The sequence below is a fragment of the Paenibacillus wuxiensis genome (genome assembly GCF_040195695.1).
GTDB classification, from domain to species: domain Bacteria; phylum Bacillota; class Bacilli; order Paenibacillales; family Paenibacillaceae; genus Paenibacillus_B; species Paenibacillus_B suaedae.
Map to the genome: position 1 here is coordinate 461374 of NZ_JBEFZI010000005.1, position 57671 is coordinate 519044.

Below are 57671 nucleotides of genomic sequence, written 5' to 3' on the forward strand. Positions count from 1 at the left end.
GATCTGAACCTTCACCTTCTCCGGCTTCTTCTGCTCTTGTGCAGCCGCGGCTTCGACAGGAACCGGGCCGACTACGGTGACCAGCATACTAGATACGATCAGGGATGCTAGAATTGCTTTTTTGATATTCATTTCATTTCCTCCTATTTATATTTCCATGCTAACATTGAATAATTAAGATTCAACTTAATAGATTCTGAATATAATTTAAGGAAAAAATCAGAAATGAAGGTGTATAAATATAACAATATCAACTCGCTCATTTGTGACATCATTTCTACCGAGAGCGTGATTGCCTATTATGTTGACAGTCAGAAGGCGGTTGCCAGTCTCCACCTTGCCGTGATTCAATATAGGTACACTTTTTACAGGCAAAGGAGCGGATAACATGGGATTTCAGACAGAGTTTAATTCGGTATGCAAATTTAAGACGGAGCAGGAGCTGTATGAGCTGCTGGAATATGGACGGGGCAAAATGACGAAGCAGGGCTTTCGAGTGTTTCCGACAGGGCAGAAGGTGATTGCCTATACACCAGATAATGTGGCCGTAGCTATCGTAAAGATTGTTGCTTCGATCGCGGAAATCAATTTCCAAGGGGATGAAGTAACCGAGGTGGAGATGGAGTTAATACGCAAGCTGAATGAGGATGAATCACGTATTCAGACTGCATTAGCGCATGAAATGTTTTTCGGAGATCCAAATCGCAAATAATTGTTCAGTAGAAGCCCTATATACCGAGAGGTATGGGGGCTTCTTTGTATTTGGCTGCGTCTTCGCATACAGTGATGGACGTTTGTAGACGGTTCCTATAGGCAGTTAATGTTGAAATAACTGAACAATCCTACGAAACTGGGAGCCCGGGGGTGAATTGGGCATTTTGCAAAAAAAAGAGCACCCCGATCGTCTTAAGCAACCGGAATGCCCTGCCTTACCGTTTTTATGCTATGCTTGCAGCGCCTGTTTGAATTGCTCAGTCAGGAGCGGCACGATTTCGAACAGGTCGCCCACGATGCCGTAATCGGCAATCTGGAAGATTGGCGCTTCCGGATCTTTGTTGATCGCGATAATGACGCGCGATTGGCTCATTCCCGCCAGATGCTGAATGGCGCCGCTAATGCCGCAGGCAATATACAGCTCCGGCGTGACGACCTTGCCCGTCTGTCCGATTTGCAGGGCGTAGTCGCAATAACCCGCATCGCAGGCACCGCGGGAAGCGCCAACAGCACCGCCAAGTAGAGAGGCGAGCTCCTCAAGCGGTTTGAATCCCTCGGCGCTGCGGACGCCTCGTCCTCCAGATATAATGATTTTCGCTTCACTCAAATCCATTTTGCCAACCGTATTTTGCACGACCTCGCGAATAACAGCGGATAGCGGCGGTTCAGGGTAAGCAATAGCCGTTACAGGCACTGTTCGGCCAGCTTCTGCTGCCGGAGGCTGAATGTTGTTCGGGCGTATGGTTACGATCCATGGTGCAGCAAGGAACTTCTTCTTCTCCATGGCCTTGCCTGCATAGATCGGGCGCGTGAATAATACCTCGCCGCTGCTGTCCACTTCAATTGCGATGATATCGGAAATTTGGCCGCTGTGCAGGGAAGCAGCCAACTGCGGTGCCAAGTCTTTGCCCCAAGCAGTATGGCCGAAAAATACGCCATCCGGGTTGGCTGCTTGCACAACGGCTTGCAGCGCGGCAAAATAAGCCTCCGGATGATAATGAATGAGTGCAGTATGCTCCACAGTATAAATATGATCGACGCCGTAGGCCGCCAAGTCGCTGGAATAGCGGGTTGCATCCGCACCGATGATCACAGCGGCTACAGTGCCTCCATTGCCTGCGGCTGTGCGGGCTGCCCCAATCGCTTCATAGGACACCTGGCGAAGACTTCCACCCTTCGCTTCGGCTACGACAAGAATCGTTCTGGACATATCAATACGCCTCCTTGGAATATGAACTTACCGGATTCGTTGCATTCGATGCAGAACTATACGACCTTAGCTTCCGTCCGCAGCAGTCGGAACAACTCTTGGACTTGAGCGGCTGGTTCCCCGGCGAGCAGCTTGCCGGCTTGGCGCTGCGGAGGCAGGAATAGCTCCGCTTGAGCTGTACGTGCTTCAACCGTTACACCGAAGTCGTCGAGCGTAAGCTCACGGAAAGGCTTCTTCTTCGCCTTCATAATTCCTTGCAGCGAAGGATAGCGCGGATCATTCAAACCTTGCTGGGCGGTGAATAGGGCTGGAAGAGGCACCTCTACTACTTCTGTGTCTCCTTCGGCATCCCGGGAGCAGACGGCACGGCCATCCGCGATTTCAAGCTTCGTAATCGACGATACATGCGGAATGCCAAGCAGCTTCGCAAGTCTAACGGCCACTTGGCCGGAACCGTTGTCGACCGAGAAGTTGCCGCCAAGAATAAGATCGTAAGATTCTGTTCCGACAAATGCGTGCAAGGCATGCGCAACGGCATGCTCATCGCTGCCGATTCGCTCATCGTTGAGCAGCACGGCTTCGTCAGCGCCCATGGCAAGTGCTGTTCGCAGCGCCTCAGATGTACGCTCGGGTCCTGCGGAGACGACGATAACCTTGCCGCCTTGGTCGTCGCGAATGCGAATCGCTTGCTCAACTGCATACTCATCATAAGGATTAAGGACGAATTTGACTCCGTCTTCTGCAATTTTGCCTCCTTCGGTGATGATCTTTTCCTCCGTATCGAATGTCTGCTTGACTAATACGATGATATTCATCGTTCATTGCCCCTTTCGCTTTATTTAGTTTCAAAATATCTAAAGCGGACTTGCAGAACAAGTGGACTGCCATGCAGGAGATTGGGTAGGAGTACAGCTCTGAGAAGGGGTATTACAACGTCGGTATCCATTTCCTATATGGCGATAACGTGATAGTGAATCCAAGATGAGACATGATCATATATCCAAGATGGGTCTTGGTAGAACAAGAATAAATAAGGACCTGACCTTAAGAACAGGGTGTAATCGGGAAATTAGAAGGGGAGAGCTAAGGCTCGAGTCCCTTTAGGAAAAAAGTGATCGTGCCATCCAGCTGTCCAACCAGAGAATACTTCTGCCCGGAAATGAGCCACGACGTCACGACTTCATCCATAGAACCGAATATGAGTAGACGGGTAAGCTTGACGTCAATATCGTCACGGAATACCTTTTCTTCAATGCCCTGCAATAAGATTCGTTCAATCAGTACAATATAGGGTTTTATAATTTTTCCGATTTCCTTGCGAAGCTCAAGGGAGCTTTGTCTCAGCTCGATTTGCGTGACGAACGCCAAATCCGGATTGCTCTCAAACTCGGAAAAATGGATTTTGCATACATTACGCAATGCTTCCTTGGCCCCGGTCGTTTCTTCGAGGCTTGCATGAAACTTAGCGATAAGCTCCCCAAGCTTCTCTTGAAACAAGGAAATCAGGATATCCTCCTTTCGTTTGAAGTATAGATAGATCGTGCCGTCAGCAACTCCGGCTGCTTTTGCAATTTTGGAAACTTGCGAGCGGTGAAACCCGTGTTCTGCAAAGACTTTGACCGCTGCTTCGAGAATTTGGGAATATTTTTCTTTTTTCTGACTTGTCATGGAATCACCTCGGTGCTAGAATATGGAATACAAATGAATGAATGCTCATTCAGTTTCTGCTGCTATCATAAATTAGAACTGAGATCATTGTCAATCATTGGATATAGATCTGGGTTAAGGCAGTAGAAAGGCACATGGTGACAAGGGGATGAAAACGCTTCCTGTAGGTAATTCATTCATTTGCAATATTGAGAAAGGGGATGGTTCCGATGCCGGGAGCGATTGTGCAGCTTGTCCTATTTTTGGCCGTTACGGGACTCGGCGTTTATTGGTTTGCCAAAGCGGTCTATCACCGGTTCTTGTATGTCAAACTCGGACAGCCGGTAAATTGGAGCGGACGGGTGAAGCACAATTTGCATGCATTTGCCGCCCAAGTGTTCGGGCAGACGAAACTGCTGAAGGATAAGAAAAGCGGCCTGATGCATATTGTCATCTTCTATGGTTTCATCATTTTACAAGTTGGCGCACTGGATATTATTTATAAAGGATTATCGGGCAAACCGCTGCCCATTCCCGGGTACGAGGCATTCGAGCTGCTGCAGGAAGCAACCGTGACGCTGATACTCATTGCCATGGGGTATGCTGCCTATCGCAGATACGGGGAGAAACTAGGAAGGCTGAAGCGGGGCTGGAAGCCATCGATTGTCGTCTTCTTTATTTACGCTTTGATGTTGTCTGTCTTATTGACGATGGGATTCCATCGGTTAGCTGAAGGAGAAGGGGCATCGGGATACGCGCCGATATCTTCCCTTATAGCAGGTATTTTTACCGGCATATCCCACGGGGTGGCTGAGGCGCTCTATATCGCATTCTGGTGGGCGCACTTGTTGATTTTGCTTGCGTTTCTTGTCTATGTGCCGCAGAGCAAGCATTTCCATCTACTGTCGGCTCCCGTCAACCTGCTGCTTCGGCGCACAGAGCCTGTCGGGCGGTTGAGCAAGCTCGACTTGGAAGATGAGGAAGCCGAATCGTTCGGTGTGGGCAAAGTGGAGGATTTTACACAGAAGCAGCTAGTGGATCTGTACGCATGCGTCGAATGCGGGCGCTGTACGAATGTATGTCCGGCTGCCAGCACAGGGAAATGGCTGTCGCCCATGCACATGATCGTCAAGCTGCGCGATCACCTGACAGAGAAAGGAGCGGCCATTACGTCTCGTTCACCATGGACTCCTGCCTTTGCATTCAAATCAACGGGTACTCACAGCATGAATCCAGAGGGGGCCGAGCTTGGAAAGTGGCACGGACAGGGGATAACCGACATTGCTTCGACGATGCAGGCGCAGGCAGCCACTTGGCAAATTGCACAAAATCCCCCAGAGCAACTAGAGCTTATCGGCGATGTGATGTCCGAGGCTGAAATATGGGCATGCACGACCTGTCGCAACTGTGAGGATCAATGTCCGGTCGGCAATGAACATGTCGACAAAATCGTCGATATGCGCCGTTATCTGGTGCTGACGCAAGGGAGCATGCCGCATGATGGGCAGCGGGCGCTGCAGAACATCGAGCGTCAGAGCAATCCGTGGGGCATTAGCCGCAGTGATCGTGTGAAATGGGTGAAGGAAGTTGATCCTGAAGGTGTGCTTCATGTACCAACCGTGAAGGAGAATCCGGAGTTTGATATCCTGCTGTTCGTCGGCTCCATGGGCTCTTATGATAATCGCAGCCGGAAGGTAACGCGGGCGCTTGTGCGCCTTATGAATGAAGCTGGCGTGAACTTTGCCATACTCGGCAATGAAGAGAAGAATTCGGGCGATACTCCGCGGCGCATGGGCAATGAATTTTTGTTCCAGCAGCTATGCGAGGAGAACATCGTCACTTTCCAAAAATATAATGTACGCAAAATTGTTACGGCTTGTCCCCATACGTACAACACGTTAAAGAATGAGTATCCCGAGTTTGGGCTGGAAGCCGAAGTACTCCATCACAGCGAGCTGCTTGATGAACTGATTCGCGCGGGAAGTCTTGTTCCACAGTATGAGGTGGAGGAACGAATTACGTACCACGACTCCTGTTATCTTGGACGCTATAATGGCGTTTATGAACAACCGCGCAATATCCTGCGCGCGATACGCGGCGTAACCCTGCTTGAAATAGAGCGAAGCCGTGAGAATGGCATGTGCTGCGGAGCTGGCGGCGGCATGATGTGGATGGAAGAGACTGCAGGCAAGCGTGTCAATCTGGCGCGCACTGAGCAAGCGCTGGCCACAAAGCCGACCGTAATTTCATCCGCATGCCCGTACTGCCTCACGATGATGGAGGACGGCACGAAACTGCTTGAAGCCGAGGAATCCGTTCAGACGCGCGACATCGCTGAAATTTTGGAACTAGCTGTGTTCGGGGCGGTTAAATTGGATGACAAGCAGCCGATATCAGTTTCATAAGACAGCTTTCAGTATAACCACAAGAAATAATTGTATTTTTTGAACAATGGTCAATAACCTCATTCTCTCACCATCAATGAACTACTCCATATATCTACCTTCTATAGAATCTGCAACCAGAACAACAAGCAAAGTTCAGATATATACCCTCAAGAGCAGCTTAACATCAAGCAGCGATCTGAACCGCAGCGGAGCATTGCACATCTCAGAAGTACACATTTCAAGCAATACACACCTCACGAAGTACACACTTACAAGTCCTGAAGCAGGAACATCTTACGAAGTGCACCCAGCACTTCTGAAGCAGGGAACATCTCAGAGTATCGTCATCAGCCAACAATTTCATATCTATTTAAAGTCTTGAAGCCGTTCTTGTTGTTCTCATCATGTGACACAGACCATTACAAATTGGGAGGGAACTCGCATATGGTTCAACCGATTCAATGCGCCGCCGTTATCGGCTCTGGCGTAATGGGTGCGGCTATTGCCGCCCACTTGGCGGGTGCAGGCATTCGCTGCCTGCTGCTCGACCTCGTGCCGAACCAGCTTACAGAAGCTGAATCTAAGAAAGGACTCACACTGGAGCATCCAGCTGTACGCAATCGTTTAGCTGCGGATGCGATCGCGCGCCTGAAGAAGACGAAGCCGGCACCGCTTTATAGTGAAGAGTTCGCGGGCAGAATTACACCGGGCAATCTCGAAGATGATCTGTCGAAGCTTGCAGACGTGGATTGGATTATTGAGGTCGTCGTCGAGAGACTGGATGTGAAGCGCGACCTGCTGAAGCGAATCGAAGGAGTATGGAAGCCGGGAACGATCGTAACATCGAATACGTCGGGCATATCCATCAACGACATGGTTGCTTCGTGCGGAGAGTCATTTAAAAAGCACTTTTTAGGCACTCATTTTTTCAATCCTCCACGTTATATGAAGCTGCTTGAAATTATTCCGGGAGAGACGACAGATCCGGAAATTGTGTCCTACATGCATGAGTTCTGTGAACGCCGCCTCGGCAAAGGCGTCGTTGTAGCCAAGGACACGCCGAACTTTATCGCCAACCGAATCGGTACATTCGGACTGCTTATTACATTGCGAAATATGATGGAGCTTGGGTACACGGTCGAGGAAGTAGATGCTGTCACTGGACCTGCGCTTGGTCGCCCGAAGAGCGCAACGTTCCGTACACTTGATCTGGTTGGGCTTGACACGTTCGTGCATGTAGCAGCGAATGTGCATGACCAGACAGCAGCGACAGTAGAGAAAGATGTATTCAGCGCACCGGATGTCCTTACTCGGATGGTTGATCTGGGCTGGATCGGCGAAAAGCAGGGCCAAGGCTTCTATAAGAAAGTAAAGACCGATTCTGGGAAGGTCATACAGGCACTGCGCTTCGACACGATGGAATACGAGCCAGTACGCAAAATCTCATCCGCCTCCTTGGAAGCGTCAAAGTCTGCCAAGGGCGCAGCGAATAAAATCAAGGCGCTGCTCGGTACAAAGGATCGCTATTCCGAGCTGGCATGGAACACGCTGAAGCCGGTGCTGCTCTATTCGGCGCACAAGCTGGGCGAAATCGCCGATTCGATTGTCGATATCGACAATGCGATGAAATGGGGCTTCAATTGGGAACTCGGGCCGTTCGAAGTATGGGACGCGATCGGCTTGGTGTCGGCTGCCAAACGCATGGAGGCAGAGGGCGACGTGCTGCCAGATTGGGTACGCGCGTGGATTGCTGAAGGACATACTCACTTCTATGAGAAGCGGGAGGCACAACAATTTTACGTTCATGGCGGGGAGTGGACTGAGCTGGAGTCGGCAGCGGAGCATATTTCGCTCAAGCAGCTCAAGCAGCAGAACAAGGTCGTGCTGTCCAATCCGGGCGCTAGCTTGATCGACATCGGGGACGACGTAGCTTGTCTGGAGTTCCATTCGCCGAACAATGCCATCGGTGCGGATATTTTGACCATGATTCAGAAAAGCGTGGAGGAAGTTCGCCGCAATTACCGCGGACTCGTTGTGGCAAATGAAGGGCGTCATTTCTGCGTGGGCGCCAATGTCATGCTGCTTCTAATGGAGGCTCAGGAAGAGGAATGGGATGAAATTGATCTTATCATCCGCCAGTTCCAGACTACAATGCTGACGCTGAAGAGACTGGAGAAGCCTGTTGTAGCTGCGCCGCATCAAATGACGCTTGGTGGTGGGGTAGAAGCGTGCCTGCCGGCAGACAAAATCATTTTCTCTGCGGAAACGTACTTCGGATTGGTCGAAACGGGCGTTGGCTTGATTCCAGCGGGCGGCGGGTGTAAAGAGATGGCCTTGCGCTCAAGCCAAATCGTCGGCCAAACGAATCCAGACCTGCAATCGTACATCAACAGCTATTTCGAAACAATTGCCATGGCGAAGGTATCGACGAGTGGACATGACACGAAGCGGCTCGGCTATATGGGGACTAACGACTCCGTCGTTATCAACCCGGATCGCCGTATACATGAGGCGAAGATGGCCGTGCTGGAAATGGATCGGGCCGGATATGCGCCTAGAGAAGAGGAGCGCATCCGCGTCGTAGGCGAACCTGGCAAATCCGTACTGGAACTGGCAGCCTATACGATGCACCTCGGTGGATATATCTCGGATCATGACAGGCTGATTGCCAATAAGCTGGCACATGTGCTTGCGGGCGGCAACGCACCGGCGAACAGCTTGGTGAGTGAGCAATACATGCTCGATCTGGAACGTGAAGCTTTCTTAAGCCTGTGCGGCGAACCGAAGACGCAGGCGCGCATGCAGCACATGCTCTCCAAGGGCAAGCCGCTGCGCAATTAATATCCTTCTAAATTAGGAATGAGGGGAGATCGCAATGAAAGAAGCAGTCATTGTATCTATAGCGCGTACGCCGGTTGGCCGGGCGAAGAAAGGGAGCCTCGCGCAGACGAGAGCTGAGGATCTGGGGAGAACTGTACTGGAGGAAGTTGTTCGACGCGCACCAGGCTTGAACAAATCGGATATTGAGGACGTCATACTCGGCTGTGCCATGCCGGAAGGCGAGCAAGGCTTGAACATGGCACGAATCTTGTCGCTGTATGCAGGTTATCCGCAGGAAGTGCCTGCGGTTACGGTTAACCGGTTCTGCGCTTCTGGACTGCAGTCAATCGCGTTTGCTGCAGAACGGATTATGGCTGGCTCTGCGGACACGATTGTTGCTGGTGGAGTTGAGAGCATGAGCGCGGTGCCGATGACCGGCTTCAAGCTTGCACCGCATCCGAAGCTGATGTCAGAGATGCCGGAAGTATACATGGGCATGGGATACACGGCGGAAAATGTTGCGAAGCGATTCGGCATTAGCCGTGAGGATCAGGATCGATTCGCTGCTAACAGTCACCGCAAGGCTGCGGCAGCCATCGCCGAAGGCAAATTCCGTGACGAGATTGTACCTGTCTCAACAGTACAGAGAGGAGTCGACAGCAATGGCCGTCCTTGGGAAAAGGAACTGACCTTCGATATGGATGAATGCGTTCGGCCGGACACGACGGAAGAAGTGCTTGCGAAGCTGAAGCCTTCGTTCTCCGTGGGCGGCAGCGTCACGGCAGGCAATAGTTCGCCGATGAATGACGGCGCGGCAGCCTGTGTACTGATGAGCGCCGATAGAGCAAAGGAGCTTGGATTGAAGCCGCTTGCGGCCTTCCGCAGCTTCGCGTTGGCTGGCGTCGCGCCTGACATTATGGGCGTCGGACCTGTAGAAGCGATTCCGAAGGCGCTGCGCAAGGCCGGTATTACGCAGGATCAGGTCGATCTGTTTGAGCTGAATGAAGCATTCGCCTCGCAGTGCCTGCATATCATTCGCCACTTAGGGCTGGATGAGAGCAAGGTGAATGTGAATGGCGGCGCGATTGCGCTCGGCCATCCGCTTGGCTGTACCGGTTCGAAGCTGACGGCGACACTCTTGCATGAGCTTCGCCGCCGTGGTGGCGGCTATGGTGTCGTATCTATGTGCATCGGTGGTGGAATGGGAGCTGCCGGAGTGTTCGAAGTGTTTGCTTAAACGCTGTGCGTAGACTTATTGCCTTGCATTGTTGTTCAGATTGATCAAATGATTCAAAGTCATTTATCCATTCTTAATCCACTTCGAAAGGAAGAAGATTACCATGACCATGTTGGAACTGAAAATCAAAGGCGGAAGCTTTGTCATTGATGACATCACTCCCGATGCGATTGTTACTCCGGAGGACTTCACCGAAGAACAGCGCATGATGGTGGATACGACTCGCGATTTCGTAGAAGGAGAAGTGCTGCCGCACGACGAAGAATTGGAAAAATTGAATTACGATTTGACGGTTAAGCTGATGCGCAAGGCCGGGGAAATCGGGCTGCTTGGAGCAGACATTCCAGAGGAATACGGCGGGCTTGAGCTCGACAAGGTCAGCTCTACGCTGATCGGCGAAACGCTGACCAAAGCATCTGGCTTTGCGCTCTCGGTTGGCGCGCATGTGGGTATCGGAACACTGCCGATCGTGTTCTTCGGCTCACCGGAGCAGAAGGCCAAGTACTTGCCTGACCTGGCGACAGGCGCTAAAATCGCTGCTTATTGCCTGACGGAGCCGTCATCTGGATCAGACGCGCTTAGTGCGAAGTCGACAGCGAAGCTGTCTGAGGATGGCAGTCATTACGTGCTGAATGGCTCTAAAATTTTTATTACAAATGCAGGCTTCGCGGATATTTTTATCGTATATGCGAAGTTAGACGGCAAGGACTTCACGGCATTCATTGTTGAGAAGGGAATGGAAGGCTTCACGGTTGGGCCGGAAGAGAAGAAGATGGGCATCAAGAGTTCTTCCACTTGTCCGCTCTTCTTCGAGGACGTCAAGGTTCCAGTGGAGAATGTGCTTGGAGAGGTAGGCCGCGGACATGTCATTGCGTTCAATATTTTGAACATCGGCCGCTTCAAACTGGGCGCAGGATGTCTCGGAGCAGCGAAGGAAGCGATCGAGCTGAGCGTGAAATATGCTGGCGAACGCAAACAGTTCGGCAAGGCGCTTACAGAATTCTCTCTGATCGGCAATAAGCTGGCGGATATGAACATCCGTACTTATGTAACGGAGTCGATGGTGTATCGGACTTCTGGCTTGGTGGACAATGTGCTGAAGGACATCGATTACAAGCAGCCGGATTCGGGGCAGTTAATGGCCAAGGCAATTGCTGAATATGCGCTTGAATGCTCCATTAATAAAGTGTTCGCTTCAGAGGTGCTTGATTTTGTAGCCGATGAAGGCGTACAAATTCACGGCGGCTACGGCTTTACGCAGGAGTATAAAATCGAGCGCATCTACCGCGACTCCCGCATTAACCGCATTTTCGAAGGAACGAATGAAATCAATAGATTGCTTATCCCAGGCACGCTGCTTAAGAGGGCCGCCAAGGGAGAATTGCCGCTCCTGCAGAAGGCGAAGGCGCTCCAAGCCGATCTGATGTCTATCGTATCCATGCCGGAATCAGGTGGAGCGATGGAGCAGGAGGAACATCTCGTTCAGATGGCCAAGAAGATATTCCTTATGCTTGGTGGATTGGCGGCTCAGAAATACGGTACATCGCTTGAGCAGCATCAGGAAATCTTGAGCAACCTTGCTGATTTAATGATTGCTGTATATGCAATGGAAAGCACGCTGCTGCGCACTCGCAAGCTGATGGCGAAGTCCGGCGAAGCGAAAGCAAAACTTGCGATGCAGATGACAACCGTATATATGCATGAGGCATTCGCAGATATTGAACGAACAGCCAAGGAAACGCTGGCGGCAATGGAGTCAGGCGATGTCTTGCGCACGCAGCTGTCCATTCTGAAGAAGCTGGCGAAGAGCACGCCGATTGACGGCGTTGGCATCAAGCGTGAGATAGCGGAACGCGTGATTCAAGCGGAAAAATACGTGGTCTCGTAATACGCGGGAGCTCCCCGCGAGGAAGGGATGGTTAGGCATGCCATTGGAGAAGCCATGGCTCCGTCATTACCCGCAGGAAATTGACCCGACGTATGATTACCCGCGACAAAATGTCGCCCAATTCCTCATTGATGCAGCCCAGGAATATCCGACACGGCCTGCGCTCGAATTCATGGGGAAGCAGCTGAGCTATGAGCGGCTGCTTGAAGAATGCTGCCGATTCGCAAACGCGCTTGTGCGGCTTGGGATCGGCAGGCAAGAACGAGTGGCAATTATGCTGCCCAACTGTCCACAGACCGTTATTGCGTATTACGGTACGTTAATGGCTGGTTGCATAGCTGTACTGACGAATCCGCTTTATAAGGAGCGGGAGCTGGCGATCCAGCTAGCCGATTCCGGTGCGGCTGCGATCATCACTCTTGATGTTTTATATCCGCGTGTGCGTGCCGCTCAGGCACGCACAACGCTTCGGCACGCGATCATAACCTCAATTAAGGATTACTTGCCTTTTCCGAAAAACGTGCTGTTTGCCTTAAAGATGAAGAAAAATGTTCAGGCGGCAGGGATCACTTATGATGATCAGGTTCATGCCTTCGCTCCGCTGCTCAAAAGCGTTCCGCCAAAATTTATGTGCGCCGAGATCGATGGAGAACATGATCTGGCATTGCTGCAGTATACGGGAGGGACGACAAGCACCCCAAAAGGGGTGATGCTGACTCATCAGAACTTGGTTGCCAATACGATACAATCAGCTTCATGGTTCTATAAGGTGAAGCGCGGAGAAGAAATCTTCTTGGGAGCGCTTCCATTTTTCCATGTATTTGGAATGACCATCTTGATGAATCTATGTACGTTATGCCGGGGGATGAACGTGCTCGTGCCGAAATTCGAACCCTCTGAGATGCTGCGCATTATTCATAAGCTGCGCCCGACCGTGTTCCCAGGGGCACCGACGATGTACATTTCGCTCATTAATCATCCTGACACGGATCGTTATGACCTATCTTCCATCCACACGTGCATTAGCGGCGCTGCTTCGCTGCCGCTTGAGGTGCAGGAGAAGTTCGAGGCGATAACAGGCTGCGTGCTTATCGAAGGGTACGGCTTGACGGAAGCATCGCCGATTACGCATGCGAACCTGCTCTGGGGCAAGCGCAAAAACGGCTCTATTGGCATTCCATTCCCCGATACGGAGGCGAAGATTGTTGATTCCTACACGGGAGAAGAGTTGCCACAGGGCGAGGTAGGGGAACTAGTTGTCCGCGGACCACAAGTAATGAAGGGGTATTGGAACAAGCCGGAGGAGACCGTAACGGCGCTTCGGGATGGCTGGCTGTATACAGGGGATCTGGGCAGGCAGGATGAGGATGGCTTTTTCTCCATCATAGATCGAAAAAAAGATTTGATCATTGCCGGCGGGTTCAATATTTATCCGCGGGAAGTGGAGGAAGTGCTGTACGAGCATCCTTGCGTGAAGGAAGCCGTCGTCGTCGGTGTGCCCGACTCCTACCGAGGAGAGACAGTCAAGGCATATATTGTGACTCGCACAGGTACCCATGTGACCCAAGAGGAGTTAAATGTCTGGTGCCGCGAGCGGATGGCCTCCTTCAAGGTACCGCGCCAATACGAATTTCGCAGTGAGCTGCCGAAGACGATTGCAGGCAAGGTGCTGCGCCGCATGCTTCTGGAAGAGGAAGAATTACTGGTGAAAAAGTAAAAAAAGAAAAAAAGGCGAATAAGCAACTAAGCGCAACTAAGCATTAAGCAATTAAGCGAAAAGCAGCAGAACCACTAGCAGGCATAAGGTTGAATACGAAAGTGATCGGAGGTGGAGATTTTTATGGCAGAGCAGGCCGCATCCCCAGTAGCTATTGCCAGTGAGCGACTTGATCAATTGTATGCGCAAGCGAAGGGAACCTTCTGGGATTACCTTGGCTGCGAGACGATAACGGCAGAGCCGGGGCATGTCGTTCTGAAACTTGATGCTGAACCCCATCATTTGAACGTCATTGGCATCGTTCATGGAGGGGTACTGTCCTCCCTATTGGATAACGCTATGGGATTGGCTACGATGCTGGCTCGTCCTGATGAACATACCGTTACGTCCAACTTGAACGTCAACTTCGTTGCGCCGCTGCATACCGGAGAAATTCGAGTTACGGCGGAAATCGTGCATGAAACGCGCCGTTCAATTACGTGCACAGGACGAGTAACGGATGCGGATGGCAAGCTCGGTTCCCTTGCGCTGGCGACATTCCGGGTGATATAACCATGTAATAGGTAACGGTAACTTCATAAAGCAAGCCCCTGTACCAATCGGTCAGGGGTTTTTGCATTGTTAAGCAGGTTAGGCGTGTTGGCGCAAATTTAGTGATGAGGAGAGACGGCACTCGGTACATCCGCAACTACGAATATCTCTTAGCCTAGTTCGATTAAGTGTAGGCTAGTAAGGTTATGCTAGAAGGAGAGAATGCCTATCAGGCAGGGTAGAAGTAGGGCCTATACGGCGATAGAAGTGGAGAGGAGTCCGAAGTATGCTGGTTCGTTTCGGATACGTGGCGATGTCCGTCACGGTGGCGAATGCTTCGCCGTCGCGCACGATGACATTCACATCATTTTGTAAACTGGAAGATCGTGCCGCGGCGTTGCGCAAGGCGGAACGCATAGCGGAAGAAAATTTGCATAATACATTGCGGCTCTTGAAGCATAATCGTGCGCATGACATTCAACTGTACCGCTTCTCTTCGAAGCTAATCCCGCTGGCTACACATCCCGAACTAAGCGACTGGGATCCATTCCCGGCCTTGCAGGAGGCATTTCAGGCAATTGGACAATATGTTAACGAGCATCATATGCGAGTGTCGTTCCATCCCGATCACTTTACCGTCCTGAGTACGCCGCGCGAAGATGTGCTCATCAAGTCTGTAAAGGATCTGGAGCATCATGTTCGGATGTTCAAGGCCATGGGAGTGGATGCTCGTGCGAAGAACAACATTCATGTCGGCGGGGCATACGGAAATAAGAAGATCGCGGGAGAGCGATTCATAGAGAACTTCAAGACATTGTCTGAAGAGGTACAGAAGCGCATGACACTGGAGAACGACGACAAAACCTTCAATGCGGTAGAGACACTTCATATAAGCGAGCAGCTTGGTGTTCCGATGGTACTGGATATTCACCATCAGTGGGTGAATCATGAAGAGGAATCGTTGGATGAGCTGTGGCCGCGCATATTGAAGACATGGCAGACGCCATTTGGGCAGGCGGACGCAGCGCCAGACGATCCCCTCCCACCTAAAATCCATGTATCCAGTCCGAAGAGCGCTTCCGATATACGTGGCCATGCCGATTATGTGGAAGTGAAGCCCCTACTCGCCTTCCTCAGGGCGATTGCTCCCTATACGGAGCGCATCGATGTCATGCTGGAAGCGAAGCAGAAGGACGGGGCATTATTTCAATTGATGCGGGATCTTGTCCCTTATACGGCGGAAGGGGTTACGATTCTCGACCAAGCGAGCGTGCGAATTGATCCATAGCTCTTAGCGATGAGATCCACTTGCTACTTGAAAATCAAGCAAAAATAGGATACGTTGAAAAAAGAGCTTTTCCGCAACAGTCAAAAGGGACATGCATAGTTCATGAAACCAAATTTGATGATGCGAAATGGCGAGAGGAGGAAATTTAGCAATGTCTCAATTATTAGCAGGTAAAAATATCGTGGTTATGGGTGTCGCGAACGATCGCAGCATCGCATGGGCCATCGCGCAATCACTCGCCGCACAAGGCGCAAGATTGGCATTTACATACGAGAGCGAACGTGTAGAAGCGCGTGTACGCAAGTTGGCAGAGACGATTCCAAACGCCATCATTCTTCCGTGCAACGTTACAGTAGATGAAGAGATCGATCAATTGGCAGATAGACTTCGTGAAGAATTCGGTACACTGCATGGTCTTGTGCACAGTATCGCATTTGCGAAAACAGAAGAATTGACAGGACTGTATGCAGATACGTCCCGTGCAGGCTTTGCGCTTGCGCAAGACATTAGCGCATACTCTCTCGTAGCTGTAGCACAGCGCTTGCATCCGCTCATGACAGAAGGCGGAAGCATTATGACGATGACATACCTCGGCGCAGAACGCGCGATGAAGAACTACAATGTCATGGGTGTAGCGAAAGCTGCGCTTGAGGCTTCTGTTCGCTACTTGGCGGCAGATCTGGGACAGTTCAACATTCGCGTCAATGCGATCTCCGCAGGTCCGATCCGTACGCTTGCTGCGAAGGGCATCAGCGACTTCAACTCGATCTTGAAGCAGGTTGAAGAGAAGGCTCCACTGCGCCGCACGACAGACACGGCGGAAGTTGGCGATACTGCAATGTTCCTCATGAGCCACTTCTCACGCGGCATTACAGGTGAAGTGATCTACGTGGACAGCGGCTTCCACATTGTCGGCGTGTAACACTCGACTTCCATATCCGCCTTGCCTGGCAGCCGCCTTAATTGGTAGCTGCCTGCGGGCGGATTTTTATTTATCCGGGTGGCGGGCAATCTCATACCGCTCAGTAATAGGGCTTACTATGTGAGGAGAAAGTAGGAGCATCCAAATGGCAGCAACCATTGTATTTCTTGTTCTTATTGGCCTAATTGCAGCAACGTTCGGCAGTCTTGTCGGACTGGGCGGCGGTATTATCATCGTACCGGGGCTGATTTTTTTCGGGCCGCATTTGCTAGGAGAAGCGATATCCTCCCAGACAGCGGTGGGAACTTCATTAGCGGTGCTTATTTTTACAGCGCTTTCCTCCACACTTGCCTATATGAAGGTGAAGCGGGTGGATTGGCGAAGCGGTGCGATTTATTTTATAACGAGCGGGCCGGCTTCTATGCTGGGTGCGGCGTTAACGGAGTATTTCAAGGACAATGTATTTAACTTGGTGTTCGGGTTCTTCATGCTCGGGATGGCAATTCTGATGATCGTGAAGGAACGGCTGAAGCCGGTGAATATCACGTGGCGAGGCACACGTACGTATGTAGATCCCTCTGGTCAAGCGACCGAATATGGATACAGTGTTGTGCCAATGCTGTTTATTGGATTTGCAGTCGGCTTCATCTCAGGGCTGTTCGGGATCGGGGGAGGATCGTTGTTCGTTCCGCTTATGGTACTGTTATTTCGTTATCCGCCGCATGTCGCTTCAGCCACATCCATGTTTGTCATTTTTCTATCCTCCATTCTCGGAACTACGGTTCATGCCTGGAATGGATCGGTCGATTGGATGCTGGTAGCGGTATTGGCTCCAAGCGCTTGGATCGGCGGAAGATTAGGGGCTGCAATTGCGAATCGAATGTCTGGCAAAGGGCTGTTGCTTGTCCTCCGAATTACCCTGTTCGTACTGGCAATTCGCATGATTGTGAGTGGATTTGCAGGCTCATGAACATTTTACATAGGCTAGGATATTCGAACGAAACTTATAACTGATTACTACGTATATTGGAAGAAAAGGAAGCAATTTTTAATAGAAAGTAGCGTGAAGCCTTGAATACTTCAGATAAAACTCCACACGTGGTCACCAGTAAAAGTTATACAGCGGTAGCGGTCAACTGTGCGGCTAAGACAGGTGAATGGATCAAGAGTAAATTAGGGCAGTACATATCGCTCAATATAAAATCATCTATGCACGATCTCGTTACCGAAATTGACAAAGGAGCCGAGCAGATGATTCGTCGTCTGCTGTTGACTCATTTTCCGCAGCATGCCGTTCTCGGTGAAGAATCAGTAGATCCTGGCAAGGATGCAGCCAAGCGGGCGTTGGAGAACGCACTGCAGGAGGAATATGTATGGATCATCGATCCGCTTGATGGTACCACGAACTATGTTCACGGGTTCCCATTCTACTCCGTTTCAATTGCTTTGGCGCATAAGGGAGAAGTCATTGTTGGGATTGTGTACGATCCGATGAGAGACGAACTATTCGTCGCAGAGAAGGGCAAGGGGGCCTATGTGCACGGAAGCCGAATGCAGGTGGCGCCTGAGCAGCAGCTTGGAGCCAGCTTGATTGCAAGCGGATTCCCCACGGAGCGCGAGCGTGCGCTGCCTGCGAATCTGGCGGGAATTACTGCACTTGCGCCGCAGGTTCGCAACATCCGTACCGCAGGTTCAGCTGCTCTCCATATGGCCTATGTGGCGGCAGGCCGCTTGACAGGGTTCTGGGAACTCAACCTGAATGCTTGGGATTTGGCGGCAGGAAGCTTGCTGATCACAGAATCTGGTGGCAAGGTGACAGATACGTATGGCAAGCCCTATCATTTGGGCGTGCGTGATGTCGTTGCTTCGAACGGACATATCCATGGCTCCTTCATTGAAGCGCTAAGAGATGCGAAAGCTCAAGGGTAGAGAATAGCATTCAAGCTCATACTAGTGGAAGCATATGTTTGAGGGAGGTGTTCCTGTGGCTGAACGGGACAAGGATTCACAAGAACGACTGGAAGCGGAGCTGCATGAGCGTCTGACGGCTGGGGAGATGGAGTCCGAAGAGCCAAGTGAGGCTGTGCGACGGCGGATAGCGCCGCGGACCGAAATCCGTATTCAGACGACGCTGGATCCAATCGTGGAAGAGACGAATCGGTATCGCTCTATCGCTGAGGAAGTAGACGACCGTTATGACCAATATATGAAGCGCGCTAAGCGCGATGGAGAGTCCCGGACATAGTCCGGGATTTTTTTGTGTACCAAAACCATTGCCCGAAGTGAGTCATCTTACTATCGAAATTCATTTTGATGGAGGTTGTTGTTGAAATGACTTGCTTTTCGCAAATGTATTTATTATCTATTTTTTTCATTTCTGTATAAAAAAACTATTTTAATGGGTTGTGCATCTTATTATCGAAATTGACTTCAAATGAAGGAGGAACGATAATCATGAGATCAAATAAAAAGCTGCTTGCAGCAATAACTGCATTCAGCATGCTCTTCGCTCCGCTCATTACAGCGTGGACAGATTTAGCTAAAGAGAGTACGAATAAGGGCATCAAAAGTAATGGGCAAGTGGAAATAGCGATAGCTGATCTGGACGCGCAAAAGGCCCAGAGGGCAATGAAACAATTTGCAGGCAAGGAAGTCGAATTAGAAGCAGTCTCGGAATCCAAAGGAACGACGTAATATCATATTTTCCGTTTCCAAAACTATTTAGGGCCTCCATGCATCATAGTGGTGACCGAAGGGGGAGGAACTATGGATCAGAAGATGCTGATTGTCCGCGCGCAGCAGGGCGATACACACAGCTTTGCACTAGCGGTACAGCAAATTCAAGACCGATCGTACCGAATCGCATATAGTTATCTACACGATGAGGCCGCCAGTATGGACGCAGTATGCGATGCTGTGGAGAAGGCCCTTATTCATATACAGAAATTGAAAGACCCCGAAAAATTCAACACTTGGTTCACTCGGATTGTCATCAATCAGTGCAAAACCTATTTGCGTAAAAATAAATCGATAGTCTACATAGAGGACGAAGAGGTTATGGGAGTCGCAAAGCGTCCGCCGACGGACGAAATGCTGGATTTTCAGGCTCTTATGGAGCAGCAGCCGCCAATGACGCGGATGCTCATCCAATTGAAGTATGTTCAAGGGTATACGCTAGAAGAAATTGCAGAGATGACAGATATGCCGCTGGGCACGGTTAAAACGAAAATATATAACACAATTAAGCTGTTTAAAAAGCAAATGATGCCAGAAATGAAGGAGGCTAGATGCTGATGGAATTTAGGGATGAGGAGATCGAAGCAATGTTCGCAAAATTGCCCGAAGTGCCTATTCCACCTAATCTGTCTCAACGGATTGCGGAGCGGATCGAAAATATGGATCGCCGCCGCCATCGGACGAAGATTGTACAGCGCAGCATAGGAACGGTTGCGGCCGGCGTTTTGCTGTTCTCTGGCTCGATCATGTTTGTGCCTTCCTTTGCCGCGTATGCGAAGCAAATCCCCGGACTGGAGGCCGCAGTCAAGTGGCTGGAGGGGGCGGGCAGCTTTATGGGTATCCGCAATGCCAAGGAGCATGGTTACATTCCGGTGCAGACCTATCGTACGAAGTGGGGAGAGCGGGAGGTTAGCGTCGACAATTTGTATTTGGAAGATGATCGTCTGTTCGTTACGGTTACAATCAAGGGCGAGGATATTGCCGAAGCGCAGCGTTCCGATCGATTGTATAACGATTTCGAGGATTATACGGCTACGCTCCCTGAATTTGATGAACACCGATTCTCAGATGGAAGTAATCATACGACTTCTTATCTTATTGAATCCGTGGATGAGGCGCGTAAACAGGCTAAGGCAAAAGTGGATGGTATTGTTACTTGGACACATAACATTCCTTTGCTTCCAGAATACGTCGAGCAGTTGAAACGAGAAGATAAGGATCGGAAAATAACGATCCGGCTAACAAAAATTAAACGCAATGATGAATACAAAAGCATTTACTCCGAATCAGAGGATATTCAGGTTCCGCTCGGAATCAACAATATAAAGCCAACTCGCGTGGTTAATCTGGAGCGGACGGCAGAACCAGCAAACTCAATTGTGCAGCAGTTTGCTCTTAAGGATATTATGATCTCTCCAACCCGCATGCTGCTTGAGGCTCGAACTCGAATTCAAGATGAAGGAAAGGCAGATCTGCATCCGGGTGACGATTGGAATGAGATTGTCCGAGAGAATCTTATTCTGAAAGATGAAACCGGTAAAGTGTATCCGATTCGACAATCTTCAGGATTCAATGATTTGGTGAATGGGGTTAGCCGCAACCAGTGGGAGTTTGTCCCGTCTGTCTATTTCGAGAACAAGCCGAAGCGCATGACTCTGGAATTGAAGAGATTGTATGTGACTCAAGCCCGACCCAATCATACGTTCCGTCTTCGCACGGATGATAAATATCCGAAGAAGATCCAATATCAGGGCAGGGATATAACGATACTAGGCACGGAGTATGATAATAAGGGAGTCCTCCATCTCAAGGTTCAGCCAGATCAAGCGGGAAATAACCCGTTTCAGAGCGCATTCTTGACGTATGAGCCCTATTACTTGAAGCTTCAGGAATCAAGCTCGAATGAGCTTTGGAAGCAATATGACTTGAAGCTGGATACACCGGAGACGAGAGCTATTCCATTGGTAGGCAAGCAATTATACGAAAAATATGAAAGAAATATTACGTTCAATTGGGTATTGGGAACGATTTTTGAGGATAAGGATAAATGGGGGCAGGAGAATAAGAAGCAAGATGTTTATGATATTGCGATTATGGCTCCGAAATTGGATGAATATGAGATATCGATACGAAGAAACAATGAGCCGGTAGAGGTCAATCAGAAGATTGAGTTTACGATCCCGCCGCTCGCAGAAGAACACGATCAGGTAGGCAGCTTGACGGAGCCGAAGCATGGCAAGACGGTGAACGACCTCGATTCTCCCTTGTTAGAGCGCATCAAGCAGGCAGTACGAGAAGTTGCCGGCCGTGACATTGAGTTGAATGGTGTCGAGGAATACCGTGGATCGTCTTATCATGATGTTACCGTCTATAGTAAGGATAACAAGAGCTATGCCGCTCTTGATGTGAAGCGGGGAACTTTCGATGTGAACATCTCTATGAACTACGGTGAGCTGCCAGATAAGATGAAGCGGATTGTTGAAGCACAAACAGGACTGGACGAAAATCAGCTGGCTGCCCGTATTCAGGAAATTACTCGTGCAAAGACAAGGGTAGATCGGGATGTGCATACCTGGATTACAGGAAAAGATATCGACATCGAGATGGAGGGAGAACGAGTCCTCAGCATGTCTTATGACATTCCGATGGATCAAGTAAGTGCCAAGTCACGTGAGTCGGCGAAGCAAGCTTCCCTCACCGTTAGAGGGAAAGAAACCTCGATGGCGCGTGCAAGCCGTACTTATCGCTATGACAGCCGCATCGGAATTGCAAAGGATTATTACAATTTTGAGGATCAGAAGCGTGAGTTGTCCATTCAGGTTGGCTATAACTCTGGACGCATACTGTCCGTTTATGATTCCGACATTTTAGAAACGGGAACGGATGCAACCGAGGCCCTCTTCGACAAATTCTCGAATAAGCAAGTACTCGACGCAGCGGCGCCTGACGTGAAGAGGCTATTCGGCATTGATCTAAACGGGTATTCGGTTGAACGATATAACGGACAGAACTGGTATATCTTCAAAAGAGAAGGCAGCCTGACGATTGAAGGAGAAATGAACCGTCATTCGAAGTTCTACCGCCTGGATATTGATAATAATAACGATATAAATTTAAATTAGACAAGAGAAAAAAAGGTTAGAAAAGCTGACTCGCGAAGCAGAATTCGCTTTATGGGTCAGCTTTCTGTGTTCATAGGGGTAGTCAGGCATGTTGAAATAGAAATCCTAAGGATAATCCTTTACCTCATTTTGCGCAACTATGATTAGGGAGAGTTTATCTTTTATCTAAGAATCATTGGGGCAAAGTTTGAATACGGCCAGAAAAAAAGGAACTGACTCTCCGCATAACTGGATGCAGGGAGGACAGTTCCTTTTGTGTTGCCGGTGCGCCTATATTGCTTGTGCAGTTGGCGCAGCCTTCGTATAGGTGATAGCTTGGCTGCCCATTTGCTCCCATCCGCGCTTGAAGGCGGCGCGCGTGATACGATCGCGGCGGCCAAGCGGATCATGTACGTATACATATTGCTCGTCATAGCCGATCACGAGCAAGGAGTGCTCATAGTAGGTCACTTGGATTGGCCCATCAGCAGTATTCCAAGTGACCCAAGCGTTAGCGGGGACAGAATCGTACAGTGTCGTATGAATTACCCATACTGGCGTTCCTTGTCCAACTGTCCATAACAGATGGTTCAGGGAGGTGCCGGTCATATCAATGATTCGTCCCGGCAAATATTTCTCCGCGACCTCTGCTATCGGCTCATGATATACCCCGAGACCAGGATTGGCGAACGTGTACATATCGCCGACGAATCCTCGATGCGGATTGCCGAAATAGATATCGCCGTTTTTCTTCTCATACGGCGTTGTATCTTTGCGGATATTCTTCGCAAGCTCCATCTTGTCTACTTTCTGACCTGCGGATTGCAAGAGCATAGCAAGCGCAGTCACTTCACAGCCACGCGGCAGCTCGGGGAGCTGCAAAATAAGCGGGGCTCCATTCAAGCGGATCGATTTCGGCGCAGGCTTCTTCGGATCCCACATCACATGCTGACCGCGGTAGGTGACTCTGCGTCCGGGAACCTGCTTTGAGTAATTGACAGCATCCTCCCAGCTATGGAACAGTGCTGTATAGCTTGTTCCCATCTTGACTGCATACGAACCGAAGGCATCGTAGGCTAGATAGGAGGACAATTCCTCTCTCCACTCGTTCCACTTCTCTTGTTTAGGCGCCTTCGGTGTCGTGGTCAGCGCGATAACGCCGTCACTGCTGTGAATATGCCGACCAAACGCTTTGCTAGCTGGTCGAAGCGGGACGTAGGTAACTCCGTCCTTCTGGACAGGCAATGTGTTGACAGAGACTGCGGATTTGCTGCCGGATGGGGTCGCGATACTGACCCTGCCTGCCTTGAGCGAATACGTAATCTTCGCGTCGTCTCTTGACAACGTAAGGGTACGGCCGCTCTTATCGACAGCAAGCTCTGCGTCGAGCTTGTCCGCTAGGAAGCGGGCGGGTACAAGAGTCTCTCCCTTCTCTTGATAAGGCGCGGCCTTCGGCTCGGACTCTGCAAGCGGCACCAGATAGCGACCAACCCTTGCAGTGTTGCTGTACAGCAACAGAACAATGTCATCCGAAGGCGGCCCGAAGGAGAAGGATAAGGAACCTTCCTTGAGCTTAGAGAGAATAAAATTTTGAAAGGGAAATGCACATAAAGCTAGCAATATAAGAAACAGCAGCCATCGATTCAGCTGCCTGACGATTCGCGGCAAAGTTTATACCCTCCTCAGACATACTCCCTTCTTATATCGGCAATGTACCGAGGTTTCATTAGGAACTAAATTTTTTACCCCATTTATCCAATAAATGAACCTTTTATAGAAGATAGTTGTTAATCTAGTAGTGCATGTTCAAGGGGAGCAGCAACTAGCGATGTGTAGGAAAGGTGGAGAACCTGTTGACGGACAGGGAATTTTTCGAACGATACAACAGAGATGTATACAGGACCTGCTACTATATGCTGCGCAATGCCTCGGATGCGGAAGACGTCTGCCAAGAGGTGTTTATGAAGGCGCTCACGTCGGGATGGGCGCAGGTGGAGTTTCTCAAGACGTGGCTTATGCGGATTACGGTCAATCATTGCCTGAATCACTTACGCAAAAATAAGTCGAGATGGATGAAGGAGAAGATGCTGCTCTTGTTCCAACGAGAGCAGGTGGAGCCTTCTATCCTAACTGTAGTTGAACAAAAGGAATCGGAGGACGAGTGGAAGCGGCGCCTCGCGAAGCTGCCTGACAAAATCCGCATTGTCATCACTCTGCGGTATACGAACGATCTGCCGCTTGCCGACATCGCGGATATTCTGGATATTCCGCTGGGAACCGTGAAATCCCGGTTGAACCGGGGATTGAAGATGATGAGGGTCATATTGGACGAGCTGGACGATGATTTGAAGCTGTCAGAGGAGCAATCAGTCAAGCGGAACAGTAGCTTGGGAAGAAAGGAAGGTGAGGAACTTGGAGAAAAAAACAAACGAAATAACGAATCTTTCTCAGCAGCTGGGCGATGAAGGCAGCCATTCCTACCCGGACTTCGAGGCGATGTGGATGCGGATTGAGGCGGCCAAAAATGAGCAGGACGAACAAGGAACGTCTGCCGCTCCGTTACAGACGAAGCCGCTGTTCCGCGGGCGCAGGTTGGCTGTGCTGTCATTGGCTGCGTTTGTGCTGTTGGCTACTCCAGTGCTTGCCTATATTACCGGAAAGTGGGATTTTAAAAATCTTAAAGGCGTGGAATCAGCGATCCAACAGGGATTCGGGCAGCAGATCAATAAGAAGGTTACGAATAGCGGCGTCACATTCACTATCGATACAGCGGTGTCCGACGATAATGGAACTACGCTGTTATACAGCTTGAATACAGGGGATAAGCAGGAACGAAAATGGATATTCGACCAATTTGATTTCAAAGACGAGAAGGGAAATTCCATTGCAAGTCTGGATCTTGTGCAGAAGATGAATATGAACTGGAGTAAAGGAAGCTATTGGCATAATTGGAATGAAGAAAACCGAACCTACAACGGATTCTTCGATACGTACTGGACGGTTCCCGGCAAGGAAGCGAATGTGCAATTGTCTGCGCGTGGGCTGCAAGCGTATGACTATGTTCGTGTACCGATCGATTTGGATCCGCACAAGACAGCGGTACAGACTTTTTCGATTCATGATGGCGGGATCGAAGAATTGAAGGTGCAGTTCACGAAAGGCGGACAAGGGCAAGCACTCCTCAAATATTCTGTGTCCTACACGGATGATTCGAATATTAACATCGTTAGACCTCAAATTGTGGTGAAAAGAGAAGGGAATATAGTAATTCAATCAGGCGCTAGTTTGACTAGAACGTTCAAAATCGAAAGACATCCAGAATGGGGTGTACAAGAAGGCTATAGCTCGGACGAACTACTGCAGGGCGGCAATTCATTCGAATTTGTATATGGCGTGAAGGGAAGCCATATCGAAGGAGAATGGAATATCGGCATGTTTACCTTGAATAAGGAGAAGGCGATGAAGGCGTCAGTGACCCGGGAATTAAACATTCCGATCCACTCGGCGCTAGGGGACTCGATCCTCCGCAAGCTGATTATCAGGCCGACAGCGATAAAATTGGAGGTGGAGAATAAGAAAGGATTCCGCAGACTTCCTTACCGAAAGGTTTCGTTGTTGGTGAACGGACGTAAGCTGGAAGGGGGAGAGACAGTGGATTATACCATTATCAATACTCCGCTCCATGCATATCGGCAAGTCTATGAGTTTACGGTACGGCCCGATCTGCAGTTGACCGCGGACACGCCGGTAGAATTGTTGTTGGAACGTGAGATCGAGGAGATAGAAAACTACAAGAAGCCAATCAAGTTGACAGATATTACAGATCAAAAGAAAGAAACGCTTGTGGACGTGGAAGGTTATCCGGTCAAAGTAACCTACTATACCAAAAACGGCGACTTGTACGTCGAGAACGAGAGCGAGAATCTAAACTTCAGCGGCGTTGCTCAGACGTACATGAAACAGGGAGATGAGCGAATATACGGAAAAGTCCTGTTTTACCAATGGGAGGAGAACTGGCTCGATTGGGAGAAATCCAACAAGTACGTAAACGTATATCGCGGATTTAAGGGAAGCGAAACAGAAATTTACTTGTATAACTTCCATATTAGACATTGGGATCGGAATATGAAAATAAAGCTGCAATAGGATGAACGATGCTGTCCTCGTCAGGATATGACGCGAGGGCAGCATTTTTTTTGCATTCCTTCCAAATTAGTGAACCTAAATGAAAGCGGCTGTGTTAATTAGAATAGAGGCTTGCGCCTGAGGGATCCCATAAACGCTATCTTGCGGCCTGACTAACAACCAATATCGTTTGAATTTAGAGAGGAGAATAACTCATGAAAAATACGATGAAAGTAACAATCGCTACACTTTGCAGTATCCTGCTGCTAGGTTCCATGAGCGCTGCTGTACAGGCAGCATCGTCGCAATCAATCAACGGTATCACGCTCAAGACGGCAGCAGCCAAAGCGCCGACTGATGCAGAAAAAAAGAAAATGTTCGAAGCGGAGAAGAAAAAGATATTTCAAATCAAAAAAAATCCGGGGGATTTCTATGTTCTATATGTCAGTGATAAAAAACTGAATGGCGGAAGTGAGTTTTTATATTCTTCGGAGTTCCCCAAATTCACAAAATATGAAGACTACAAGAACTGGACAACTAAATTGAAGGGAGCAGTTATTCAGGAGCCAGAAGGGATGCCAGAAGGATATAAATTCGTAAATGGAGTAATCCAAAATCCGTATACACAGTTCAATGCGCAAGTGAAGGCTGAAGCCAAAGGCAAAGTGGTGTATTCCAAAAAGATAGAATGGGATGAAGCGGGAATGATCAGGCTGGAATATGCCAATGGCAAAAACAAATTGGTGCTGAGTCTGAGAAAGATAGAAAACGGAGAGGAAAAGAAATCTATAGAAGGATTCCAGTTTAAGTCTGCCGACGAGAAGGCCAAAGAAAATGCTAAACAGCCAAAGAATGAAATCCTTCAAGACATCAATAATTCACTGTCATGGACAGAAAAAGGATTAAGCTGCACGATTTCCACAAATCCCGAGAATCCTTTGACGAAGGAAGAGATGATCAAGCTTGCGAAAACGATGATTAAAAAATGATATTTGCTGAAGCCGGCAAAGCATTATAAGGACGAGCGATGGAAGGAGAAGGCGCAAGTGAAGCTTGCCCGCAAAGACAAGTAAAACAGAAACAGACATAGTCGTTTCCTCCCAGCTATGGCTGTTTGTTTGCTTAAGTTAGATATCTTAATCTTGCTTATTCAGCATATGGAATACTTGCTCGACGTCCTTGTCTCTGCTGGACGACGACTTGAAGGGGCCAGAAGAGCATTCAATCAGAAGAACTTGGGTGGAAAGGAAGATGGGGGACCTGAAGGAAAGAATAAACGGAATAACAAAACTTTTCTGGAATTTGGGCGATGAAGGCAACCATTCCTACCCGGACTTCGAGGCGATGTGGATGTGGATCGAGGCGGCTAGGAACGAGCAGGACGATCGAAGGATCTCTGCCGCTTCGTTACAGATGAGGCCGTTGTTCCACGGACGCCGGTTGGCCGTGTTGTCAGTGGCTGTGTTTGTGTTGTTGGCTACTCCGGTGCTCGCCTATATTACCGAGAAGTGGGATTTTAATAATCATCAAGGTGTGGAATCAGCGATCCAACATGGATTCGGGCAGCCGATAAATAAGAAGGTTACGAATAGCAGCGTCACATTCGCCATTGATACGGCGGTATCCGACGATAATGGTACCACGCTGTTATACAGCCTGAATACAGGGGATAGGCAGGAACGAAAGTGGATATTCGATCAATTCGATTTCAAAGACAGTAAAGGAAACTTCATTGCACACCTGGATGATGTGCAGAAGATGCAAATGCACTGGGGAAAAGGCTACTATTCGCATGCATGGGATGAAGAAACCCAAACCTACAACGGATTTTTCGAAACGCCTTGGACGGTGCCCGGCAATGAGACGGATATGCAATTGTCTGTGCGCGGGCTGCAGGCATATGACTACGTTCACGTTCCGATCGCTCTGGATCCGAGCAAGACAGAAGTGCAGACCTTTCCGATTCATGGCGGCGGGATCAAGGAATTGAAAGTGCAGTTCGTAGAGGGCAGGAAAGAGCAAGTACTGCTCAAATACACCGTGTCGTACACGGATGATTCGAATTTTAACATCGTTGGCCCTCAAATCGTGGTGAAAAAAGGTGGGAAAAAGGTAGATCGAACGGGCTATAAGATGACTGATTATATTGAGATTGAAGGGCATACAGAATGGGGCGCGCAAGAAGGCTACAACCTGGGTGAACTACTGCAGGGCAGCAACTCATTCGAATTTGTGTATGGCGTAAAGGGAAGCTATATTGAGGGAGAATGGAATATCGGCATGTTCACCTTGAACAAGGAGAAGGCGCTGCAGGCATCAGTGACCCATGATATGAACATTCCGATCCGCTCGGCACAAGGGGGATCGATCCTCCGCAAGCTGATCATCAGACCGACAGCCATGAAAGTAGAAGTGGATAATAAGAACGGATTTAGCGGACTTCCGTACCAGTCGGTTTCGTTGCTGGTGAACGGTCATAAGCTGGAAGGAGAAGAAACATGGGATTATGCTAATTCTCCGTTAGGTGCTTACAGGTCAGTGTATGCATTCTCGACATCCCCTGACCTGCGGCTGACCGCAGACGCGCCGGTAGAATTGCTGCTGGAACATAAATTCGAGGAGATAAGAGACTACAACAAGCTGATCAAGTTAACTCACATTACAGAGCAAAAGAAAGAAACGCTTGTGAACGTAGAGGGTTATCCGGTAAAAGTGACCTACTATATGAAAGACGGTGACCTGTATGTTGAGAACGAGAGCGAGAATCTAGAGTACAGCGGCGCTTCTCAGACATACATAAAACAGGAAAATGAGAGGATATACGGGGAAGTCCTATTTTACCAATGGGAGAAGAACTGGGTCGATTGGAGGAACTCCAACAAATTCATGAACGTCTATCGCGGATTTAAAGGAACCGAAACGGAGCTTTGCTTGTTTAGTTTCGACATTCGACATTGGGATCAGAATTTGAAAATTAAACTGCAATAGGATAAACGATGCTGTCCACGTCAGGATATGACGCGAGGCAGCATTTTTTTTGCATTCTTTCCAAATTAGTGAACCTAAATGAGGGCGGTGGTGTTAATTAGGATAGAGGCTTGCGCCTAAGGGATCCCATAACATTGCAGTGCGGCCTGAATAACAACCAATATCGCTTGAATATGAGGGGAGAATAACCTATGAAAAACACAATGAAAGTAACAATCGCTACACTTTGCAGCATCCTGCTGCTAGGTTCCATGAGCGCTGCTGTACATGCAGCATCGTCGCATTCATTCAATAGCATAACGCTCAAGACGGCGGCTGCCAAGGCTCCGACTGATGCAGAGAAAAAGAAAATGATCGAAGAGGAGAAGGCAAGGATCGTAAAGCTCAAAAAAAATCCTGGGGATGTTTATCTCGTGTATGTCAGCGATAAGAAGCTGAATGGCGGAAGTGAGTTTCTATACTATACAAATTTCCCGACATTCACCAAATATGAAGACTACGAAAAATATAGTTCTACATTAAAAGGGCCTATCATACAGGAGCCAGAGGGCATGCCGGAGGGATATACCTTTGTCAAAGGAGAGATCCAGAATTCAATTGATTATAAGAAATTGGAGGCACAAGTGAAGGCGGAAGCTAAAGGCAAAGTGGTGTATTCCAAAAAGATAGAATCGCCAGAGGTGGGAGAGATCAAGCTGGGGTACGCCAAAGGAAATGATAAGTTGTTCATGGAACTCTTCACGCTAGAGACAGATAAGAATGCTAAAGACGAAGGTTTCAAGTACAAATCTGCTGACGAATATGATGCAGAAACAAAGAAGAAGAATCCTCAATTCGTTAGAAATTCGGTGTCATGGTCGGAGAAAGGGATAAGATTCACCATTTCCACGAATCCTGGTAATCCATTGACTGAGGAAGAGATGATCGAGCTCGCGAAAACGATGATCAAGAAATGATAGGGAATAAGGCCGACAGAAGCTGCAGGTTAGGGTTGCCTGCGGCTTTGGATACGGAAGCAAAGGAGAATGATAGGCGAGATGCGATGGGGTTCGTGGTTGAAGCAAGGCACGATTCTAGTAAGCATTATGGCTCTGGTGAGCGGATGCTTCGGACCGAAGCCTGTGCTGGAGGAGCTTGGTAAGGATGGCCGCGGCAAATTAAAGGTGCTTTACTCTAATGAGGGCGATTTCTTTCGAGACTACGGAAATGTATTTACGCTCAAATTTCCGAATATCGACATCGAAGTGGTCGAGACCAATGGATTATACCAGCAGATGCAAATCCAAAAAGGTGTTGATTATGGGACGCTATTAACGAAGCTGATCGATGAACAGCAGCCAGATGTGTTGACTCTATCAGCTCCAGATTATGAAGAATACGCATTGGGCGGCAAATTATATAATCTAGATTCGATCATCAAGCAGGAGCAATTCGATCTGGAAGGGTTCATGCCAGGCTTGATCGATATGGTGAGAGAGCAGGGAGGAGGCGCACTATTTGGCCTGCCGCCGTTTTTCTATACGGAAGTGATCTACTATAATGCCGATTTATTCAAAGCGAATGCGATAGATCTGCCCAAAGGCGGCATGACCTGGAAGGATCTGTTCGATCTGGCTGCGCGCTTCGAAGATGCGGGAATGCCAGGGCTATATGCTGGCTATGAGACCGAGGTTTGGATGCTGAAACGCATAGCGGACACATGGGGCCTGCAGGAATTCGATGCCAAGGGGGAGCATATTCTGCTTGAATCCGAGAGTTGGAAGCAGGCCTATCAAATGATGACGGATGCAATACGTACCCGCGCACTGCAGGTTCAGAAATCGGATGCGATGTTTCTTCCCTCGTCCAACAATCTCTTCCTGCAAGGCAACGCGGCCATGACCTTCGGCAGCTCAGGCTTTATTAGCGAGTTTAGTGATCCGCAGAACAAGAAGGCAAGCAAGATGGATTGGGGCATGGTTCCTGTCCCTATTGATCCCTCCCACCCAAATGAAACGCCAAGCGCACATGCTGTTGAGTATTTTGCCATAAACGAGCATTCGAGCAATAAGCGGGCCGCCTGGGAATTTGTAAAGTACGTCAACGGACCGGAGATGGCGAAGGCAAGCTCTGCCATCTACTATAAGCTGCCGACGCGAACCGGGTTCGTCAAGTCGATTCAGGGCAAGAGTACAGAAGCTTTCTATGCCTTGCAAATAAAAAATATGAAATACGAGTCGGCGATAAAGCGGGTTCCTAATGAATTCTACAGTGCATATGCTCCTTTGCGGGAGGAAGCATTGAAGGCCATCATTGACAAAGAGAAAACCGTGGATGAGGCCTTGACAGAACTACAGCAGAAGGCGCAGGCAGCGCTTCAGAAGGTGCGCCAAGACAAAGTGAAATAAAAGAGATCGTTGAATAGACGTGTAAAGGAGAAGTGAAGTGGAGAAATGAGGCGAACCGGAAAACGAAAGGCGGCTGTACTGATTCTGCTCAGCATCGTCCTGGTCATAAGCGGATGCTTCGGGAGTAAGTCCGTACCAGATGGGCTTGGCGGTGAAGGCAACGGGAAGCTGAAGGTGTATTATCCCTATGTGGAGGACTTCCATAACAAGTACGGCCAGTTATTTACGAGTCAGTACCCGGACATTGAAATCGAGATCATCAAGTCGGGGAATGAAGGAGAAGACGCATCAGACAAATTAAGCGGGCAGGAAAAGCTGCAGCGTATGATGGAGCGTCAGAAGCCGGATGTCCTTGTTCTCAATCTGGATGAGTACGAGCATTTATCCAGTATGGGCAAGCTGTATGATTTGGAATCGGTTATCAAGCAGGAACAGTTCGATTTGGACGGTTATATGCCCGGTTTGATCGACATGCTGCGCGAGAAGGGTAACGGTTCCCTATTTGGGCTTGCTCCTACGCTCAGGGCTGGGTACTTATACTACAATGCGGATATGTTTCAGGAGAAACGTATTGATCTGCCGGTGAACAAAATGCAGTGGAAGGATCTCTTTGAATTGTCTGCAAGATTCCATAACGGAAGGACGGATGAAGATGCTTCCTATGGATTGATCAATAATCAAGCTTCTGATGTATTGCGGGAAGTCGCGGATACGATGGATTTGCAGCTGTTCGATACGGAAGGCAAGAAGGTGCTGCTGCAGTCCGAAGGCTGGAAGCAAGCATTTCAGTTAACGGTCGATGCGCTCAAGAAAAAGGCGGTATCCGTTCGCCCGCCAGAGCAGAGCGGCGATCCGGGATCGCGTTATATATTGGCCATGAACAAATTCGTTAACGGGGAATCCCCGATGATTCTCAATGATTCGTCCTTTGCCGCACACATTGGCGGGTCTTCTTCCAAGATAAATTGGGGCATGGTAACCGTCCCTATCAATCCGGCGCACGCAGATGAGACTGACAGAATCTCTGCCACGCAAATATTCGCCATTGCTGCCGATTCGGCAAATAAACATGATGCTTGGGAGCTCGTCAAGTTCATGAACGGCACAGGGATGGCGAAGATCATATCCCGTTCTGGAAGAAGTGATTTACCAGCGCGGACGGGATATATCCCGAGAAGCTTGGAAAGAGGCGCTGAGACCATTTATATGCTGAAGCCAGGGAAGCATCATACGAACGAGCAGTGGAAGAAGAACATTCCAGACAGCTTCTATCAGGTGTATGAGCCGCTGCTGAATGAAGCGCTGCATGCGGTGGCCGGAGATAAGATGACATTGGAACAGGCGATTGCGGATCTGGAGCAGCAGGCGCAAGTGAAGCTGGATCTTGCCCGTAAGGACAAATAAAGCAGAAACAGCCATATCCGTAGAGAACGGACTATGGCTGTTTGTTTGCGTAGGATAGGTATCCTACCTTAGTCTTACTTATTCAGCATATGGAATACTTGCTCGACGTCTTTATCCCCGCGACCGGAGATGTTGACGATGATGATCTGATCTTCATTAAGCGTTGGAGCGAGCTTCAATGTATGAGCAACCGCGTGTGCGCTCTCGAGTGCAGGAATAATGCCCTCTGTCTTCGACAGCACTTGGAATGCCTCAAGCACTTCTTCATTCGTTACCGTCACATATTCCGCGCGGCCGGATTCCTTCAAGTGGCTGTGCTCCGGTCCGATACCCGGGTAGTCCAAGCCTGCTGCGATGGAATAGGTTGGAGAAGGGTTGCCTTCCTCGTCTAACAGGACAAGACATTTGAAGCCATGCAGTACACCAGGCACACCCTTTGTTAAGGTTGGCGCTTGATCCGGCTCGACGCCGATTAGACGTACAGATCGCTCCTCAATATAATGGGCGAAAGCGCCGATTGCATTACTGCCGCCACCAACACAGGCGATAACGGCATCAGGGAGACGGCCTTCTTTCTCCACAATTTGACGCTTCGATTCTTCGCTAATAATCGATTGGAAATGCTTCACGATAGACGGGAATGGGTGTGGACCGACAGCAGAACCTAACAGATAGAACGTAGACGCATAGTTTTCTACCAAATCATCCAGTGCTACGTCCACCGCATCTTTTAGACGTCCTTGCCCCTTCGAGACCGACACGACCTTGGCTCCAAGCAATTCCATACGGAATACATTCAATGCCTGACGGCGAATATCTTCTGCCCCCATATAAATGATGCACTCCATACCGAACATGGCACATACTGTTGCTGTTGCAACACCGTGCTGGCCTGCCCCTGTTTCCGCGATGATGCGGTGTGCGCCCATTCGCTTAGCGAGCAGAATCTGCCCGAGTACGTTGTTGATTTTATGGGAACCGGTGTGATTCAAATCCTCGCGCTTCAAATAAATCTTGGCACCGCCGAGCTTCTCTGTCAGATGCTTCGCATAGGTGAGCGGATTATCACGACCTACGTATTCGCGTGCGTACATATTGTATTCTTGGATAAATTCCGGGTCGTCCTTGTACTTGTAGAAAGCTTCTGCGAGACGCTCCAATACTCCTTGCAATTGGGGCGGTACATAGCTTCCTCCGAACTGCCCGAACCTGCCTTGCTCTGTTGATACGGTCATGTGAATACCCCCTCGGTTCCAATGATTAGCAATAATTTGTCCATATTTTAGCGCACTATCGGGTTAAAGTCTAACATTATTTCTGGTGCATCAGCTTCTTATAGAGATGAAAAAGGGTATAAAGTTCAGGAGGTGTGTCCGAATCTTAGATGATATGCGACATATGATTGGAACATGAATGACCTAATGATATAATCAATATGATGAAAACGTTGTCTTTCGATTTGCGTTTTCGATTTTCGTAAGCGTGATCATAAGTTGGCATATGGGGGATCTCCTCTGAACGAGACAGATAAAGTCAGGCTTGAGAAGGTGAGGGAGAAACATGAAATTGTTAGGCGCTATTGAAGGCGGAGGCACGAAGTTTGTCGTTGCTGTCGGTACCGAAGATGGACAAATTCAGCAAATCGAATCGTTCCCGACGACGACACCGGAAGAGACAATGGATCGTACGGTTGCGTTCTTTAAAGATAAAGGGGTTAGCAGTATTGGCTTCGGTTCCTTTGGACCGGTTGATTTGAATCCGAACAGTCCCACATACGGACATATTGCAAAGACACCTAAGCCGCATTGGAGCGGATATGATGTAGTCGGACATTTGAAGCGTCATCTTAATGTCCCTGTCGGCTTCGACACGGATGTAAATGGAGCGGCACTCGGTGAAGCGACATTCGGCGCGGCTAAAGGATTGAACAGCTGCTTGTACATTACAGTAGGTACAGGCATTGGGGCTGGTGCTGTCGTGGAAGGCAAGCTGGTACACGGTCTGCTTCATCCAGAGATGGGTCATATTATGGTGAAGCGTCATCCAGAAGATACGTATGAGGGCAAGTGCCCATACCACAAGGATTGCCTTGAGGGTCTTGCTGCAGGTCCGGCAATCGAAGCGCGCTGGGGTGTGAAGGCGTACGAGTTAGGCGAAGACCATAAGGCTTGGGAGCTTCAGACCTTCTATTTGGCACAAGCGCTCATGAACTACATTTTGACGATTTCTCCGGAAAAAATCATTCTTGGCGGCGGCGTTTCCAAGCAATTGCACTTGTTCCCACGCATTCGCGAGCAAGTGAAGACATTGTTGAACGGATATGTTCAACATCCTGCCATCTTGGAAGTGAACGAGGATTACATCGTGCCTCCAGCATTGCAAGATCGTGCGGGTATTACAGGAGCGCTTGCACTTGCGGTACAAGCATTGAAATAGAGAACCTAGGGAGCGTTCCCCTGGAAAAATAAAAAGAAACCGTTCTTTGCTAAATGGATGCACGATCAGTCATTGGGTGAAGGAACGGTTTCTTTGTGTTTGCGAGGTGGAAGGTTCATGTTGATATAGTCCAAGAGAAGATGTTTCCGTTTATTCAAAGTCAGCTTCATGATCGTTTCCACATTGATCGAGTCACTGTTCTCCATGCACGATACCATCGCATCTATGAATGCCCGGTCTGAGCGGAATTCCATTTCTTTTGTGAACAAAAGGTCGCTTTGTCGCCGCAGTATCCGCTTCAGATCTCCCTTATCTTCATACGCAAGGCATTGTTCTTGAATTTCTTTTAGGTTAAAGCCTAAGCCTTTATAAAAAAGAATCCAAATCTTCCACCTCCTGCAATTACTTTCCCATATGACGTGGCGTCACGCGCAAGCCTTATTTTTGCTTTCATGCATCTTGGCTGCTTAATCTACGACATCCCTGCACTGTCTGATCTAGCATATTTCATCGGATTGCATACTTTTTCCTGCACTAGGGAAAGGTAAGGCGTACTTAGCGTACTTACATACCTTGATGCGATGAGGGGTTGAATCACATGTTCAAATCAGCGTTCGGCGTGTTGCAGAAAGTAGGCAAGGCGCTTATGCTGCCTGTCGCCATCCTGCCTGCGGCAGGTATTTTGCTTGGCATCGGCAATGCGCTGCGCAATCCGGATATGATTGCGAGACTGCCTTGGCTTGGAAATAGTGCAGTCAGTGTCATCACGAACGTCATGGAGCAAGCGGGAGGCATCGTATTCGATAACTTGTCTCTCTTGTTCGCGGTTGGCGTTGCAATCGGTCTTGCTGGCGGAGACGGGGTAGCGGGCTTGGCGGCTATCGTTGGCTACTTCGTTATGAACGTAACGATGAAGGTCATGATGAACGTTACACCTGATGTTGTGGCTGGCAATTCGGCATATGCTACGATTCAAGGTATTCCGACTCTGCAAACGGGAGTGTTCGGCGGGATTATAATCGGGATTGTCGCAGCTGTTCTGTACCAGCGATTTTTCACGATTGAGCTGCCCTCTTATTTGGGCTTCTTTGCGGGCAAACGCTTCGTGCCGATTATTACGGCTGTAACCTCGCTTATTATCGGTATCATCATGGTGTTTGTCTGGCCATCTGTTCAACATGGCTTGAATGCCTTCTCGCATTCTTTGCTTGATTCGAATCGAGCGCTGGCCGCGTTCATATTTGGTATTTGTGAGCGGGCACTGATCCCGTTTGGGCTGCATCATATTTTCTATTCTCCATTTTGGTTCGAATTTGGGGAATACATGGACAAGGCAGGGCAGCTCATTCGCGGCGACCAGAAAATATTTTTTGCCCAGTTAAAGGATGGGGTGCCTCTAACAGCCGGAACCTTCATGACTGGTAAATTTCCATTCATGATGTTCGGACTCCCGGCGGCTGCACTGGCAATCTATCATGAAGCGCGCAAGGAGAACAAAGCCGTAGTAGCAGGCTTGATGGGTTCGGCTGCACTAACTTCTTTTTTGACAGGGATTACGGAGCCGCTTGAGTTCTCTTTCCTGTTCGTTGCTCCTTTACTATTTGCTGTGCATGTGGTGTTTGCAGGGCTGTCGTTCTTAACCATGCATTTGCTTGGCGTCAAGATCGGCATGACGTTTTCGGGCGGCGTTATTGACTATTTGTTGTTCGGCGTCTTGCAGAATCGAACGCCTTACTGGCTCGTTATTCCGGTTGGGCTTGTGCTCGCCGTCATCTATTATTTTGGCTTCCGCTTTGCAATTCGCAAGTTCAATTTGCGAACACCGGGACGTGAAGACACAGCTCCAGCAGCTGCCGCAGCTACGGGGTCAGCCGCCTCCAATGAACTGCCGCGCGGCATTTTGAATGCGCTTGGCGGCAAGGAGAACATTGCTTCCCTCGATGCATGTATTACGCGGCTTCGTGTACAGGTGAAGGATTCCGGTGATGTGAATAAGGATCGTCTGAAGGAGCTCGGAGCCTCTGGGGTTCTTGAGGTCGGCAACAGCGTACAGGCGATATTCGGTACGCGCTCTGAAACTATTAAGCATCAGATTAATGAGCTCATCACGCAGGAATCGATGGAGCTGAGGCCTGACGATGGAGATGCAGAAGTTCATCGTGATGCAGATACAGAGCCAAAGGATCGAGACAGTCGTCAGACATCGGATCGCGATACGGGTGATAATCGATAGCGCTTAGAAGAAAGCTATAGAAATAAGGCGTAGAAGTAAGACGTACAACCTGTTTTATATACCTGATTGCTGGCAACCGACTGAGGCAACTGAGAAATACAAGCAGCTTCGAACTAAATGTCAGTGATTGATGATGACTGTCCCCTCACAACTTGAGTTGTGGGGGGATTTTTGATTGTAAGGTTTGTTATCTTGGTTCACAACAACATCTCCAAAAAACTTCTCCTGCTTGATAGGCTCATGATCACAGTAAAGTGTGATGTGTAGGTATTGATTAGAAATTTTCCGTTACTACAACATAATTGTTAACCAATTAACATAATATTTGGTTAACAAACTCTTGTCCTTTGAGAAATCATTAGGTAAAATATATTTCTGAAATGTTAACTATATATTTATTTCTATGGTTAACGTTGAGGAGGTGCTGCATATGGTTCCATATATACATACAGACGAGAAACACCATTTCTCAAGAGGGCTATTTATATCCTCCACAGGAACTGGGATAGGGAAAACGATTGTGACCGCAGGAATAGGGGCGTACTGCCGCGAGATATGCCAGCGTCGAATTCGAATATGGAAGCCGGTACAGAGCGGGGTAACCTTGGGTGATCCTGAGGCAGACAGCTATCGTCTGCGAATGGGAAGCGGACTGTTAGAGACACCGGAAGAAGAGATCGCGACATGGACGCTGCCAGATCCGTTGGCGCCATGGATGGCGTTTGAACGGGCGGGGGTTCCATTTGCATTCGAGCGCTTGTTGGAGGAAGGACGGAGACGGCAGGAGGATGGTTCCTTTTTGCTGGTTGAAGGAGCGGGAGGGATCGCAGTACCGTTCAGCGCAGAGTACACGATGGCTGACGCTGCTCGCGAACTGGGTACACCGGTGCTGCTCGTAGCCTCGCCCGGTTTAGGGACAGTAAGCCATACGGTGACAGCAGTGCAGTATGCGAGGGAGCGAGGCATCACGGATATAGCAGTCGTATTCAGCGGACCGCGGTCATTGGCAGATGAGCGAGAGATTGCGGAAAATGCTCGGATGATTGAGGCCATGGCTGGTGTGCCCGTATGCGGGATTGTTCCCTGGCTAATGCAGCCTGCCAATGCTCAAGCAGTGGAAATGGAAGCTTGGGTGGCTTGGCGAGAGCAGTGGCTTGAATCCTTTGTCCGAATGGAGAAAATGATGGATTGGCTGCGGAAGCGGATATAAGCGGTACTGGGGACATAACGAAGGATAGCCACAGAGATGAATAGACACAAAGATGTAGCACAGTGATGTAGACGCAAAGATATAGAGATGTAGACGCATAGATATGGAAAAAAGATATAAGCACATAGATATAGACGCAGAGATGCAGGCACAAAAATGCAGACACAAAAATGGAAAGACACAGATAGATGCAATGTTCTACAGATGGAACGAAGATGAAATGAGGATGTCACAACCTTTTAGGGAGAGATGAGGATGAAGGAACAGTTGGTAAAGGCGGGTATGGATTGGCGCGGTCTTGCGGCAGAGATCATTGAGGGGAAGGTATTATCGCGTGAGGAGGCGCTATCCATTCTGCAGGCTAAGGATAGTGAGCTGCTTGCCATTATGGATGGGGCGTACCAGGTGAGGCGGCATTATTACGGTAATAAGGTGAAACTGAACTTGATTATTAATGCAAAGAGCGGTTACTGCCCGGAAGATTGCGGGTATTGCTCACAGTCGACTCAATCCGATGCCCCAATCGAGAAGTATACAATGCTGGAGAAGGATACACTTGTGGATGGTGCGCGCAAAGCGATGGAAATGAAGGTGGGGACGTATTGCATTGTCGCCAGTGGGCGGGGGCCTACGAAGCGGGAGTTGGATCAGGTCGTTGCAGCTGTAGAAGAAATCAAGACGACGATGCCAATGAAAATATGCGCGTGCCTAGGGATACTCTCGCAAGAACAGGCGGATCGGCTGAAGCAGGCTGGCGTTGATCGTTACAACCACAATTTGAATACGAGTGCCGATCATTATTCGCATATCACTTCAACGCACACGTATGAGGATCGAGTACATACAGTAAGTACAGCCAAGGCGGCAGGTATGTCTCCGTGTTCAGGTGTCATCATGGGGATGGGGGAGACTGACGTTCAGTTGGTGGATGTGGCCTTTTCCTTGCGCGAGCTGGATGCAGATTCGATTCCAATCAATTTCTTAAATTCAATACCTGGTACGCCACTGGCTCATCTGAATGAATTGGATCCGCGCCGCTGCTTGAAGGCATTGGCGATGTTCCGCTTCGTCTGCCCATCGAAGGAGATTCGGGCATCCGGAGGTCGTGAAGTGAATCTGCGTTCCTTGCAGCCGTTAGCGCTCTATGCGGCTAATTCCATTTTTGTTGGCGACTACTTGACGACAGAAGGGCAGGAAGCAACAGAAGATCATCGGATGATCGAAGATCTCGGATTTGAGATTGAACGATGTGCGTTATAAGTTCTGGGTCTGACCGCTGGGCATGGATGCGCGAGCAATTGGCGGAACGCGAGCAGGTCGGGCGTCTGCGTCAATTGACGCAGACAACTTGGCTGCCAGATGGCTGGGTGAATCGCGATGGGAAGAGGGTACTTAATCTTGCCTCCAACTATTACTTGGGGCTGTACCCTTGGATATCTGAGACAATGTGGCGATCGTTGCATGAGGAAGCTGTGGAACTGGGGGAGCCGGGACTACGGATCGGTTCTGGGGCTTCACGCCTCATTACAGGGCATGATCCTCATCATGAGGCATTAGAGCGGGAGATGTCGGATTTCAAGCAGACGGAGGCATGTCTCATTTTCTCAAGTGGATATATGGCTAATGCGGGAATCATCCCTGCGCTTGTTGGTCGTCACGACGTAGTATTTAGTGATCGACTTAATCATGCGAGCATTGTGGATGGGATTGTGCTAAGTCGTGCAGCGCATGTTCGCTACCCGCATCGCGATCTCAATCGACTGGAAGACCAATTGAAGAAGTGGACGGTTGGTGCATCAGGGGCGGGGAGGGCGTCACGCAAGCTGATTGTGACCGATGCGGTGTTCAGCATGGATGGAACAAGGGCATCGCTGAAAGAGCTAGTCATGTTGAAGGAGCGGTACGGTGCAATCCTGATGGTGGATGAGGCGCATAGTGGCGGTGTGTACGGTGCCGAGGGGGAAGGACTCTGTCATGAGCTTGGCATTCATGGGCATGTGGATATCATTATGGGCACGTTCGGCAAGGCTTTTGGGGCAGTCGGTGCCTATGTCGCTGCGGAGGATATTGTGATTAGGTATCTTGTGAACCATGCTCGAACTTTTATCTATAATACGGGTTTGCCGCCGTTCGTGGCAGCGCTTGTGCGCTCACGGCTTAGGGAAGTGCGCGCTGCAGGCCAGGCTCGTTCGGAGTTGATGCATAAGGCGGCGCTCTTTCGTACGCGATTGCAGGCTGGCGGCCTCGACACGGGAGAAGGGGACAGTCATATCGTTCCCGTCATGCTCGGCTCTGATCAGAGAGCAGTTGCGGTAAGCGCGGCTCTGACTGAAGCTGGCGTAGCGGGTCTTGCGATTCGCCCCCCAACTGTGCCGGAGGGTACAGCGCGCATCCGGTTCGCACCGTCTCCGCTGCATCAGGATGAGGAGCTGCTGCGGGCAGCAGATAGGGTTGTGGACGCTGCGAATCAATGGCAGGAAGCGTAACACGCTGATCGGCGACAGTAAAGGATATAACTTAGAAATATAGAGGATAAAGATAAAGTTTGAGAGATAGAGAATGAGATAAATATAAAGGCAAAGACAAAGACAAAAACAAAAAACAGTAGGACTGACAGTTACACGGGTAAAGCAGAGATAAGGATGAGAAGAATGATAAATATGAGAGTGATGCAAAACTAGAAATTAAAAATTGATGCGGGATAGAGCATGAAGATAGAGGTTGATATATGGTTGAAGAAAGCGATGGCATGAAATATGTATGCTTTCATACCGTCCATGCTGAAGGGGATATGGGGAGGATGGAGATTCAATCGACAAGATTTGAAAAAGGCAGCATGCAAGTTGCGGCATCATTGAAGCTCCCATCTAAACCGAAGCTGTTATGGGTACATGGCTGGGGAATGTCCTCTTCGGTGTGGAGGCATCTTGCAGCGATGCTGCCTGAGTTCGAGCATCGTTATGTGTCGTATGCTGATGCGAGTACAGTTGCAGAGCTGCTGGCTGCGGTTCGACGGCCGTTTGAAGATGAGCCGGAAGGGGAATGGCATGCGATTGGTTGGTCGATGGGCGGTATGCTGCTGCTAGAGCTGCTGACTGAATGGCGCGAGGCATCGGACATCGGGCTGAATAAAGCGTGGGAGCAAGATCAAGGGCAAGAGCAGGTGCGAAAGCAAAGACAAGAGCAAGTGCAGGTACATGAACAAAAGCAGGAGAAAGAACTGGAGAGTCATCGAGAGCAAGAGCAGATGCTAGAGCCAATGGAAGAACAAGTGCAAAACCAAGTGCATGAGCAGGAGCGAAAGCAAGAGCAAGTGCAAGAACAAAAGCAAGAGCATGAGCGGGGGATTGGGCGAACAGGTTGCATGGGCGACCATGGCGCAGCTGTTCGCCCGCCTATTGTACGCAGCGTCATTCTGACGGGAACCACGCTGCGCTTCATTGACGACACAGGTCAGGCCGGCTGGCCAGACCGGGTCGTCCGGCGCATGCGCCGCCGCTTGGCGCAAGCTGCGCCGGCGGATACACTCCGCGCGTTCGCGGAGTGTATTCCGGCTGCGGCGGAGCGCGCGAGCGCCGAGAGCTGCCGCTGGCTGCTGGAGCACACGGCAGCTCTCGGCAAGGACATCACGCCCGCGGGGCTTGATGCGGGTCTGGCCTACTTGCAGGAGGCCGACCTAGAGCGGGCGTGGGCGCGTCTTACCGACGCGCCGGATGGTCCGCGCCTGTACTGGCTTCATGGCGCGGACGACAGCGTATGCCCGCTTGCTGCGCAGCAGCGGGCACAAGCGGCGTGCGGCCACCGGAACGCTGCACGGTTCGTGGTGCTCCCGCACGCCGGGCATGCGCCGTTCGCTACGCAGACGGCGCAATGGCTGCACCATATACGCATGTGGTGCAGCGCATCATCGAAGGGGTCGCTATTCGATGATTTTCAGATGGAGATGGAGCAGGGAGGGGAAGCGTGATGTTTGCGGGGGCGAATGTGGACAAACGAATCGTGCGGCAGCGCTTTGATCGGCACGCTAAAGAGTATGACCGTTATGCCGAAGTGCAGCGGGTAATGGCGGATGAGCTGGTCGAGCGTATGTGTCAGACTATAAGACCGCCCTTATCTGAAGGAACACCACAAGGGAATCCTCCTAATACGGAGTCGCTAATTTACGACATAGACCTTGATAAAATGACTGCATCGATCGATGAAGTAAGCTGTGCAGTGCGCATTCTTGATATCGGATGCGGGACGGGGATGCTGTCGGAACGATTAGCGCGTGCCTTTCCGGGAGCGGAGCTCACGCTGGTGGACTTGTCTTCGCGCATGCTGGAGCGGGCTAGTACGAAGCTGACACATGCAGGAGTCTCACCTGCCAACATACATCTTATCACTGCCGATGCGGAAGCCTGGCTGGAGAGTGCTTGCGGGCGGGAGGAGACGGAGAGGCCAATCTACAACATTATTGCGTCTAGCGCAGCTTTCCAGTGGTTCAATTTCCCGGCTGATACAACTCATCGCTTGCTGCAATTGCTGGCTCCTGGCGGGCTATTGGCGTTTGCTACCTTCTTGCCAGGAACGGTGAGAGAGCTGCATGACGCTTTCCGCCAAGCGGAAGCGCTGCTTGGTCTTCCTTCCCAACCTCACGGTCAGAGCTATCCGAATAAGGAAGATTGGATGACGTGGCTGACCGAACATAGAGGGAACAATCATGCAATTCATTGGGAGACAGGCAGCTATTGTTATACGTTTCCTGATGTTCATGCTGCACTCGCACAGGTGAGGCGTGTTGGTGCGGGCAATGCAGTTCTCGCACACAACGGTGCTAGAACAATGGGTGGTGGACAGCGTAAAAGTGCAAGCAGCAGGAAGCTCATTCATGCGATGCTGCAAGCCTATCAAGCAACATTCCAGCAGGACGATGGACGAGTCCCGCTTACTTACGAAGTAGCATATTGCCTTACCCAGAGGGGGATGCATACCAAGTGATTCAAGGATTGAAGGAAGGCATCCGTTGTAGGCCATACAAAAAACGGTCGTGCTGCGACTGTCTCAGTTGATAGTGCCCACGACCGCTCTAACGTTTTGCGATAGGATAAATTAAGCAATTAAGAAAGACATGTAACTAAGAAAAGCAGGTAACCCGTATGTCACGTAGAAGGGATTCCACGTCAGACAGCTTCACCATACCGGCTGAAGGCATAAGCGCATTCGCTGTACCGCAAGCGGCGCCAAGCTTCAGCCTCTCTTCAGGAGAGCAGCCGCGATGATCTGCGACGACGAGTCCCGCAACCATAGAGTCTCCGCTTCCTACAGCATTAACGGCCTCTACGCGCGGGATGGATACGCCATACAATCTCCCATCACAGCCTGCCAGAGCACCTCGCTCGCCAAGGGAGACGATCACATTGGAAATGCCATCCTGCATGAGCTGCTGAACGGCTCGTACGATCTCGTCCTCATTGTCGGCAGAACCACCCGTGAGCTTCGTAACTTCATGCTCGTTTGGTTTAATCAAGTAAGGCTTGCTCTGGATGCCTGCGATCAGTGCATCGCCACTCGTATCCAAGATCGGAATCGCGCCTTGGCTTCGCGCGATCTGAATCAAGTTGGCATATAGATCTGTGTCGCATCCCTTCGGCATACTGCCAGAGAAGACCACATGAGAAGAACGAGAAGCAAGCTCTTTGATCTTAACCTTCATGGCCTCAATCGCTTCCGGCATGATCACAGGCCCAGCTTCCAGCAGCTCCGTCTGCGAGCCTCCTACCGGATCAATAATGTTCAGACAGAGGCGGGATTCTCCGGACACGGAGAGGAAATCTGCCTGAATACCTTCCTGACGAAGCATATCCACGATAGCCATGCCATTGTAGCCAGCCACGAATCCAGTCGCCGTTACTTCTTCTCCTAATGCATGGATGACGCGAGCGACATTGATCCCTTTGCCTCCTGCCGTAGCAAGTGTCTCATCAGCCCGATACAGCGCATTACTGCCAAATCCGGGAATGTAATAGGTCTTATCAATAGCCGCATTAAGGGTAACAGTTGTAATCATCTTCAATCCTCCAGCCGCGATTAGCGAACGGCGCTCGCCTTCCCGATGCAGCCCGCCATTTCCATCTTGCGGATTGCCAGCTCCTTCACCGCTTGCTTCGCAGGCACCATATATTTGCGTGGGTCATTCTCATCTGGGTTCGCAGTGAACACATCTTTGATCGCGTTCGAGAAGGCGATGCGCAGCTCTGTTGCAACGTTCATCTTACCCATGCCCAGCTTCACGCAACGCTTCACCTGCTCCTCAGGAATACCGGAGCCGCCGTGCAGTACGAGTGGTACGCTAACTTGCTTATAAATTTGCTCTAGGCGATCGAAGGCGATTTTCGGTTCGCCTTTATAAATGCCGTGCGCAGTTCCGATAGCAGGAGCCAACGTTGGAACACCTGTCGCTTCTACGAATGCCACGCATTCTTCAGGAACAGCCAGACGCGCATCCTCTTCCTCGACGACAATGTCATCCTCCACGCCGCCGACCTTGCCCAGCTCCGCCTCGATATTGACGCCAGCAGCAATTGCTACCTTCACGACCTCTTGTGTGCGGCGAACGTTCTCTTCATAAGGATGCATGGAAGCATCAATCATAACAGATGTATAGCCTGCACGGATACATTGAACGAGCAGTTCATAGTCTGTGCAGTGATCCAGATGCAATGCGATGGGAATAGAAGCTTGCTTCGCTGCTGTCTGAGCGGCAGCTACAATATATTCTGGACCTAGATGCTTTACGGTTCCGACTGTTGTCTGCAAGATAAGCGGTGTATTCGTCTCTTCTGCTGCTTCCACAACCGCTTGCAGCATTTCCAGTGTATGTACATTAAATGCAGTAATTCCGAATCCTTGTTCACGTGCAGCTTGGAGCATGGATGTAGAGCTGATAAGATGTCCCATTTCCGTAACCTCCTGCATATAAATGATTGAAACAATCAAAATAATGATTTATAATTTCATTAAGTTGATTATAAGGGAGGAATTTGTGATATGTCAAACCATCTTGATACACATACGTACCGGGAAATCAGCGATCAAGCGGCGGCGCTGCAAGCGGCTTGGGATCAGCTGCACAATCAGAAGGATTGGGTAGATCAATATATAGGAAATGATCAATTTGAAGAGGTTGTATTCATTGGTTCTGGGTCTTCTTGGTACCAAGCAATGACAATGGCGGCAACATACCGCAAGTGGACAGGAAGAAGTGCAGCTGCACATCCGTCCTCTGATCTGTTCTTGTTCCGCGAGCAGACGGTGACGCCATCGAAGAAGGTGCTGCTTGTGGGTGTATCTCGTTCCGGCGAATCCCATGAAGTGATTCTGGCGCTGGATTCCGTCAAGGACTTGACGCATTGGACAACATGCGGCATTACTTGTCATCCGAACAGCAAGATGGCGCAAATGACACCATGCCTTGTATCTCCGCTAGGTGCTGAGAAGAGCACAGTTATGACGAAATCGCTCAGCAGCATGACGTTCATGATGCAGGCGGCAATTGCACTGGGTACAGGACGGACGAAGGAATTGTCCGAGCTTGAGAGAGTATTGCAATCCAGCAGTGCCTTCGTTACAATGGCGGATGACACGACATCTGCGTGGGTGAAGAGCAATCAATTTGATAAGACGATTTACTTGGGTATGGGCGCATTGTATGGATTGGCATTGGAAGCTTGCCTGAAGCTGAAGGAAATGACCTACACGTGGACAGAAGCATACGGCACATTGGAATTCCGCCACGGGCCGAAGTCGATTGTTGAGCCAGGAACGCAGATTGTGCTCCTCTTATCGGAGAGTGCACGTGCTTACGAACTCAAGGTAGCACAAGAAATGAAGGCATACGGGGCGAAAGTTGTCATTGTAACAACGCAAGCGGGTGCGGACACCGTATTTGCAGACAAGGTCATTGAGCTTGGCCATGTGGACGCAAGCGATGAAGCGCGTGCAGTGCTGTACCTGCCTTTTGTTCAATATAACGGATATTACACAGCGCTCAAGCGGGGCTTGAATCCGGATGATCCACGGAACTTGACGCAGTTCGTATCCATTTAAAGTAGAACGAGCCGTTCAGGCTAAGCATCAAGGTTGCAGGAACAGATAGCAGCTCGCACCTTTGCTTTAGGATCGCGTTTCTTCATAAAGAGAAGCAAGCCCCGACAAAGGTATGATTATGGAACGGATGGAGTGTAAGTTATGAGTGAATCGTTATCCAAGGGTGAATTGCGACGCCAGCAAATCCTGCAAGTCATGAAGCAGAATGGACGCATCACGATATCAGAAATCATAGATCGGTTCGAATGTTCGGAAGCTACGGCCCGCCGTGATTTGGATCTCATGGAGCGCAAGGGGGAACTGATCCGCACAATTGGTGGTGCGCTGCTTGAAGGGCCAGGTACGGTAAGAGAAGTCTCCTTCGACGAGAAGCGTCAATTGCTGTGGCTGGAGAAGGAAGCGATCGCAAGACGAGCCTTGGAATTCATTGAAGAAGGCGACAGCATCTGCTTGACTGGAGGGACGACGACATTCCTGTTGGCTCGGCTATTGAAGCAGCGCCAAGGGATTACCGTTGTAACCAATGCAGTCAATATTGCGATGGAATTGTCCGATTGTGAGGGGATTCAAGTTGTTGTCATCGGAGGCGTAATGCGCAGCAATAGCTTCGAGCTGTGCGGGCCATTAGCAGAACGGACGATTGAACATTTGAATATTGAGAAGCTGTTTATGGGGATAGATGGGTTCTCAACAACGAAAGGAATCACCACATACTCCGAGCTGGAAGCCCAGACGGCCCGCATGCTAATGCGCCAAGCGCAGCAGACTTTCGCGGTATTCGATCATACGAAGGTGGGCAAAGCATCGTTATTTACAGTGACTACTGTAGATGGGCTTACGGGATGCATAACGGACAGCCTATTGCCGGACGATATGGTCAGCACCTTGCAGCAGATGGGGGTATCTTGCTATTATGCGGGGGACGAACAGTAATCGGCTAAACCCAAGTATGTTAAGGGTGGAGTAAGAATGGAAAACTTGTGTCATATGCGGTTTGAAACGTTTTTTCCAGTGCTGCGTATGATATGCAATATGATGTAATCATCAAATAAACACCCAATTATGTGGTGCAAATGTGGATATAGTGGGTATATTTGTATTGTAACCATGGCGAATCGCAGACGGTATGATTTGTATCCAGAACGCACATCTTATGGATACCGCATAACTCAGCAGCCACTTGAGGATGGACGAATCGACTAGATTTCACCAACAGTCCGCTCGCTTGCATCCCGCGCAACCACCATGATACAATGGGTGTGAATCTTTACACATGAAATTAGCGTGTTACTAGTGCGACTAGGCATGAGCTAAGCGGCCGTTCACGGGGTGAACTGCATGCTTTAGCGCATGCCTTTTTATTTTCTCATAAGAGAAATTGGATTTTTTTGTCGGTTATCACAACAACCACAATGACGGACGAAAGTTCACATGGTTAAATACAAGGAGGAACTCAATATGTTTGGTTTTGGTAAAAAGAAAAAGAAAATTTCCATTACAGCACCGATTACAGGTCAAGCAGTACCTTTGGAGCAAGTTCCAGATCCAGCATTTGCACAAAAAATTATTGGTGACGGAATTGCTATAGAGCCAACAGAAGGTGTATTTATCGCTCCATTCGACGGTCACGTCGTGCATTTGATCGATTCTCATCATTCCTTGGTGCTTGCGCATGAATCCGGCTTGGAACTACTCGTTCACATCGGTGTGAATACCGTATCCTTGCAAGGAAAACCGTTCAAGCCACATGTGAAATCCGGCGACAAAGTGAAAAAAGGCCAAACGCTTATCGAGTTCGATATTGCACAAATTAAAGAAGCTGGCCTTCCTGTTGTAACACCAATTATCGTAGCAAACGGCGACATCGTTGCTGAGCTGAAAGCGAACACAGGCAATGTAAAAGCAGATTCCGATGAATTGATGGAAGTTGTATTGAAATAGATGGTTTAGAACTAAGTTCTAAACTAAGTTCTGAATGAGAGAAGCAACACATTCTACTACTACCGAAAAGAGGGCATAACAATGGAAAAACAATTTACAATTAAAAATCCACAAGGTATCCACGCTCGTCCAGCGGGTGCAATCATGAAGAAAGCTGCTGAATTCGCAGGAGAGCAAATTACAATCGAATTCAACGGCCGCAAAGTAAGCGCAAAAAGCATCACTGGCGTATTGACGCTCGGTATGAAAGCTGGCGACACAGTAACAGTATCTGCTGAAGGCGATAAGGCTGCTGAAGCAGTTGAGGCAGTAGGCGCAGTAATCGAATCCGTATTGGACTAATAGAACGTAATCATTAACGCGGAAAAAGGAGTGGAGGAACCGATGCTACTTCAAGGTATTCCAGCTGCATCCGGTTATGCCATCGGCCAAGCATTCATCCTGGAGCATGATACATCTGAGGTTGAGCGCAAGCAGGTCGATGATGTACAGGCAGAAGCAACTCGCTTGCAGACAGCTGTACAGCAGGCTATGAACGAACTGGAGCAGATTAAAGAAGACACAGCGAAAAAATTAGGCGAGCATCAAGCTGAAATCTTCGCTACACATATCCTTGTATTGCAAGATGAAGAGTTTGTTGGGCAAGCGATTGAGAAGGTTCGCAGTGAGAAGGTAAATGCAGAGTTCGCTCTTTCGGAAGTGACTCAGCAGCTGGTCGACATCTTCAGCAGCATGGACAGTGAATATATGCGTGAGCGTGCAGCGGACTTCCGCGATGTGAGCAAGCGTGTACTCGGTCTATTGTCCGGCAAGAAATCTGCTTCTCTGAATGACTTCGAAGAGGCAGTAGTGCTCTTCGCGCATGACTTGACTCCTTCCGATACAGCCCAGCTGGATCGCAGCAAGGTAGCAGGCTTTGCGACGAACATTGGCGGTCGTACTTCCCACTCGGCTATTATGGCACGCTCGATGGAGATCCCTGCGGTTGTTGGCTTGCAGGACGCTACATCTACAGTGAAGAACGGCGACATAATCATTCTCGATGGTTCAAGCGGCATTATCCTGATCAATCCAGATTCGGATACGATTGCAACTTACCAAGAGAAGAAGGTGAAGTTTGAGAAGCGTCAGGAAGAGATGAAGCTGTACAAAGACAAACCTTCGATCACAGCTGATGGCCATGAGGTTGAACTCGTGTCAAACATCGGTAACCCGCAAGATGCGCTTGGCGCACGCAACAACGGTGCTGAGGGTGTAGGCTTGTACCGTACAGAATTCCTGTACATGGGTCGTGACAACTTCCCATCTGAAGAGGAACAATACAACTCTTATGTTGCTGTATGTGAAACACTTGGTACGGAGAAGCCAGTCGTGATCCGTACATTGGATATCGGCGGGGACAAGGAGCTGCCTTACTTGCCGCTTCCGAAGGAAATGAACCCATTCCTTGGATACCGTGCGATTCGCTTATGCTTGGATCGTAAAGATCTGTTCAAGACACAGCTTCGTGCGATCCTTCGTGCAAGCGCCAAAGGCAACATCAAGCTGATGTACCCAATGATCTCTACGCTGAGCGAGCTTCGCGAAGCAAATGCGATTCTGGCAGAGACGCAAGCAGAGCTGGATGCAGAAGGCATTGCGTACAATAAAGAGATGGAAGTCGGCATGATGATCGAGGTACCTGCTGCTGCGATTATTGCAGATCAATTGGCGAAGGAAGTTGACTTCTTCTCTATCGGTACGAACGATTTGGTACAATACACGATGGCTGCTGACCGGATGAATGAGCAAGTATCCCACTTGACTCAGCCATTCAACCCAGCAGTACTGCGCTTGATCAAGATGGTTATCGATGCTGCGCACAAAGAAGGCAAGTGGGCTGGCATGTGCGGTGAAATGGCTGGCAACCTGAAGGCTGTTCCGATCCTGCTCGGTCTTGGCCTTGATGAATTTAGCATGAGTGCAAGCTCTGTACTTCCAGTACGTGTACTGCTGAGCCGCTTGAACCGTGAAGAGATGCGCAAGCTAGCGGAAGAAGCGTTGATGCTGGAGACGGCTGAAGAGATTCAAGTTATGGTCGTTGACCGTGTATCGGCAGTCCAAGAAATGTCTATCTAATAGTAACGAATGTGTTGCAGTCGGGTAAGGATAAGCTCCTTTCCCGGCTGTCTCATCGTTTACATATGTGTCAATAAAATTACAAATAAATAATATTCTGCAATAATTCTACATATTCGACAAAATTAGATTTATTCGTTGACATTGATTGTAGATTCACCTAGAATGAATGATGTAGTTGACGCACGAATCGAAAACGTTTCCAAAACGTAATCTTCCATGTGTACGCTCAGGGGAAAGGAGCCTTGCTTTGTCAGAACAACGTCGCTTTGAAATCGTACGGTCATTAAGCAACAATGTCGTATTGGCAAACGATGTGTTGGCTAACAAAGAAACCATCCTTATGGGGAAAGGGCTCGGCTTTGGGGCAAAGCCTGGAGGTTCTTTGGAGACGAGTGATACACGAATCGAGAAGACCTTTGTGATCGAGGACAAACAGCATTTATCGCAGTATCAGATGCTGCTTGGTCAAATTGATCCCGAAGTCATTGTCATTTCGGAGAAGATTATTTCGATCGTTTCGGAGCAGTTGACGCCGGATTTGAACGAGCATATTCATCTCGCTTTGCCGAGCCATATCGAATATGCGCTTTATCGTCTCCGCAACAATATAGCGATTGAGAATCCGTTTCTATGGGAGATTCGCACATTGAACCCGAAGGAATTCGAACTCGCGTCTCAAGCAGCTGAGCTGATTAATAAGACGTTTGATGTAGAGGTACCGGAGGATGAGATTGGCTTCTTGACGATCCATATTCAGTCTGCGGTTGCCCATGTCCCTGTCGGGAACTTTGTTCAATATAATCATCTTCTGAAGGATTTGGTCGCTCTCATCGAACGCGAGCGAGGCAGGGTCATTCCGAAGGATAGCATTGATTATTTACGATTAATTACGCATTTGCGCTTTGCGATGGAACGAATTCGCCAGGGTGATGCCACGAAGAATCCATTCCGAGACAACTTGAAGGAAATGGCGCCTTACGAATTTAGTGTCGCACAGAAATGTGCGGACGTGATGTCGAAGAAGCTGGAGATCGAAATACCCGAAGATGAAACGGCGTACATCGCAATGCATTTATATCGTTTATTTCATAAAGACTCAGAATAACGCTGGACAAGCGTGTTACTAGTTCGACTAGGCATGAGCTTGCTGGGGGATAACATCTAATTTTTTTGGATGTCGTCCCGTCGCAAGCTCATGCCTTTTTTATTTTCTCTAATGCGCTTACATTTTGGCGGAGGAGATGACAGGTCAGAGCATAAATTTTTGACCTTTTATCCATACTTTACTTATTCACCACAAGGAGGAACGACATATGCTAGCCTTTTTGCAAAAAATTGGTCGTGCATTGATGCTTCCGGTTGCAACTTTGCCGGCGGCGGCGATTCTGCTTCGCTTCGGTCAAATTGACTATGTGAAAGATTTTCACTTGGGGGATACGGTCGGCGGGTTCTTGAACCAATACATCGCCCCATTCCTTGATGCAGGCGGATCTGCAATTTTTGATAACCTAGCACTATTGTTCGCTATTGGTGTTGCGATAGGCTTCGCAGCAGACGCGGTAGCGGTATTGGCGGCCGTTATCGCACATATGATATTGCTGAAAGTGCTGACAAAGATTCCGGCAGCCTTTACATTCATTCCAGCTGATATGAAGCTGGACATGGGGGTTATCGGCGGTATCCTGGCTGGTTCCATTGCAGCCTTCATGTACAACAAATATCACAATATCAAGGTTCCAGATTGGCTCGGCTTCTTCGGCGGCAAACGCTTCGTGCCGATTGTCACTTCTGCTACGATGATCTTGATTGCGATTCCATTCGGTATCGTCTGGGGTCCAGTCCAAACAGCGCTTGATTCCTTCGGCAACTGGATCGTATCGCTTGGTGCGGTTGGTTCCGGGGTGTACCTGACAGCGAATCGACTTCTCATTCCGTTCGGTTTGCACCATGTATTGAATGCAATTCCTTGGTTCCAGCTTGGAACATTCACGGACGCAGCTGGCGAAGTATGGCGCGGCGATATCGCTCGATTCTTCCATGGCGACATGACAGCTGGTGGATTTATGACAGGGTACTTCCCGATCATGATGTTCGCGCTTCCGGGTGCTGCGCTCGCTATTATTCATACAGCGAAGCCAGAGAAGCGCAAGGCGGTTGCATCGCTCTTCGTCGGAACCGCGATTGCATCCTTCTTGACAGGTATTACAGAACCGATTGAATTCGCGTTCATGTTCGTAGCGCCTGTATTGTTCGTCGTTCACGCAATCTTGGCTGGTATTTCCGGCTTCGTCATGGCAACGCTTGGCGTACGTCTTGGATTCGGCTTCTCGGCAGGATTTATCGACTACGTGTTGAACTTCCCGCTTGCGACTAAGCCACTGATGCTTATCCCTGTAGGTCTTGTATACTTCGTTGTCTACTACGTCTTGTTCCGCGTCCTCATCAAGGTATTGAACCTGAAGACGCCTGGACGTGAAGATGACGTTGAAGGCGAAGGCGCCAAGGCTGAAGCTGGCGGCGGCAATGCATCTCTGCAAGAGAAGGCTGTGAAAGTGCTGGGGATGATCGGCGGCAAAGACAACATCATTGTCAATGAAGCCTGCATCACGCGTCTTCGCTTGACGCTGAAGGATGATTCCGTAGTGGATGAAGCTGGACTGAAATCCCTCGGTGCAGCAGGCGTCATGAAGCTTGGCAAGGGTAACGTTCAAGTTGTATTCGGAACGCAGTCCGAGCTCTTGAAGGAAGAAATTAAAAAGCTGTAAGCAGTGTTTAATAGACACTGTCACATAGGCATGATGGCAAGGCAGAAAGCCAGCGGATTTGTTCCGCTGGCTTTTTTCGTATGTCGAAAAAAGAGGGCGTTAAAGGAGACGGTATAATTGTTTACGGAAACAAAGTTGATCCAAGGCAAAATGTTTTCTATACTATACGTGCATCCATAGGAACTCCAACCGCTGTTCCAGACCGAAGGATAAGGAGATGGTGGAATTGGGACAAAGGAAAATGATAGACCAGCAGCACCTTCGAGTTAGGGAGGCTGGACGATGACGATTACGCAGCAAGCCAATATGATTAATCATCCAGCCCGTCGGAATATTTTATTGTTTTTGAAGCAGCAAGGAACAGTCGGGGTGCCAGCTATCGCGGGACATCTTCAACTGACGGCTATAGCCGTTCGCAGGCATTTATATGCGCTGCAAAAGGGCGGGTATGTACATGCTCATCTGATTCGTCAGCAGCTAGGAAGACCTACCTATGAGTATAGTCTGGCTGACAAGGCAAGCATGTTGTTCGTCAGTGCATATGATGCGCTGATCATCGATATTCTTGAGCAATTGCAGGAGCGATCCGGTGAAGATACGGTGGAGCAGCTATTCCATTATCGCAGGCAGAAGTTGGAGAAGCGATATGCTCCGTTATTGAATCAAGCAAGCTTAGAGGAGAGAATCTGTGCATTAGCAGCATTGCAGGACAAGGAAGGCTACATGGTTAGATGGGGAAGATGTGAGGATGGCAGCTATTGGCTGGAAGAGGCCAACTGCCCGATCTCCCAAGTTGCGGTTCAATTCGGTTCTCCTTGCAGATGCGAGCAGTCGATGTTTGCCGCGGTGCTTCAAGCGGATGTTGACCGGACAGAAAGTATTGTGGAAGGTGGCACGAGATGTATGTTCCGTATCGCTGAGCCGGATCCAGGGGAACTGTGTGAATTGTCTGAACCGGAATGTAAGGATACAGGCATCTGAGCATGAATGGATTTAGCGTGGTTGCAGCTTGCTGGGGAAAGGAGAATGATGATGAAGCGGAAGGTTGATCAAAAGGATGTCGGGGCTGAGACATCAGTCGGGATCGAATGTAATGAAAATAATGAAAGTAATGAAGCTATTGAAGTTACTGATCCTTATTTGATTTCCATCGTGAATGCATTAGAGCAGTTGACAGAGTCTTGGTCTGCTAAGCTGAAGAACGGCGGCATTAAGCTTCAGTTTGCCGTTCAGATCGGCTCCAGCCTGAGTGTAATCCAACAGGAATGGCTAATGGAGTTCCTTCAGGACTTTCATGTTCGTGATCAGGAAATGTCTAAGGTGCTGCATGCCTTTGCCACCGAGATACCGGAATGGGCGACCCGGCAAATTCTTCAGCTCTTTCGCAAAGCGGAGCGTGTGAAGGCTGTACTAATTGCTCGGAATGATGTTATGGACCAGCTTGAACAGCGAATGAGGCAAATGGAGTACGACTTCTGGCAGGGCATGCTTCCTACAGATGAAAATGAGCTGGAGCATGTGCTTTCATCATGGCAGCGGGAGCTGGCCGCATGGGAGGAAGAGGCATCTCGCGAGAGGAATACATACAACCGCACTTATGGAGACAGCTCGCGTTCATCGGTGAACGCACCCTCTGCCGGTAAGGATTTGACCTTTCATACGATAATTGGTGTCCCTGAAGAAGCGGATGCGAAGCAAGTGAGGAAGCAGTCCCGCAAGCTGCTGCGGGTGCTGCACCCTGATCACGGTGGAAGCGCGTATTTGTTTACATGGGTAAAGGAAGCGTACGATGCGTATCAAGCGAGCCGGATTCGCCGTGAAAGTCCAACTGCAAGATGGTAAATATAAACGCCCCGCCCTGTGCTTATCACATAGGGAGGGGCGCTGTACTGTATATAACGTTTCTATTTTAGAAAATAGGGTCAGCTACTCGTCTCTTCGTACAACTAGCCTCTCATGCGGCGGAACGCTTCATGCGCAGCTTCAATCGTACGCTCGATGTCTTCCGCGGTATGCTCGGTAGTCAGGAACCATGCTTCGTACTTCGAAGGCGCAAGACAGATGCCTTGATCGAGCATATGACGGAAGAATGCGCCGAACGCTTCGGTATCCGTCTCTTGTGCTTCTGCATAATTCGTGACTGGATGATCGCAGAAGTGCGTCGAGAAGGAGCCGCGAATGCGGTTGATCGTAAGCGGCACGCCATAACGGTCAGCGCCTTCTTGAATGCCGTTCGTCAAGCGGATTGCCAGCTCCTCCATTTGCTCGTATACGCCCTCTGCTTGCAGAACCTCCAAGCACGCAATGCCGGCTGAGATTGAAGCAGGGTTGCCTGCCATTGTGCCTGCTTGGTATGCAGGGCCGAGCGGAGCAACTTGTTCCATGATATGCTTGCGTCCGCCATAGGCGCCGATCGGCAGGCCGCCGCCAATGATTTTGCCCATCGCTGTCAAGTCTGGCTCAATTGCTGCATAGTCAGGGAAGGCGCGGTAAGTCTGCGCCGAACCATAATGGAATCGGAATGCGCTAATGACCTCATCATAGATAACGAGCGCACCGTATTCGCGAGCGAGCTTGCACAAGCCTTCAAGGAAGCCTTCCGCAGGCATAACCATGCCGAAGTTGCCGACGATTGGCTCAACCATCACGGCTGCCACATCGTCTCCCCAATGCTCCAGTGCTTCCTTCAAGCTGTCCAGATCGTTGAATGGAACGGTGATTACTTCGTTAGCAATGCTGGATGGAATCCCTGCGCTGTCCGGAATACCAAGCGTAGAAGGGCCAGAACCAGCTGCAACGAGCACGAGATCCGAATGACCATGGTAGCATCCGGCGAATTTGATAACCTTCGTGCGCTTCGTATAAGCGCGGGCTACGCGAATTGTCGTCATGACAGCTTCGGTACCCGAGTTGACGAAGCGTACTTTATCCATAGACGGAACAGCTTCCTTCAACATGCGAGCCAGCTTGATTTCCAGCTCGGTCGGCGTTCCGTACAAGGTACCGTTCTGCGCAGCGCGAACGATTGCCTTCGTAACATGGGGGTGGGCATGACCTGTAATGATAGGGCCATAAGCAGCCAAGTAGTCAACATAGCGGTTGCCGTCTACGTCCCAGAAGTAAGCGCCTTGTGCGCGTTCCATGAAGACGGGGGCACCGCCGCCGACCGCTTTGAATGAGCGGGAAGGGCTGTTGACCCCACCGACGATATGTTGAAGCGCTTCTTCGTACAGTTGTGCAGAACGGTTGCGATTCGTAGTCATGTAGATGAATCCCCTTTATTGTGAATTAGTTTCAGATACGGATTGCGTGACATTCACTTCCAAAGCTTTTTGAATGTATTGCTTCAGCTTATCGTCGTCAATGACCCGGAGCACGGCAGCGTTGTTCACTCGTGCATCAGTGACATTGTCCATCGGCGGGAGCTGATGACTCTGCCCAATCGAGCTGTCGTAGCCAAGCGCGGCCAGCTTCACGATGTCATCGGCTGATAAGTTTGTCTCGACATAGGGCGACACTTCCCTGATAAGAGAGGGGAGCTGCAGCAGGTTCCAGGTTGATTTGAGCTTGTTGGCTAATGCCCCGAGCAGATTGCGCTGCCGCTGGGTGCGAGCATAATCGGACATCGCATCATAGCGGAAGCGGGCGTACATAAGCGCCGTTTCGCCATTTAGCAGCTGCTTTCCTTTTTTTAAATCAATATCGTATTGATGCTTATCTGCCTTGCTCGTATATTTCATATCCTTCTCCACTTCAAATTCCACGCCGCCCAGCG

48 protein-coding genes (2 of these 48 only partly in view) are annotated in these 57671 nt (G+C 49.5%); 38 read left to right on the forward strand and 10 right to left on the reverse strand.

Features of this window, described 5'->3' with window-relative positions; translation table 11 throughout:
- Positions 1–132 carry the 5' end (the start) of a hypothetical protein gene (locus ABN764_RS13655; protein WP_446672193.1) on the reverse strand. Its footprint begins 942 nt before the window's first position, so the window shows 132 of its 1074 coding nt (coding positions 1–132); its start codon is at positions 130–132; the stop codon falls past the left edge of the window.
- Positions 133–388: 256 nt separating this feature from the next.
- On the opposite strand from ABN764_RS13655, the gene ABN764_RS13660 reads away from it, so the two are divergent.
- Entirely contained in the window at positions 389–712 is a 324-nt protein-coding gene (locus ABN764_RS13660) for a hypothetical protein (RefSeq protein WP_021256091.1), read from the forward strand.
- 231 nt (positions 713–943) lie between these two features.
- Here ABN764_RS13660 and ABN764_RS13665 read toward each other — a convergent pair whose 3' ends face one another.
- The 3 genes from ABN764_RS13665 to fadR form a co-directional block, all read right to left on the reverse strand.
- The gene (locus ABN764_RS13665) at positions 944–1924 is read right to left on the reverse strand and encodes an electron transfer flavoprotein subunit alpha/FixB family protein (protein ID WP_065293670.1); all 981 of its coding nucleotides are present in this window, start codon (positions 1922–1924) and stop codon (positions 944–946) included.
- A gap of 56 nt (positions 1925–1980) precedes the next feature.
- On the reverse strand, positions 1981–2739 hold the full coding sequence (locus ABN764_RS13670) for an electron transfer flavoprotein subunit beta/FixA family protein (protein WP_446672194.1): 759 nt from the start codon (positions 2737–2739) through the stop codon (positions 1981–1983).
- 268 nt (positions 2740–3007) lie between these two features.
- Positions 3008–3592 (reverse strand): fatty acid metabolism transcriptional regulator FadR, encoded by a 585-nt coding sequence (gene fadR / locus ABN764_RS13675; RefSeq protein WP_065293672.1) that lies wholly within the window; start codon positions 3590–3592, stop codon positions 3008–3010.
- Between the two features lie 209 nt (positions 3593–3801).
- Between fadR and ABN764_RS13680 the strand changes: the two genes are divergently transcribed.
- From ABN764_RS13680 to ABN764_RS13745, 14 genes are all read left to right on the forward strand, one after another.
- On the forward strand, positions 3802–5976 hold the full coding sequence (locus ABN764_RS13680) for a heterodisulfide reductase-related iron-sulfur binding cluster (RefSeq protein ID WP_446672195.1): 2175 nt from the start codon (positions 3802–3804) through the stop codon (positions 5974–5976).
- A 426-nt stretch (positions 5977–6402) separates the two neighbouring features.
- Entirely contained in the window at positions 6403–8799 is a 2397-nt protein-coding gene (locus ABN764_RS13685) for a 3-hydroxyacyl-CoA dehydrogenase/enoyl-CoA hydratase family protein (RefSeq protein WP_446672196.1), read from the forward strand.
- Positions 8800–8833: 34 nt separating this feature from the next.
- Entirely contained in the window at positions 8834–10015 is a 1182-nt protein-coding gene (locus ABN764_RS13690; RefSeq protein ID WP_174810158.1) for an acetyl-CoA C-acyltransferase, read from the forward strand.
- Positions 10016–10118: 103 nt separating this feature from the next.
- Entirely contained in the window at positions 10119–11903 is a 1785-nt protein-coding gene (locus tag ABN764_RS13695) for an acyl-CoA dehydrogenase FadE (protein WP_446672197.1), read from the forward strand.
- 37 nt (positions 11904–11940) lie between these two features.
- Positions 11941–13620 carry a long-chain-fatty-acid--CoA ligase gene (locus ABN764_RS13700; RefSeq protein ID WP_446672198.1) on the forward strand — a complete coding sequence of 560 codons (1680 nt, stop codon included), beginning with the start codon at positions 11941–11943 and terminating at the stop codon, positions 13618–13620.
- Between the two features lie 123 nt (positions 13621–13743).
- Positions 13744–14172 carry a PaaI family thioesterase gene (locus ABN764_RS13705; protein ID WP_021252281.1) on the forward strand — a complete coding sequence of 143 codons (429 nt, stop codon included), beginning with the start codon at positions 13744–13746 and terminating at the stop codon, positions 14170–14172.
- Positions 14173–14437: 265 nt separating this feature from the next.
- Complete coding sequence (gene uvsE / locus ABN764_RS13710; RefSeq protein ID WP_021252280.1) at positions 14438–15439, forward strand: UV DNA damage repair endonuclease UvsE; 1002 nt, start codon at positions 14438–14440, stop codon at positions 15437–15439.
- A gap of 151 nt (positions 15440–15590) precedes the next feature.
- A complete protein-coding gene (gene fabI / locus ABN764_RS13715) occupies positions 15591–16361 on the forward strand; it encodes an enoyl-ACP reductase FabI (RefSeq protein WP_021252279.1) in 771 nt (256 codons plus the stop codon).
- A gap of 145 nt (positions 16362–16506) precedes the next feature.
- Complete coding sequence (locus ABN764_RS13720; protein WP_142545388.1) at positions 16507–17331, forward strand: sulfite exporter TauE/SafE family protein; 825 nt, start codon at positions 16507–16509, stop codon at positions 17329–17331.
- A gap of 101 nt (positions 17332–17432) precedes the next feature.
- Positions 17433–18290, forward strand: coding sequence for an inositol monophosphatase family protein (locus ABN764_RS13725; protein ID WP_072730553.1), 858 nt, complete (start codon positions 17433–17435; stop codon positions 18288–18290).
- Between the two features lie 34 nt (positions 18291–18324).
- A complete protein-coding gene (locus ABN764_RS13730) occupies positions 18325–18606 on the forward strand; it encodes a hypothetical protein (protein ID WP_142545389.1) in 282 nt (93 codons plus the stop codon).
- Between the two features lie 209 nt (positions 18607–18815).
- Positions 18816–19055 (forward strand): hypothetical protein, encoded by a 240-nt coding sequence (locus tag ABN764_RS13735; RefSeq protein ID WP_446672199.1) that lies wholly within the window; start codon positions 18816–18818, stop codon positions 19053–19055.
- A 72-nt stretch (positions 19056–19127) separates the two neighbouring features.
- The gene (locus tag ABN764_RS13740) at positions 19128–19655 is read left to right on the forward strand and encodes an RNA polymerase sigma factor (RefSeq protein ID WP_005543265.1); all 528 of its coding nucleotides are present in this window, start codon (positions 19128–19130) and stop codon (positions 19653–19655) included.
- Entirely contained in the window at positions 19655–22219 is a 2565-nt protein-coding gene (locus tag ABN764_RS13745; RefSeq protein ID WP_446672200.1) for a DUF4179 domain-containing protein, read from the forward strand. Before ABN764_RS13740 ends, ABN764_RS13745 begins: the two co-directional genes overlap by 1 nt.
- A 270-nt stretch (positions 22220–22489) precedes the next feature.
- On the opposite strand, the gene ABN764_RS13750 is transcribed toward ABN764_RS13745, so the two are convergent.
- Complete coding sequence (locus tag ABN764_RS13750; protein ID WP_446672201.1) at positions 22490–23866, reverse strand: C39 family peptidase; 1377 nt, start codon at positions 23864–23866, stop codon at positions 22490–22492.
- A 185-nt stretch (positions 23867–24051) separates the two neighbouring features.
- Between ABN764_RS13750 and ABN764_RS13755 the strand changes: the two genes are divergently transcribed.
- The 7 genes from ABN764_RS13755 to ABN764_RS13785 all read left to right on the forward strand — a co-directional run bounded on the left by ABN764_RS13755 (position 24052) and on the right by ABN764_RS13785 (position 33102).
- Entirely contained in the window at positions 24052–24663 is a 612-nt protein-coding gene (locus ABN764_RS13755; RefSeq protein WP_446672202.1) for an RNA polymerase sigma factor, read from the forward strand.
- Entirely contained in the window at positions 24602–26344 is a 1743-nt protein-coding gene (locus tag ABN764_RS13760) for a DUF4179 domain-containing protein (protein ID WP_446672203.1), read from the forward strand. The genes ABN764_RS13755 and ABN764_RS13760 overlap by 62 nt, the downstream gene beginning before the upstream one ends.
- 194 nt (positions 26345–26538) lie before the next feature.
- The gene (locus ABN764_RS13765; protein WP_446672204.1) at positions 26539–27312 is read left to right on the forward strand and encodes a hypothetical protein; all 774 of its coding nucleotides are present in this window, start codon (positions 26539–26541) and stop codon (positions 27310–27312) included.
- Positions 27313–27574: 262 nt separating this feature from the next.
- Positions 27575–29311 (forward strand): DUF4179 domain-containing protein, encoded by a 1737-nt coding sequence (locus tag ABN764_RS13770; RefSeq protein WP_446672205.1) that lies wholly within the window; start codon positions 27575–27577, stop codon positions 29309–29311.
- A 191-nt stretch (positions 29312–29502) separates the two neighbouring features.
- Positions 29503–30267 (forward strand): hypothetical protein, encoded by a 765-nt coding sequence (locus tag ABN764_RS13775; protein WP_446672206.1) that lies wholly within the window; start codon positions 29503–29505, stop codon positions 30265–30267.
- Positions 30268–30348: 81 nt separating this feature from the next.
- Complete coding sequence (locus ABN764_RS13780) at positions 30349–31698, forward strand: ABC transporter substrate-binding protein (protein ID WP_446672207.1); 1350 nt, start codon at positions 30349–30351, stop codon at positions 31696–31698.
- Positions 31699–31743: 45 nt separating this feature from the next.
- The gene (locus tag ABN764_RS13785; protein WP_446672208.1) at positions 31744–33102 is read left to right on the forward strand and encodes an ABC transporter substrate-binding protein; all 1359 of its coding nucleotides are present in this window, start codon (positions 31744–31746) and stop codon (positions 33100–33102) included.
- 74 nt (positions 33103–33176) lie between these two features.
- On the opposite strand, the gene trpB is transcribed toward ABN764_RS13785, so the two are convergent.
- The gene (gene trpB / locus ABN764_RS13790) at positions 33177–34337 is read right to left on the reverse strand and encodes a tryptophan synthase subunit beta (RefSeq protein ID WP_446672209.1); all 1161 of its coding nucleotides are present in this window, start codon (positions 34335–34337) and stop codon (positions 33177–33179) included.
- A 325-nt stretch (positions 34338–34662) separates the two neighbouring features.
- Between trpB and ABN764_RS13795 the strand changes: the two genes are divergently transcribed.
- The 7 genes from ABN764_RS13795 to ABN764_RS13825 all read left to right on the forward strand — a co-directional run bounded on the left by ABN764_RS13795 (position 34663) and on the right by ABN764_RS13825 (position 43961).
- On the forward strand, positions 34663–35538 hold the full coding sequence (locus ABN764_RS13795; RefSeq protein WP_142545398.1) for an ROK family protein: 876 nt from the start codon (positions 34663–34665) through the stop codon (positions 35536–35538).
- Positions 35539–36136: 598 nt separating this feature from the next.
- Positions 36137–37771 (forward strand): glucose-specific PTS transporter subunit IIBC, encoded by a 1635-nt coding sequence (gene ptsG / locus ABN764_RS13800; protein WP_142545401.1) that lies wholly within the window; start codon positions 36137–36139, stop codon positions 37769–37771.
- A gap of 430 nt (positions 37772–38201) precedes the next feature.
- The gene (gene bioD, locus ABN764_RS13805; RefSeq protein WP_446672210.1) at positions 38202–38981 is read left to right on the forward strand and encodes a dethiobiotin synthase; all 780 of its coding nucleotides are present in this window, start codon (positions 38202–38204) and stop codon (positions 38979–38981) included.
- Positions 38982–39236: 255 nt separating this feature from the next.
- Positions 39237–40241: a biotin synthase BioB gene (gene bioB / locus ABN764_RS13810; RefSeq protein WP_446672211.1), complete on the forward strand. Its 1005-nt coding sequence runs from the start codon at positions 39237–39239 to the stop codon at positions 40239–40241.
- Positions 40229–41467 (forward strand): aminotransferase class I/II-fold pyridoxal phosphate-dependent enzyme, encoded by a 1239-nt coding sequence (locus tag ABN764_RS13815; protein WP_446672212.1) that lies wholly within the window; start codon positions 40229–40231, stop codon positions 41465–41467. The genes bioB and ABN764_RS13815 overlap by 13 nt, the downstream gene beginning before the upstream one ends.
- Positions 41468–41781: 314 nt before the next feature.
- Positions 41782–42948: an alpha/beta fold hydrolase gene (locus ABN764_RS13820; protein WP_446672213.1), complete on the forward strand. Its 1167-nt coding sequence runs from the start codon at positions 41782–41784 to the stop codon at positions 42946–42948.
- Positions 42948–43961, forward strand: a complete 1014-nt coding sequence (locus ABN764_RS13825) for a methyltransferase domain-containing protein (protein WP_446672256.1) — start codon at positions 42948–42950, stop codon at positions 43959–43961. The genes ABN764_RS13820 and ABN764_RS13825 overlap by 1 nt, the downstream gene beginning before the upstream one ends.
- A gap of 136 nt (positions 43962–44097) precedes the next feature.
- Here the strand turns inward: ABN764_RS13825 and pfkB are convergent, their stop codons facing one another.
- Positions 44098–45030, reverse strand: a complete 933-nt coding sequence (gene pfkB / locus ABN764_RS13830) for a 1-phosphofructokinase (RefSeq protein WP_446672214.1) — start codon at positions 45028–45030, stop codon at positions 44098–44100.
- A gap of 20 nt (positions 45031–45050) precedes the next feature.
- On the reverse strand, positions 45051–45920 hold the full coding sequence (locus ABN764_RS13835; protein ID WP_021252251.1) for a class II fructose-bisphosphate aldolase: 870 nt from the start codon (positions 45918–45920) through the stop codon (positions 45051–45053).
- Between the two features lie 90 nt (positions 45921–46010).
- On the opposite strand from ABN764_RS13835, the gene ABN764_RS13840 reads away from it, so the two are divergent.
- The 9 genes from ABN764_RS13840 to ABN764_RS13880 all read left to right on the forward strand — a co-directional run bounded on the left by ABN764_RS13840 (position 46011) and on the right by ABN764_RS13880 (position 55738).
- Positions 46011–47069, forward strand: a complete 1059-nt coding sequence (locus tag ABN764_RS13840; protein WP_446672215.1) for an SIS domain-containing protein — start codon at positions 46011–46013, stop codon at positions 47067–47069.
- Positions 47070–47210: 141 nt separating this feature from the next.
- A complete protein-coding gene (locus tag ABN764_RS13845) occupies positions 47211–48002 on the forward strand; it encodes a DeoR/GlpR family DNA-binding transcription regulator (protein ID WP_072730534.1) in 792 nt (263 codons plus the stop codon).
- Positions 48003–48527: 525 nt separating this feature from the next.
- A complete protein-coding gene (locus ABN764_RS13850; RefSeq protein WP_072730533.1) occupies positions 48528–49010 on the forward strand; it encodes a PTS sugar transporter subunit IIA in 483 nt (160 codons plus the stop codon).
- 81 nt (positions 49011–49091) lie between these two features.
- Complete coding sequence (locus ABN764_RS13855) at positions 49092–49352, forward strand: HPr family phosphocarrier protein (protein WP_021252247.1); 261 nt, start codon at positions 49092–49094, stop codon at positions 49350–49352.
- Between the two features lie 42 nt (positions 49353–49394).
- Entirely contained in the window at positions 49395–51128 is a 1734-nt protein-coding gene (ptsP, locus tag ABN764_RS13860) for a phosphoenolpyruvate--protein phosphotransferase (RefSeq protein WP_446672216.1), read from the forward strand.
- A gap of 250 nt (positions 51129–51378) precedes the next feature.
- The gene (gene glcT / locus ABN764_RS13865) at positions 51379–52236 is read left to right on the forward strand and encodes a glucose PTS transporter transcription antiterminator GlcT (RefSeq protein ID WP_174810514.1); all 858 of its coding nucleotides are present in this window, start codon (positions 51379–51381) and stop codon (positions 52234–52236) included.
- A gap of 208 nt (positions 52237–52444) precedes the next feature.
- Positions 52445–53896 carry a PTS transporter subunit EIIC gene (locus ABN764_RS13870; RefSeq protein ID WP_446672217.1) on the forward strand — a complete coding sequence of 484 codons (1452 nt, stop codon included), beginning with the start codon at positions 52445–52447 and terminating at the stop codon, positions 53894–53896.
- Between the two features lie 282 nt (positions 53897–54178).
- Positions 54179–54877 (forward strand): helix-turn-helix transcriptional regulator, encoded by a 699-nt coding sequence (locus ABN764_RS13875; RefSeq protein WP_315746406.1) that lies wholly within the window; start codon positions 54179–54181, stop codon positions 54875–54877.
- Between the two features lie 45 nt (positions 54878–54922).
- Positions 54923–55738, forward strand: coding sequence for a molecular chaperone DnaJ (locus ABN764_RS13880; RefSeq protein WP_446672218.1), 816 nt, complete (start codon positions 54923–54925; stop codon positions 55736–55738).
- Positions 55739–55842: 104 nt separating this feature from the next.
- On the opposite strand, the gene ABN764_RS13885 is transcribed toward ABN764_RS13880, so the two are convergent.
- Both ABN764_RS13885 and ABN764_RS13890 read right to left on the reverse strand, forming a co-directional pair.
- Entirely contained in the window at positions 55843–57159 is a 1317-nt protein-coding gene (locus ABN764_RS13885; RefSeq protein WP_138189154.1) for a glutamate-1-semialdehyde 2,1-aminomutase, read from the reverse strand.
- Positions 57160–57174: 15 nt separating this feature from the next.
- On the reverse strand, positions 57175–57671 hold the 3' portion of the coding sequence (locus ABN764_RS13890) for an LCP family protein (RefSeq protein WP_446672219.1). It continues 538 nt past the right edge of the window; 497 of the gene's 1035 nt are visible here — the last part of the coding sequence; its start codon lies off the right edge, out of view; it ends in the stop codon at positions 57175–57177.

Bases quoted from the DNA above. Each gene is read 5' to 3' on its own strand.
- ABN764_RS13660 (WP_021256091.1), top strand. From the start codon at position 389: ATGGGATTTCAGACAGAGTTTAATTCGGTATGCAAATTTAAGACGGAG.
- ABN764_RS13665 (WP_065293670.1), bottom strand. From the start codon at position 1,924: ATGTCCAGAACGATTCTTGTCGTAGCCGAAGCGAAGGGTGGAAGTCTT.
- ABN764_RS13670 (WP_446672194.1), bottom strand. From the start codon at position 2,739: ATGAATATCATCGTATTAGTCAAGCAGACATTCGATACGGAGGAAAAG.
- fadR (WP_065293672.1), bottom strand. From the start codon at position 3,592: ATGACAAGTCAGAAAAAAGAAAAATATTCCCAAATTCTCGAAGCAGCG.
- ABN764_RS13680 (WP_446672195.1), top strand. From the start codon at position 3,802: ATGCCGGGAGCGATTGTGCAGCTTGTCCTATTTTTGGCCGTTACGGGA.
- ABN764_RS13685 (WP_446672196.1), top strand. From the start codon at position 6,403: ATGGTTCAACCGATTCAATGCGCCGCCGTTATCGGCTCTGGCGTAATG.
- ABN764_RS13690 (WP_174810158.1), top strand. From the start codon at position 8,834: ATGAAAGAAGCAGTCATTGTATCTATAGCGCGTACGCCGGTTGGCCGG.
- ABN764_RS13695 (WP_446672197.1), top strand. From the start codon at position 10,119: ATGACCATGTTGGAACTGAAAATCAAAGGCGGAAGCTTTGTCATTGAT.
- ABN764_RS13700 (WP_446672198.1), top strand. From the start codon at position 11,941: ATGCCATTGGAGAAGCCATGGCTCCGTCATTACCCGCAGGAAATTGAC.
- ABN764_RS13705 (WP_021252281.1), top strand. From the start codon at position 13,744: ATGGCAGAGCAGGCCGCATCCCCAGTAGCTATTGCCAGTGAGCGACTT.
- uvsE (WP_021252280.1), top strand. From the start codon at position 14,438: ATGCTGGTTCGTTTCGGATACGTGGCGATGTCCGTCACGGTGGCGAAT.
- fabI (WP_021252279.1), top strand. From the start codon at position 15,591: ATGTCTCAATTATTAGCAGGTAAAAATATCGTGGTTATGGGTGTCGCG.
- ABN764_RS13720 (WP_142545388.1), top strand. From the start codon at position 16,507: ATGGCAGCAACCATTGTATTTCTTGTTCTTATTGGCCTAATTGCAGCA.
- ABN764_RS13730 (WP_142545389.1), top strand. From the start codon at position 18,325: ATGTTTGAGGGAGGTGTTCCTGTGGCTGAACGGGACAAGGATTCACAA.
- ABN764_RS13735 (WP_446672199.1), top strand. From the start codon at position 18,816: ATGAGATCAAATAAAAAGCTGCTTGCAGCAATAACTGCATTCAGCATG.
- ABN764_RS13740 (WP_005543265.1), top strand. From the start codon at position 19,128: ATGGATCAGAAGATGCTGATTGTCCGCGCGCAGCAGGGCGATACACAC.
- ABN764_RS13745 (WP_446672200.1), top strand. From the start codon at position 19,655: ATGGAATTTAGGGATGAGGAGATCGAAGCAATGTTCGCAAAATTGCCC.
- ABN764_RS13765 (WP_446672204.1), top strand. From the start codon at position 26,539: ATGAAAAATACGATGAAAGTAACAATCGCTACACTTTGCAGTATCCTG.
- ABN764_RS13770 (WP_446672205.1), top strand. From the start codon at position 27,575: ATGGGGGACCTGAAGGAAAGAATAAACGGAATAACAAAACTTTTCTGG.
- ABN764_RS13775 (WP_446672206.1), top strand. From the start codon at position 29,503: ATGAAAAACACAATGAAAGTAACAATCGCTACACTTTGCAGCATCCTG.
- ABN764_RS13780 (WP_446672207.1), top strand. From the start codon at position 30,349: ATGCGATGGGGTTCGTGGTTGAAGCAAGGCACGATTCTAGTAAGCATT.
- ABN764_RS13785 (WP_446672208.1), top strand. From the start codon at position 31,744: ATGAGGCGAACCGGAAAACGAAAGGCGGCTGTACTGATTCTGCTCAGC.
- trpB (WP_446672209.1), bottom strand. From the start codon at position 34,337: ATGACCGTATCAACAGAGCAAGGCAGGTTCGGGCAGTTCGGAGGAAGC.
- ABN764_RS13795 (WP_142545398.1), top strand. From the start codon at position 34,663: ATGAAATTGTTAGGCGCTATTGAAGGCGGAGGCACGAAGTTTGTCGTT.
- ptsG (WP_142545401.1), top strand. From the start codon at position 36,137: ATGTTCAAATCAGCGTTCGGCGTGTTGCAGAAAGTAGGCAAGGCGCTT.
- bioD (WP_446672210.1), top strand. From the start codon at position 38,202: ATGGTTCCATATATACATACAGACGAGAAACACCATTTCTCAAGAGGG.
- bioB (WP_446672211.1), top strand. From the start codon at position 39,237: ATGAAGGAACAGTTGGTAAAGGCGGGTATGGATTGGCGCGGTCTTGCG.
- ABN764_RS13815 (WP_446672212.1), top strand. From the start codon at position 40,229: ATGTGCGTTATAAGTTCTGGGTCTGACCGCTGGGCATGGATGCGCGAG.
- ABN764_RS13820 (WP_446672213.1), top strand. From the start codon at position 41,782: ATGGAGATTCAATCGACAAGATTTGAAAAAGGCAGCATGCAAGTTGCG.
- ABN764_RS13825 (WP_446672256.1), top strand. From the start codon at position 42,948: ATGTTTGCGGGGGCGAATGTGGACAAACGAATCGTGCGGCAGCGCTTT.
- pfkB (WP_446672214.1), bottom strand. From the start codon at position 45,030: ATGATTACAACTGTTACCCTTAATGCGGCTATTGATAAGACCTATTAC.
- ABN764_RS13835 (WP_021252251.1), bottom strand. From the start codon at position 45,920: ATGGGACATCTTATCAGCTCTACATCCATGCTCCAAGCTGCACGTGAA.
- ABN764_RS13840 (WP_446672215.1), top strand. From the start codon at position 46,011: ATGTCAAACCATCTTGATACACATACGTACCGGGAAATCAGCGATCAA.
- ABN764_RS13845 (WP_072730534.1), top strand. From the start codon at position 47,211: ATGAGTGAATCGTTATCCAAGGGTGAATTGCGACGCCAGCAAATCCTG.
- ABN764_RS13850 (WP_072730533.1), top strand. From the start codon at position 48,528: ATGTTTGGTTTTGGTAAAAAGAAAAAGAAAATTTCCATTACAGCACCG.
- ABN764_RS13855 (WP_021252247.1), top strand. From the start codon at position 49,092: ATGGAAAAACAATTTACAATTAAAAATCCACAAGGTATCCACGCTCGT.
- ptsP (WP_446672216.1), top strand. From the start codon at position 49,395: ATGCTACTTCAAGGTATTCCAGCTGCATCCGGTTATGCCATCGGCCAA.
- ABN764_RS13870 (WP_446672217.1), top strand. From the start codon at position 52,445: ATGCTAGCCTTTTTGCAAAAAATTGGTCGTGCATTGATGCTTCCGGTT.
- ABN764_RS13875 (WP_315746406.1), top strand. From the start codon at position 54,179: ATGACGATTACGCAGCAAGCCAATATGATTAATCATCCAGCCCGTCGG.
- ABN764_RS13880 (WP_446672218.1), top strand. From the start codon at position 54,923: ATGATGATGAAGCGGAAGGTTGATCAAAAGGATGTCGGGGCTGAGACA.
- ABN764_RS13885 (WP_138189154.1), bottom strand. From the start codon at position 57,159: ATGACTACGAATCGCAACCGTTCTGCACAACTGTACGAAGAAGCGCTT.